Annotated in this window: 54 protein-coding genes, 1 pseudogene and 1 other annotated feature (2 of these 56 cut by a window edge); of the genes and pseudogenes, 8 read left to right on the plus strand and 47 right to left on the minus strand. The window is 37.1% G+C overall.

Annotation, left to right across the window (positions count from 1 at the left end; translation table 11 throughout):
- From rfbB to T323_RS0116090, 5 genes are all read right to left on the minus strand, one after another.
- Positions 1 to 882: the 5' portion of a dTDP-glucose 4,6-dehydratase gene (gene rfbB, locus T323_RS26965; protein WP_035179045.1), read on the minus strand. 108 nt of this gene lie to the left of the window's left edge; the window shows 882 of its 990 coding nt (coding positions 1-882); its start codon is at positions 880 to 882; its stop codon lies off the left edge, out of view.
- The gene (locus tag T323_RS26970) at positions 875 to 1,621 is read right to left on the minus strand and encodes a sugar phosphate nucleotidyltransferase (RefSeq protein ID WP_051556577.1); all 747 of its coding nucleotides are present in this window, start codon (positions 1,619 to 1,621) and stop codon (positions 875 to 877) included. Before T323_RS26970 ends, rfbB begins: the two co-directional genes overlap by 8 nt.
- Before the next feature lie 23 nt (positions 1,622 to 1,644).
- Positions 1,645 to 2,001: a DUF1360 domain-containing protein gene (locus tag T323_RS0116080; protein ID WP_245613740.1), complete on the minus strand. Its 357-nt coding sequence runs from the start codon at positions 1,999 to 2,001 to the stop codon at positions 1,645 to 1,647.
- Between the two features lie 132 nt (positions 2,002 to 2,133).
- Complete coding sequence (locus T323_RS0116085; RefSeq protein WP_051556578.1) at positions 2,134 to 3,366, minus strand: YonV family putative phage-derived protein; 1,233 nt, start codon at positions 3,364 to 3,366, stop codon at positions 2,134 to 2,136.
- Between the two features lie 616 nt (positions 3,367 to 3,982).
- Entirely contained in the window at positions 3,983 to 4,552 is a 570-nt protein-coding gene (locus T323_RS0116090) for a CueP family metal-binding protein (RefSeq protein ID WP_026674174.1), read from the minus strand.
- Positions 4,553 to 4,727: 175 nt separating this feature from the next.
- Between T323_RS0116090 and T323_RS0116095 the strand changes: the two genes are divergently transcribed.
- Positions 4,728 to 5,090, plus strand: a complete 363-nt coding sequence (locus T323_RS0116095) for a hypothetical protein (protein ID WP_026674175.1) — start codon at positions 4,728 to 4,730, stop codon at positions 5,088 to 5,090.
- A 70-nt stretch (positions 5,091 to 5,160) separates the two neighbouring features.
- Positions 5,161 to 5,538 (plus strand): PH domain-containing protein, encoded by a 378-nt coding sequence (locus T323_RS0116100; protein ID WP_026674176.1) that lies wholly within the window; start codon positions 5,161 to 5,163, stop codon positions 5,536 to 5,538.
- A gap of 236 nt (positions 5,539 to 5,774) precedes the next feature.
- On the opposite strand, the gene T323_RS29805 is transcribed toward T323_RS0116100, so the two are convergent.
- Both T323_RS29805 and T323_RS29420 read right to left on the minus strand, forming a co-directional pair.
- Positions 5,775 to 7,103 carry a hypothetical protein gene (locus T323_RS29805; RefSeq protein ID WP_444541714.1) on the minus strand — a complete coding sequence of 443 codons (1,329 nt, stop codon included), beginning with the start codon at positions 7,101 to 7,103 and terminating at the stop codon, positions 5,775 to 5,777.
- A gap of 30 nt (positions 7,104 to 7,133) precedes the next feature.
- Positions 7,134 to 9,758, minus strand: a pseudogene (locus T323_RS29420) (rhamnogalacturonan lyase); the annotation flags it as partial.
- Positions 9,759 to 10,126: 368 nt separating this feature from the next.
- Between T323_RS29420 and T323_RS28920 the strand changes: the two are divergent.
- On the plus strand, positions 10,127 to 10,297 hold the full coding sequence (locus T323_RS28920) for a hypothetical protein (protein ID WP_156942466.1): 171 nt from the start codon (positions 10,127 to 10,129) through the stop codon (positions 10,295 to 10,297).
- Positions 10,298 to 10,728: 431 nt separating this feature from the next.
- A complete protein-coding gene (locus T323_RS28490) occupies positions 10,729 to 10,836 on the plus strand; it encodes a YjcZ family sporulation protein (protein WP_156942477.1) in 108 nt (35 codons plus the stop codon).
- 46 nt (positions 10,837 to 10,882) lie between these two features.
- Here T323_RS28490 and T323_RS0116120 read toward each other — a convergent pair whose 3' ends face one another.
- Positions 10,883 to 11,308: a hypothetical protein gene (locus T323_RS0116120; RefSeq protein WP_026674177.1), complete on the minus strand. Its 426-nt coding sequence runs from the start codon at positions 11,306 to 11,308 to the stop codon at positions 10,883 to 10,885.
- Positions 11,309 to 11,430: 122 nt separating this feature from the next.
- Between T323_RS0116120 and T323_RS0116125 the strand changes: the two genes are divergently transcribed.
- Positions 11,431 to 11,853 carry a DUF2621 family protein gene (locus T323_RS0116125; RefSeq protein ID WP_026674178.1) on the plus strand — a complete coding sequence of 141 codons (423 nt, stop codon included), beginning with the start codon at positions 11,431 to 11,433 and terminating at the stop codon, positions 11,851 to 11,853.
- A gap of 233 nt (positions 11,854 to 12,086) precedes the next feature.
- Here T323_RS0116125 and T323_RS0116130 read toward each other — a convergent pair whose 3' ends face one another.
- The 5 genes from T323_RS0116130 to T323_RS0116150 form a co-directional block, all read right to left on the minus strand.
- Positions 12,087 to 13,079, minus strand: a complete 993-nt coding sequence (locus T323_RS0116130) for a tryptophan--tRNA ligase (protein WP_035179049.1) — start codon at positions 13,077 to 13,079, stop codon at positions 12,087 to 12,089.
- A gap of 53 nt (positions 13,080 to 13,132) precedes the next feature.
- Positions 13,133 to 13,379 (minus strand) — a binding site (T-box leader).
- Between the two features lie 22 nt (positions 13,380 to 13,401).
- Positions 13,402 to 14,049 carry a CcdC family protein gene (locus tag T323_RS0116135; RefSeq protein ID WP_308417654.1) on the minus strand — a complete coding sequence of 216 codons (648 nt, stop codon included), beginning with the start codon at positions 14,047 to 14,049 and terminating at the stop codon, positions 13,402 to 13,404.
- Positions 14,050 to 14,077: 28 nt separating this feature from the next.
- A complete protein-coding gene (gene copZ / locus T323_RS0116140; protein ID WP_026674181.1) occupies positions 14,078 to 14,287 on the minus strand; it encodes a copper chaperone CopZ in 210 nt (69 codons plus the stop codon).
- An 18-nt stretch (positions 14,288 to 14,305) separates the two neighbouring features.
- Positions 14,306 to 16,678 carry a heavy metal translocating P-type ATPase gene (locus tag T323_RS0116145; RefSeq protein WP_026674182.1) on the minus strand — a complete coding sequence of 791 codons (2,373 nt, stop codon included), beginning with the start codon at positions 16,676 to 16,678 and terminating at the stop codon, positions 14,306 to 14,308.
- Positions 16,679 to 16,691: 13 nt separating this feature from the next.
- Complete coding sequence (locus tag T323_RS0116150) at positions 16,692 to 17,015, minus strand: metal-sensitive transcriptional regulator (protein ID WP_026674183.1); 324 nt, start codon at positions 17,013 to 17,015, stop codon at positions 16,692 to 16,694.
- A gap of 152 nt (positions 17,016 to 17,167) precedes the next feature.
- Here T323_RS0116150 and T323_RS26980 point away from each other — a divergent pair, with 152 nt between their 5' ends.
- Positions 17,168 to 17,350, plus strand: a complete 183-nt coding sequence (locus T323_RS26980) for an aspartyl-phosphate phosphatase Spo0E family protein (RefSeq protein ID WP_035179051.1) — start codon at positions 17,168 to 17,170, stop codon at positions 17,348 to 17,350.
- Between the two features lie 79 nt (positions 17,351 to 17,429).
- On the opposite strand, the gene T323_RS0116160 is transcribed toward T323_RS26980, so the two are convergent.
- From T323_RS0116160 to T323_RS0116195, 8 genes are all read right to left on the minus strand, one after another.
- Positions 17,430 to 19,217, minus strand: a complete 1,788-nt coding sequence (locus tag T323_RS0116160) for an ABC transporter ATP-binding protein (RefSeq protein WP_026674184.1) — start codon at positions 19,215 to 19,217, stop codon at positions 17,430 to 17,432.
- Positions 19,207 to 20,967 (minus strand): ABC transporter transmembrane domain-containing protein, encoded by a 1,761-nt coding sequence (locus T323_RS0116165; RefSeq protein ID WP_026674185.1) that lies wholly within the window; start codon positions 20,965 to 20,967, stop codon positions 19,207 to 19,209. The genes T323_RS0116160 and T323_RS0116165 overlap by 11 nt, the downstream gene beginning before the upstream one ends.
- Before the next feature lie 154 nt (positions 20,968 to 21,121).
- Positions 21,122 to 21,340 carry a YneF family protein gene (locus T323_RS0116170; RefSeq protein ID WP_026674186.1) on the minus strand — a complete coding sequence of 73 codons (219 nt, stop codon included), beginning with the start codon at positions 21,338 to 21,340 and terminating at the stop codon, positions 21,122 to 21,124.
- Between the two features lie 127 nt (positions 21,341 to 21,467).
- Positions 21,468 to 21,908: a sporulation inhibitor of replication protein SirA gene (gene sirA / locus T323_RS0116175; protein WP_026674187.1), complete on the minus strand. Its 441-nt coding sequence runs from the start codon at positions 21,906 to 21,908 to the stop codon at positions 21,468 to 21,470.
- 491 nt (positions 21,909 to 22,399) lie between these two features.
- Positions 22,400 to 24,397 (minus strand): transketolase, encoded by a 1,998-nt coding sequence (gene tkt / locus T323_RS0116180; RefSeq protein WP_026674188.1) that lies wholly within the window; start codon positions 24,395 to 24,397, stop codon positions 22,400 to 22,402.
- Positions 24,398 to 24,513: 116 nt separating this feature from the next.
- A complete protein-coding gene (locus T323_RS0116185; RefSeq protein WP_026674189.1) occupies positions 24,514 to 24,753 on the minus strand; it encodes a DUF896 domain-containing protein in 240 nt (79 codons plus the stop codon).
- Positions 24,754 to 24,807: 54 nt separating this feature from the next.
- Positions 24,808 to 25,461: a YneB family resolvase-like protein gene (locus T323_RS0116190; protein ID WP_026674190.1), complete on the minus strand. Its 654-nt coding sequence runs from the start codon at positions 25,459 to 25,461 to the stop codon at positions 24,808 to 24,810.
- The gene (locus T323_RS0116195) at positions 25,458 to 25,640 is read right to left on the minus strand and encodes a hypothetical protein (RefSeq protein ID WP_026674191.1); all 183 of its coding nucleotides are present in this window, start codon (positions 25,638 to 25,640) and stop codon (positions 25,458 to 25,460) included. Before T323_RS0116195 ends, T323_RS0116190 begins: the two co-directional genes overlap by 4 nt.
- A gap of 156 nt (positions 25,641 to 25,796) precedes the next feature.
- Between T323_RS0116195 and lexA the strand changes: the two genes are divergently transcribed.
- Positions 25,797 to 26,435: a transcriptional repressor LexA gene (gene lexA / locus T323_RS0116200; RefSeq protein WP_026674192.1), complete on the plus strand. Its 639-nt coding sequence runs from the start codon at positions 25,797 to 25,799 to the stop codon at positions 26,433 to 26,435.
- Positions 26,436 to 26,505: 70 nt separating this feature from the next.
- Here the strand turns inward: lexA and T323_RS0116205 are convergent, their stop codons facing one another.
- The 7 genes from T323_RS0116205 to spoVK all read right to left on the minus strand — a co-directional run bounded on the left by T323_RS0116205 (position 26,506) and on the right by spoVK (position 33,675).
- Complete coding sequence (locus T323_RS0116205) at positions 26,506 to 27,453, minus strand: lytic polysaccharide monooxygenase (RefSeq protein ID WP_026674193.1); 948 nt, start codon at positions 27,451 to 27,453, stop codon at positions 26,506 to 26,508.
- A 255-nt stretch (positions 27,454 to 27,708) separates the two neighbouring features.
- On the minus strand, positions 27,709 to 27,831 hold the full coding sequence (locus T323_RS28495; RefSeq protein ID WP_084309309.1) for a YjcZ family sporulation protein: 123 nt from the start codon (positions 27,829 to 27,831) through the stop codon (positions 27,709 to 27,711).
- A 400-nt stretch (positions 27,832 to 28,231) separates the two neighbouring features.
- A complete protein-coding gene (gene glnA, locus T323_RS0116215; protein ID WP_026674194.1) occupies positions 28,232 to 29,581 on the minus strand; it encodes a type I glutamate--ammonia ligase in 1,350 nt (449 codons plus the stop codon).
- Positions 29,582 to 29,628: 47 nt separating this feature from the next.
- Positions 29,629 to 30,015: a MerR family transcriptional regulator gene (locus tag T323_RS0116220; RefSeq protein ID WP_026674195.1), complete on the minus strand. Its 387-nt coding sequence runs from the start codon at positions 30,013 to 30,015 to the stop codon at positions 29,629 to 29,631.
- 110 nt (positions 30,016 to 30,125) lie between these two features.
- Positions 30,126 to 31,394: a methionine gamma-lyase family protein gene (locus T323_RS0116225; RefSeq protein WP_026674196.1), complete on the minus strand. Its 1,269-nt coding sequence runs from the start codon at positions 31,392 to 31,394 to the stop codon at positions 30,126 to 30,128.
- Positions 31,395 to 31,403: 9 nt separating this feature from the next.
- Positions 31,404 to 32,672 (minus strand): GTPase HflX, encoded by a 1,269-nt coding sequence (gene hflX / locus T323_RS0116230; RefSeq protein WP_026674197.1) that lies wholly within the window; start codon positions 32,670 to 32,672, stop codon positions 31,404 to 31,406.
- A 49-nt stretch (positions 32,673 to 32,721) separates the two neighbouring features.
- A complete protein-coding gene (gene spoVK, locus T323_RS0116235; protein WP_245613749.1) occupies positions 32,722 to 33,675 on the minus strand; it encodes a stage V sporulation protein K in 954 nt (317 codons plus the stop codon).
- Between the two features lie 206 nt (positions 33,676 to 33,881).
- On the opposite strand from spoVK, the gene T323_RS0116240 reads away from it, so the two are divergent.
- Positions 33,882 to 34,847, plus strand: coding sequence for a tyrosine-type recombinase/integrase (locus tag T323_RS0116240; protein ID WP_026674199.1), 966 nt, complete (start codon positions 33,882 to 33,884; stop codon positions 34,845 to 34,847).
- Between the two features lie 80 nt (positions 34,848 to 34,927).
- On the opposite strand, the gene hfq is transcribed toward T323_RS0116240, so the two are convergent.
- From hfq to T323_RS0116335, 19 genes are all read right to left on the minus strand, one after another.
- Positions 34,928 to 35,164, minus strand: a complete 237-nt coding sequence (gene hfq, locus T323_RS0116245; protein WP_026674200.1) for an RNA chaperone Hfq — start codon at positions 35,162 to 35,164, stop codon at positions 34,928 to 34,930.
- 30 nt (positions 35,165 to 35,194) lie between these two features.
- Positions 35,195 to 36,136, minus strand: coding sequence for a tRNA (adenosine(37)-N6)-dimethylallyltransferase MiaA (gene miaA / locus T323_RS0116250; protein WP_026674201.1), 942 nt, complete (start codon positions 36,134 to 36,136; stop codon positions 35,195 to 35,197).
- A gap of 15 nt (positions 36,137 to 36,151) precedes the next feature.
- Positions 36,152 to 36,925 carry a class I SAM-dependent methyltransferase gene (locus tag T323_RS0116255; RefSeq protein ID WP_026674202.1) on the minus strand — a complete coding sequence of 258 codons (774 nt, stop codon included), beginning with the start codon at positions 36,923 to 36,925 and terminating at the stop codon, positions 36,152 to 36,154.
- 250 nt (positions 36,926 to 37,175) lie between these two features.
- Positions 37,176 to 39,041, minus strand: coding sequence for a DNA mismatch repair endonuclease MutL (mutL, locus tag T323_RS0116260; RefSeq protein ID WP_026674203.1), 1,866 nt, complete (start codon positions 39,039 to 39,041; stop codon positions 37,176 to 37,178).
- Positions 39,042 to 39,054: 13 nt separating this feature from the next.
- Positions 39,055 to 41,652: a DNA mismatch repair protein MutS gene (gene mutS, locus T323_RS0116265; RefSeq protein WP_026674204.1), complete on the minus strand. Its 2,598-nt coding sequence runs from the start codon at positions 41,650 to 41,652 to the stop codon at positions 39,055 to 39,057.
- 169 nt (positions 41,653 to 41,821) lie between these two features.
- The gene (locus tag T323_RS0116270) at positions 41,822 to 42,394 is read right to left on the minus strand and encodes an outer spore coat protein CotE (RefSeq protein ID WP_026674205.1); all 573 of its coding nucleotides are present in this window, start codon (positions 42,392 to 42,394) and stop codon (positions 41,822 to 41,824) included.
- Positions 42,395 to 43,220: 826 nt separating this feature from the next.
- The gene (locus T323_RS0116275) at positions 43,221 to 43,643 is read right to left on the minus strand and encodes a YlbF/YmcA family competence regulator (RefSeq protein WP_026674206.1); all 423 of its coding nucleotides are present in this window, start codon (positions 43,641 to 43,643) and stop codon (positions 43,221 to 43,223) included.
- A complete protein-coding gene (miaB, locus tag T323_RS0116280) occupies positions 43,644 to 45,254 on the minus strand; it encodes a tRNA (N6-isopentenyl adenosine(37)-C2)-methylthiotransferase MiaB (RefSeq protein WP_026674207.1) in 1,611 nt (536 codons plus the stop codon).
- A gap of 156 nt (positions 45,255 to 45,410) precedes the next feature.
- A complete protein-coding gene (locus tag T323_RS0116285) occupies positions 45,411 to 46,277 on the minus strand; it encodes a 2-oxoacid:ferredoxin oxidoreductase subunit beta (protein WP_026674208.1) in 867 nt (288 codons plus the stop codon).
- Positions 46,278 to 48,020, minus strand: coding sequence for a 2-oxoacid:acceptor oxidoreductase subunit alpha (locus tag T323_RS0116290; RefSeq protein ID WP_026674209.1), 1,743 nt, complete (start codon positions 48,018 to 48,020; stop codon positions 46,278 to 46,280).
- Between the two features lie 379 nt (positions 48,021 to 48,399).
- Positions 48,400 to 48,660, minus strand: a complete 261-nt coding sequence (locus T323_RS0116295; RefSeq protein WP_026674210.1) for a stage V sporulation protein S — start codon at positions 48,658 to 48,660, stop codon at positions 48,400 to 48,402.
- 107 nt (positions 48,661 to 48,767) lie between these two features.
- Positions 48,768 to 49,562, minus strand: coding sequence for a 2',3'-cyclic-nucleotide 2'-phosphodiesterase (gene ymdB / locus T323_RS0116300; protein WP_026674211.1), 795 nt, complete (start codon positions 49,560 to 49,562; stop codon positions 48,768 to 48,770).
- Positions 49,563 to 49,723: 161 nt separating this feature from the next.
- Positions 49,724 to 51,295, minus strand: coding sequence for a ribonuclease Y (rny, locus tag T323_RS0116305; protein WP_035179055.1), 1,572 nt, complete (start codon positions 51,293 to 51,295; stop codon positions 49,724 to 49,726).
- Between the two features lie 364 nt (positions 51,296 to 51,659).
- Positions 51,660 to 52,712 (minus strand): recombinase RecA, encoded by a 1,053-nt coding sequence (gene recA, locus T323_RS0116310; protein WP_026674213.1) that lies wholly within the window; start codon positions 52,710 to 52,712, stop codon positions 51,660 to 51,662.
- A gap of 706 nt (positions 52,713 to 53,418) precedes the next feature.
- A complete protein-coding gene (locus T323_RS0116315; RefSeq protein ID WP_026674214.1) occupies positions 53,419 to 55,020 on the minus strand; it encodes a DEAD/DEAH box helicase in 1,602 nt (533 codons plus the stop codon).
- Positions 55,021 to 55,026: 6 nt separating this feature from the next.
- Positions 55,027 to 56,268 (minus strand): competence/damage-inducible protein A, encoded by a 1,242-nt coding sequence (locus tag T323_RS0116320; RefSeq protein WP_026674215.1) that lies wholly within the window; start codon positions 56,266 to 56,268, stop codon positions 55,027 to 55,029.
- A 39-nt stretch (positions 56,269 to 56,307) separates the two neighbouring features.
- Positions 56,308 to 56,889 (minus strand): CDP-diacylglycerol--glycerol-3-phosphate 3-phosphatidyltransferase, encoded by a 582-nt coding sequence (pgsA, locus tag T323_RS0116325; protein WP_026674216.1) that lies wholly within the window; start codon positions 56,887 to 56,889, stop codon positions 56,308 to 56,310.
- A gap of 34 nt (positions 56,890 to 56,923) precedes the next feature.
- On the minus strand, positions 56,924 to 57,418 hold the full coding sequence (locus T323_RS0116330) for a YajQ family cyclic di-GMP-binding protein (protein ID WP_026674217.1): 495 nt from the start codon (positions 57,416 to 57,418) through the stop codon (positions 56,924 to 56,926).
- A gap of 126 nt (positions 57,419 to 57,544) precedes the next feature.
- A protein-coding gene (locus T323_RS0116335) for a helix-turn-helix domain-containing protein (protein WP_026674218.1) crosses the window boundary here: on the minus strand, positions 57,545 to 57,671 show its 3' end. It continues 788 nt past the right edge of the window; only the last 127 of its 915 coding nucleotides appear in the window; its start codon lies beyond the right edge, outside the window; it ends in the stop codon at positions 57,545 to 57,547.

Raw genomic sequence — 57,671 nt, forward strand, 5'->3', positions numbered from 1 at the left:
CCCAAGTTCTTTTTTTACTTTTGTTGAATCAATGGCATAGCGACGGTCATGTCCTTTTCGGTCTTCGACAAACTGAATCTGGTGATTATCTTTACCCATATAAGATAAAATACTTTGAACAAGATCTATATTTGTCTTTTCATTTAAACCACCAATATTATACACTTCACCAATTTTCCCTTTCTCCATAATCGTGTAAATCGCTTGACAATGGTCTTTTACATATAACCAATCACGAATATGAGAGCCATCACCGTAAACCGGTATCGTTTTGTTTTTTAATGCAAAGTTGATAATTTTTGGAATGAACTTTTCGGGATGTTGATACGGACCGTAATTATTACTACATCGTGTTGTTATAACAGGTGCATTATACGTTTTAAAATAGGAACGAACTAATAAATCAGCTCCCGCTTTACTTGCCGAATAAGGGTTGTTTGCCGCCAAAGGAGATTGTTCTGTAAACGGAGGTTCCTCTGCTTGTAATGACCCATACACTTCATCAGTTGAAATATACACCAGTTTTTTTGCATACCCTTCAAGTAAAGCAAGTAGCAAGTGATTCGTTCCCATAATATTCGTATTTAAAAACAAACTAGGTTGAACAATACTTCGGTCCACATGGGATTCTGCTGCAAAATGAACAATGACATCATATGTTCTGTCAAATACTTTTTCTATTTGATCCTTCTTTGTAATATCGACTGAAAAAAAACGATAACGTTTGTCATGAGCAAACGTGGCTGTATTGTCAATATGACCTGCATACGTAAGGGCGTCGACATTCGTGACTTCATATGTTTGCGTGTGGCTTAACACGTAATCGATGAAGTTTGAACCGATAAATCCAGCCCCACCTGTCACTAGTAATTGCTTAGTCATCATAACCTCCTGCCGCTTTTTCTCTAGTAAAATAATGATAATTTGCTTCAAAGAGTGACTCAGGTGTTCCTGCATCAATCCACCAGTCTTTTAGAAAATTAAACGCCATAGCCTGCCGTTTAACATAAATCAAATTAACATCTGTAATTTCCAATTCTCCACGTGCTGACGGAGATACTTGTTCAATAAAAGAAAAAACAGTTGGATCATACATATAAATCCCTGTTACACAATAGGCAGGTCCTTTTATATTTGGTTTTTCTAGGAGTTCATACACTTTATTTGTTTTATCATCGATGCATGCAATTCCATATCTTTTTGGATTTTGCACTTTTTTTAATAAAATATAAGCTCCATCCTCTTGCTGCTTAAACTCCTCAATAAAGGGTGTTAACTTGTCATCAAATAAATTATCTCCTAGTATCACAAGGAACTTTTCGTTCTGTACAAAGGTTTTTGCTATAGAAAGAGCTGCTGCAATCCCACTTGCTTCTTCTTGAACAGCATAGCTCAAACGAACACCGAATTCCTTTCCATCCCCTAATAGCTGTTGGAATGAATCAAGATGGTCTCGTGATGTGATAATTAGAATGTCTTTAACACATGCTTCTTGTAGTTTAAATAATGACCAATATATCATTGGGTACCGACCAACTGGTAGCAAATGTTTATTTATAATTTTTGTCATAGGAGAAAGGCGCGTCCCTGTACCTCCAGCCAGAATGACAGCTTTTCTCATGTCTTACTCACCCCACTTTCACTTTAATGATTCGATATACGTTGAACGACAGTTTCCACGATTGAGGCACCTGCGGCCACTGCCAATACGAGAATAATAGGAATAAAATAAGTTGGTAACAGCCCATAGCCCGCTAACAAGAAGATAGAGCACCATACTCCTGTACACCAATAACAGCTTAATAGTTCACCGACCCATCGTTTAAGTCCGCGGCCTTTTATCATGACATGAATTTCAACGCTCCCATCTTCAAGTTGATGTTCTTTTTCTTCTAGAAACGGAGTACGAATCCACTTTGTAATTTGGTCAAAAACAAGTAACCGTGTTAAGCGAAAACTAGCGAATACAAATATAAAAAAATAAAAAAAGTCAATTGACAACGTCTCTCTCTCCATTCTGTATCAAGCATATTCTCTATACTGTATGTCAATTGTAAAATTTCGGCACAAAATCAAAAGGAAAGTGAAAAATGTTTCCAAATAACATTGACTCAACTTGTTGACATGTATTGCTTATATTTCGTTACTCAAATATTTTTCTAATAACGATCTCATTTTTATTGAGGGAATAAAAATATTTATCGGTTGTTTTTGTTGGAGTCGACTTTGAAACATCCATTCGATTAGGTGATGTAAAGAGTACAAATCTTCATTAATAAAGAGACCTTTGTTTTCAAAGAAATGCTTTATACTTGTGTTCACTTCTGGATGGGATAAATATAAACAACAGCTTTTATGAGAAAAGAGATCATTCTCTTTTTTGTAAAAAGAGACAAAACTATGATTCAGTCCTCGAGGGGTAAGCTTTTCTTTCATTTGGGGATATGTTGTCCACATGACATCATCCGGTTCTGCCTTACACTTTTTTCGGTAAAAGTCATAGCAACTCTCCCGAATCATATTTATGATTTCAATGCTGTTCATTTTTTTCTGTAAATCAAAGAACGTAAATGCTTTCTGATGGCTCCCTATTTTGTTCAAGTCGTTTTTATCACTAGACGTTGGATAATAAATATGAATTAATTCTTTATATAATGAACGGTCCTCTTCTTCAGATAAAATATAATCGACTAATTTATACTCATTATCCTCAAATGAAATGGAATACTTTTTATACTTGAACTCGTAATGCTCGAATAAACTCTTTTGCAATTGTCCGTCAAACATATACGTTAAAAGATAACAGTTATCGAATGACTCGTAGAATTTCTTTGGAAATGTCCAATACACAAGTTCATGGTGGTCTTGTTCATTTTGATACAACATCAAACGGTTCGATGTCGCTAATGTTTTCATGTCTGTGAAATATCCATCCGTATAAAAGGCTGCATCCCAACTTATACTTCCTTTGTCACGAACACTAACAACATTGTTTTGTAATAACAGATTAATATCATCCGGGGATATATCAACTGGCTGTAAAGTGTTTTTGACTTCATCAAGAATTAACGTATAATTTTGCATCGCTAACAACTCATAACATTCATCGTCCAAACATTGAAACGGTTGATGTGTTCCGATAATATTTTCACCATTGGCGAATAAGCTTTTCAGTTGTTGTAACGATGATTGTTCATGAACACGCTTGAAATGCCGTATTTGTGAGTTCAACATCAAACTTGCCTTTTTTTCATCTTGTACAATATAAACAAATTTCTCATACATTGGTGCTTTACTTATATAATGCATGATCCAGCTTATTTTCCCGCTTCTTTTTATTGAATCAATCACTGTGATTTCTTTCATCATCTCACCTTCTTACACCTCTTCATGAACCATTTGTGGTATCCATTTTCTAGGGTATGCCCTATTTCTAATGAGCGTTCTTATGGAATCACTTTTTTACAATGATTACTACTTCTTTTTTGTTGGAAACTGTAGTATACTAGTCTAGCGATGAGCTAATTGCATAAGACGAAGTTGACACGCCGATAGGCAATGCACAATGTGGAGTGCTGTTTCTTCGCCGCAATATACGTAGAAAAAGACGTCCAATTGGACGTCTTTTTTTTGTATTTTTATGAATCACATATTTCATTGGGAAAAGGGTATCGAGTAGGATGATAAAATATATTCCTGCCATTGCAACTGGAGTGGGTATCATTTTCTTCTGCATTAAATTATATTTTATCCCCTATAAAACTCACGCTTTTGATGCCATTTATGATATTGTAACCATCATTTTACTCTCTATTATTTTCGGTTTCTCACTAGTAGGAGCTATAATAATCGAGATATAAGAGAAATCATAGCTTACAAAGTTTGAAGTAGAATAAGGGGAAATGAGCAGAAACGCACAGATTTATATTTACAAATCTGTGCGTTCTTGTGTTTACTTGTATGGAACCCAACTAATGTTAAGTTATAATTGAATTGTCGTAATACACGTATTGTCTCCTTCAAATGAAGAAAACTCACCTTCTGCTGTCTTTCCGTCATGGGAAATTGTAATCGTAAAATGTCTATCGCGTGGAACCCATAAATCAATAAACCCGTTAGGCAATGACTGGATATCATCGCTTAAAATAACATTCCCATCTGTATCTTCAATGTGTACATGAAAGTCCTCAGTCACAAGCTCTCCTTGGCATCCTGTTAAGCTATGAATCGCACATGGATGTGTGTTTTCGATATATGGGGCTATCGAAACAAAAAACTCATCATCAGGTAACGCGTATACGAGTTGAGTTTCTGCATCTTCTGTTTCCGTTACAATTAGTTCATGTGAAGTAATAGAAGCATTATGCGCCACAAGGGTACCAACACTATAATCATTCACCATCTGTTTCATATTGTCTGTTTCTTCGACTTTGGTTACGTCTGTTTCTGATTCTATTTCTGATTCTGGCATCACGGCTAGTGCGAATAGATAAACCCCAACCCCAACTACTAATAGAGTTACTAATGTCGCTATCATTACTTTGTTCTTCATCTTGTTTTCCCCCTAGGTCATTCTTTGTCTATTTCTATTTTATGTGAATCAATTCACAATGTAAACCGTTATTTCCTGGGTATTTCAATTTACGTTATTAATGCTTCCTACTATACTCTTTCTATCTGATTTCCTTTATAATAAAGAAGACCATGTAAAAAAAGAGGTTTGTATTATGTTCAAAGGAATTGTTTATTGTGAAGCGAGTTTGTATGTGTATTCAAGTAAAGAAACTCATGAAGAAGAAAGAGAAAAATATATCACTTTTCTATCAAGCTATATCCGAAAAACAGTGAAAATAACTGCTGTTACGATAAAATCAACAGGTTTTGATTCGATTCATCAAGAACAATATACGCGACTTTCTGTGTTAGCTGATGTTCTTGTCCCATACGATCCTGTCATTACGCACCTGAACGATTATCGTGTGAGTGGGTGTACCGAATTTCGCAAACATTTCCCTCATGCTGGTGCGATTATGGCTCATTCTATTGATATTTATAATGCGTATCGTACAGAAGGGTTTCGACCTTTTTAACGTTTTATTATATACAATTTTAATTGTTTCACATTATACTAATTATAACAAGATTAGAGGAGGATGGAAAATGGGTTTTTTTGATGGATTAATGGGAAATGCGTCTGAGGTGAATGTAAATGACATTCAAAATGAATTTGCAAGAATTCTTGCTCCAAATGAGCAAATAGAAAAGGCATATAAATTGATTCGTGATTTGTTTTTATTTACGGACAAGCGTCTCATTCTTGTCGATAAACAAGGGTTAACGGGGAAAAAAGTGGAGTTTCACTCGATTCCATACAAAAACATTACTCATTTCAGTATTGAAACAGCGGGAAATTTCGACTTAGATGCAGAGTTGAAAATTTGGCTATCAGGAAGTGCGACACCGATTCAAAAGCAGTTTAACAAAAGTTTAAACATCTATGAGCTACAATCCGTCTTAGCTACTTACGTTTTACGTTAATGAGCTAGAGGTTCGGACATTTATTCCGCTATATTAAAGAATATTATCAAAACTAATATCGTTACGGACATCTGTTCCGCTATTTCTTCATTTCAGCTCAAATTTGATTCGTTTTTTAACTAATAACGGAACACATGTCCGTTATGGTTGAGAAAACACCCTTTTTTTATATAATAGCGGAAAATATGTCCGATAAGAAACAAACCGAGGAGAGTCCATCTCCCCGGTTTGTTGTATTATGACTTTCCTTTTCCTTTACCCTTTCCAGGATTGTCAATGGGTCCTTTACCTGGGTTGTCGTTCGGACCTTTTCCCGGATTATCAATTGGACCCTTGCCTGGATTATCTTTATGACCTTTTCCTGGATGTTCGCGTTCTTCTTGTTTCAGTTCTAAACGGTCAATCGCCTCTTGAAGTGCTGCTACTTCTACCGCTAGCATTTCTTCGGTTTGAATGATATCAAGGGCGGCTTCTGCCACTACAATTGCTTCTTGTAAAGCTTCAAAAGACTCTTCAGTATATATACCCTCTTCATTTGAAATCGCTTTGGCTGTTTCGATTAAGTTGATAAGCTCAGTTAAATCGATTTTTTCTTCAGGAACATAATAAAGCTCAAGCCCATTGATTCTGCCATTTCCTCCAACTTGAATCGTTAATTGTCCGTCTGTTACAGTAACGGTTTCCGTTATGGTTGCAAATTCTCCAGCAGGAGATGAAATTCGTCCTACATCTACACCTTCAATGATAAAACTGGAGTTATTTGAAGCAATGTGGTCTCCGGCAATAATATGCACTTTATACGTCCCATTTCGAACATCGACCATAAATTCATATTGACTATCAATAATAAAGTCACGACGAACATCATCGGGTTCACCACGGTCCCGCTCCGCTACTGTTTTATTTAGACCATACCCTCGTTCTTCTGAATAAAGCATTTGATTCGACACTTGCTTATAACCGTAAGCAACAGGGCTTGTTTGTGAGCCAAAGTCAAACTTCACATTAAAATCATCGACGGCTCGGACTTCAAGTGCATTCACACGGGCCCATGAACCAATAAAGCCGATATTTAATTGGCCATCTAATACCATTACTGTCGCTTCGTATTCGGCAAATTCACCTGCTTGTGTTCGCGTCCCCCCTTGTTGTTCTCCTCCTTCTAGCGTAAATGTTGTATCATTACTATCATTTTGTGCACCGGTAATGATTTTTACATCATATTCTCCATTTGGAAGGTCGAGTTTAAATTCACTATTGTTTGCTAACACAAAATCTCGCCTTAAATCATCTGGACTTCCTTCGTCTCTCGTTCCATCTGCTTGTTGTGAAAACCCATATCCTGTTTCTTCCGTATATATCGTTGCATCTGTCACTTTTTCATACCCATTAGCCACTGGGCTTTGTGCTGTTCCAAAATCAAAACGATACCCTGGTCCTAAATCGACAATTTCTTCTAATCCATCAATCGCTCGTTGTAATGCATCAATTGTCGCAAACAATTGAAAGTCAAAACGAATCTGTTCTAGTGCAGCTTCGGCTTCTGTAATTGCTTCTTGTAACACTGAAAAGGACTGCTCGGTATAAATACCTGTCTCATTTGAAATCGCTTTGGCTGTTGCAATTAACTCTTCTAACGCAGAAACATCAATTTCCCGCTCTTCCTCAACATAATCAAGTTCACCATTAAAGTTCGGAACCGGAACATACTTCCAATCTATATCAGTAGCAAAGTAAAAGCTCGGATAAGACGGCTGGTTGTACCCAACATTTTGCCATGCAATACCAGTACGATATTGAATATCATGCATTAATGTATAAAGCTTTCTATCCGTTACTTCAGTATTTAAGTAAATACGAATCGCTGAACTGTCAGCTGTTCGGACTAGCAATTCTTCACGCCAATCACCAAATATATCGGCAACAAGGGCTGGGTTTCCTTTTGTTCCATTATTCGTTCTTGTTCCTGTTGCCGTTAACACTCTTCCAGTTTCCCAGTCATCGATCGTTGGTGTGTTATTACCAGAGCCATTCACAATTTGTGTCGACATATCAGCGGCCCATTTTATATTCATATTTGTTCCAGGACGATTTGTACCAAGAACCTTTCCATCAGCTGTACGTAAATCAACAGCCCATGTTTCTAAACCACGTTGTCCGCGGACAACATCACCAACCATTCCTCGTCCCGTATCTGTACCTGTGTAGCCACCGTAAATAATGTCACCCGTTGCCCCTTCACGAAGAGCAAAGCCATACGGAGCCCAAGCGCCTGCTTCAAACACCGAGTAAATTTCAAGTCCAGGACGGTCAGGATTAATATCAGCGACATGTAATGCATCTCCATGACCAAGAACAACGACTTCACCAGGTGCAGCACTTCCTTCTGGTAAAGGTTCCATTGAGCTATATAGCAATGTTCCATCATGGTCAAGAGTGGCACCTCCATGAATGATTTCATGTTTGCCATCCCCGTCAACGTCTGCAACACTTATCGCATGGTTTCCTTGTGATGCTAAACGCCCTAGCTCTCCATTTGTCCCTTTTCCTCCATGTGGATAACTGTTAAATGGATTATCCATTGGAACGTGTCCACTATCAGCAACCCATAAACGCTCTAGGTTTGTTCCGTTCCAGTTATAAGAAACAAATACCGCTCTTGCATAATAGCCACGATTCACAAAAAACGAAGGTGTTTCTCCGTTAAAGTAAGCGACCCCCATATTTAAACGGTCAACACGATTTCCCGGTTCAATTCTTGGATAAGCATAATCTCCCCACATTAAACCATCATCACCACGTTCAGGTTCATAATGAATCGTCTCTAACTCATTTCCTGTTTCTCCATGGAAAACCGTTAAATATTCTGGTCCATCAACGATAAAGCCTTCAAAGGCACGAAGATTATTTCTTGCACTTCGACTAGGGGCATACTCGTCCATAAAATAATCAACTAAACGTTCCGCATCTTCACGTGACAACGGATATTCATATTGCACGTCAATACCAAAGCTTTCTTCTAATGTTTGTGGCCAGTTGCCTGCTTGTACTTCTTCATGCTCATGCCAAGTCATAAACATATTGACAACATGCTCATAATAATCTTCAGCACTCATTCGATAGTCATCATCATTAAGGTATCCTTTTGCAATATCTTCTTCTGGTAGAGTTATATATTGCTCTGAAACAACCTCGCCATTTTCATCAAAATGAAGTACTTTTGTCCCAGGCGCTGTTTTCATAATCATTTCGGCTTTTCCGTTCCCATCAAAATCATACACAATAAATTGAGTGTAGTGAGCTCCAGAGCGGATATTGACACCTAAATCAATTCGATATAACAGCTTGCCATCAAATGTATACGTATCAATATACGTATTACCTGTATAACCGACTTGAGACACATCTTTTGAATTAGATGGATCCCATTTCACGATAAATTCATAGTTTCCATCACCTGTTACATCTCCAACACTCATATCATTAGCTGAATACGTATATGTTTCACCAGCTGGTGTTACACCATCAGCTGGTTTTTGCAAAGGAAGGTCATAGTAAGAATCTCCCCACGGTGTTACAACATCACTTTTATTTCCGACTTCTTCCCCATCTATAACAGCGCTTACATAATATTCAGAAGTAATGTCCCCATCTTTATCTAAGAAATTCGTACTTGTTGTAACAGTCGCTATCTTTTCTTCATCACGATACACATTAAAATCCGTTCCTCTTTGGCCATAATCAGAATAAGCAGTCACTTCATCTGATAATAATCTCCAGCTCAAGAAAATTCCTTCTGAAGTTGTTACAGCAACTAAACCACGATCTAAATTCTCAAGTTGAACTTGAAACTGTTTCCCTGTTTCTGATTTCACCACTTCAGATAAAGATTGTTCTTCCCCGTTGATAACCGCTGCTACTTTAAAATAGTGCGGAACATGTGTGGAACGTTCAAATGTAAATGTTGTTGACGATGTTGTCCCAACTTTAGCAAATTGCATCTGTTCCGTATTTTTATTGGCCCAATAAATGACATATTGTTCAGCCTCAGTAACTTCATCCCATTGTAAAACAACTGAAGACTCTGTGACGTTTTCTACAACTAAACCAAACACGGTCCCCTCCTGACTAGCATGCACATTTTTTCCTATTAGACTAGTGGGCGAAAATAACGAAAGAAGCATAACGAAAATTAAAAACATTGAAAATCTTTTTCCCATCTTTATCCCCCAATTCTTCTTTTTCGCAACGAAAGCAAAAAAAATGCTTGTCCCCCTTTCTTTCCTTCCTATAAAATAAAGCGCTTACAGTTTCGTTACTATGTTTTAGTATAAAAACAATCAAAAATTACGTAATAGGAAAAATGTTAAAAATTCTTTCAAAAACAACACGAGAACAGAAATAATCTTTTTTACCTATACCATGAGACTTAGTTTTTTTATAAATTAAGCAATGTTCCCTTACCTTTAGATTGATTAAACTACAAATAAATGACAATTGAAATTTACTCTCCCGTTTCATTTTCTGTCCACATCGTTACGAATCAATGTTATACTTTTCGTAACAAACCAACTATGGAGGAACAAACATGAATAAAATTTTAATTATTATGAGTGTCATTGTTTTGCTCATGACCATTTATTTACGTGTCATTGAACAAACTAGTCCTGTTGTCGCTTCTCTCGTATCCGTGTTAATGATCGCTAACATTTTGTTTTGTATTCGCCGAATGAAAAAAAACAAAACAACGGAATCTTAAAAAAAAGTGTCCACATGTATTTATCTTTCCGCACTTCATGTAACGGACATACGTCCCGTTATTTCATCAAAAATCAAGCTTTTCTCCACTTTATCGGACATATGTTCCGTTAGTTGACTAAAAACAGCAACGAATACTCTCGTTTCTGTTCATATAACGGAACGTATGTCCGATAGCATATAACAAACGCTATTTTTTCTTAAAATAGCGGAACCTATGTCCGTAAGAGTTACCAATCAGTCTGCCCATCAACTAATCTTTAACAGAAAAAGGACCGAAAGAGATAACAAAGCGCTCTCTCTTTCGGTCCTTTCCTCTACAATATCGCACACTCGCCTATTTTCCCCCTCATCATGATAGAAGCCTAATCACTTTTCTCTTATCGACATAAGGTATAGTATAGCTTCTCCAAAGGAGGGTTACTTGAAATGATGAACTATGGCGCACCACATGCTGCAGGTCATCACGGCGGAGGTTTTGCATTAATCGTCGTGTTATTTATCCTACTTGTCATTGTAGGATCAGCATATGTAAAATAACAAAATTACACTAGGTAAGGGGTTTTGCTCCTTACCTTTTTGGTGTTTACGAAAACAAATAAGGTAAATATTTGGTCATAAACATCGCAATAATGCCAAGCATTAAAAACATACTACAGGTTTTTAATTTTTTCAATGGCTCCTCATACGACTGCTTAGAGCGAATTGCCTCAAGTGTAAGTCTTAAAAACTTTGCTGTTAATCCTAAATACGCCCCAATTGCAATCCATACAATGACAACGGCAATCATCCATAGCGATACTGAAAAATGTAACACAATTCCCGTTATGAATGCAGCTACTAACGCACCATGAGCAACCATAAATATAACCTTATAAATGGAAAACAATTTAGCTAATTTTTCTGGTCCTTCTGGTTCTGTCCCCCGAATGAGCATTGGAAACGGAAGTAACAGAAAAAATACGAGTGCCGCTAGTAAGTGCACCGCATAACTAATAATAAAACTAAGCATGTCATTTCACCTCACTGTTCTTTACTATAACAAAATCAGACTCTAAGATAAATATCTTTTCCTCTTATGTCCTCATATGATAAGATTTATTAGGATAAGCAGTCATATTCGAGGTGGTAGAAGTGTCAACTTGGTTTAGTTGGTTTATAGTATTATGGTCTATCTTTTTAATCACAGTTATGTTCATCGGTGGTTATTTTATGTTTCGAAAATTTTTAAAACGTCTTCCAAAAGAGGATGGCAAGTCCATTCTAGATTGGCAAGATCATTATATCCAAGAAACGATCCATTTATGGTCGGATGAAAAGAAACGTCTTTTAGAAGAGCTTGTTGAACCTGTCCCAAGTTTATTCCGTGATGTCGCAAAAGAGAAAATTGCAGGGAAAATAGGCGAGCTCGCTGTTGAGGAAAATGCTTCGGCGATTACGGAAGATTTAATTGTTCGAGGTTATATTATTGCCACTCCTAAACGGGACCATAAATTTCTATTAAAAAAATTAAAAGAAAAACAAATCGATATTACGCCATATCAACATTTATTTTAGTCGGATATAGCCCCTGCCCCATCGTATCGGACATCTATTCCGTTATTTCATGCCAAACAAGCTTTTTTTTATAGCTAAAGGACATCAGTTCCGCTTATGGACTTAAAGCTCGGTAAAACAATGCTGATTCTCTTATTTAATGGAACCAATGTCCGATAGCTTTCTAAAAATGTTAGATTTGATGAAAATAACGGAAGAAATGTCCGTAAGATGAGCAGGACAAACATGACATACTATAATCCAATCGTTTTTTTAACTTCTTTTAAAAATGGAACGGCTATGTCACGGGCCCTTTCTGCACCTTCTTGTAAAATCCTATCTAGTTGTGCTTTATCAGTCATGAATTCATTGTAGATGACTCGTGGTTCTTCTAGTGTCTCACTTACAATCGAAAACAATTCCTGCTTAGCCTCTCCCCAACTAATGCCATCATAAAATTGCTGTCTCATTTTCTCTGTTTGTTCATTAGTAGCAAATTCTTTATAAATCGTAAAAATCGTTGATTGATCAGGATCTTTTCGTTCATTAGGTTTACTAGAATCTGTCATGATTTTGTTGATTAACTTTTTCATAATATCTTTTTGTGCAAATAAAGGGATCGTATTTCCATAGCTTTTGCTCATTTTCCTTCCGTCTAGTCCTGGTAGTACCGCTTGTTCGCTCACTCGCGATTGTGGCAATGTGAACACATTGCCGTATTGGGAATTAAACGATGTTGCTATATCTCTCGCAATTTCAATATGCTGGATTTGATCACGTCCAACCGGAACTTCTTTCGCTTGAAACAATAAAATATCAGCCGCCATTAAGATCGGATATGAAAAAATCCCCATATTAACTCCATCATCTTTGTCATAGCCTTGATCTATATTTTGTTCTTTTATCGCTTTATACGCATGGGCTCGATTCATTAATCCTTTAGAGGAAAAACACGATAAGATCCACACGAGTTCAAAAATCTCTGGAATATCTGATTGACGATAAAAGAGACAGCGTTTCGGATTTAATCCTAACGCAAGCCATGCCGCTGCAATCCCGTAAGAGTATTCTTGTAATGTTTGTTGTTCATGCACTTTTGTCAACGCATGATAGTCAGCAATGAAATACATCGGGTTCACATTTTCATGTTTTGCAATTTGCAACGCGGGTTTAATTGCGCCGATATAATTGCCTAAATGTAATTCCCCCGTTGCTTTAATGCCTGTAAGCACAGTTTGTTTCACCATTTGTCATCCTCCTTTTATTTTTATACAAAACAAAAAGGGCTTCTTATCCTTATAAAAAGGACGAGAAACCCGTGGTGCCACCTTAATTCGCTTTTAAAAAGCGCACTTTAAACGTACGGAACAAATAGAATTAGAGTTCGATACGCTGTCTTTTGTAACGGTAAGACATCCGCCACGCCTACTAACGGTTCAGCTTGGAAGCTCAGAAACCCATTCAATTATTGCCCCACACTGATTCACACCATCCATCAGCTCTCTTAAGTGTTCCAATAATCTACTCTTTTTCATCATTGCTTACTTTAATTTTTTTACAAGTATACCTTTATGTTTCGACTGGAACAATAGGATTTTTGGCTTGTTTTTTCAACTGCGCTTCCACTTCTTTAAACTGACGATACATCATGACTCTCCAAGGAATAATCATGGCATAAGCTAGTAAAAAAAACATCCCGCCAAGTTCTTCAACACTGACCGAGTCACCAATGATCATTTTAAATGCAACTCGAAGGAGAAGTAAGCCTGTTAAAATAAAGATAAATGCTTTTGATCTCTTTAAATATATTTGATTTTCTTTTATTTCAAACTTTGAAGTTCGAATTAAAAGAAAAGAAAATCCAAATCCAACTAATAATGCAAAGACGACTTCAATTGTTGTAGGGATAGTTGGTTCATATAAAAACATTAAGAACCCGGTAGACATAAACAATGGAGGTAAGATGATTTTTTTTACAGTTGCCGGCTTTTTCGTTGCCTTCAACCGAATAATCATAGCCATCGTCCCCATAAACAAAGCACCGATTGTTGTTAACAGAAGAAGTAATGAGTCCGTCATTCGAATTGAATCCCTCCTTTTTGTCATATCCTTTTTGCGATAATTATACGATACCACTTCTGGACAAGCTAGGCAATCTTGATGACGAGCAAAAAGAAGAACGGAACGATTCTCGTCATCACAAACCGAGAATATCATTCCGTTCTTCCGCTCGTTACAATGCTATTTATTTGATGACGTCATATCCTAGTTCTTCAATATTTGATTCAATATCAGGAATCTTCACTTTTGATTCATCAAACTCCACTGTCACTTCTTTATTCTCAAGATTGACTAATGCTCGTTCTATCCCATTTATTTTGGCTAATCCACCTTCGACTGTTGCTACACAATGACCGCAACTCATTCCCTCTACTTTAATAACCGCTTTTGACATGTACATCATCTCCTTTTATTATTTCATCCGTTTTAATCTAAGGGCGTTACTCACAACAGAAACTGAGCTAAACGCCATTGCTGCTCCTGCAATCCAAGGCGCTAACAATCCGGCTGCAGCAATGGGCAATCCTATGGAATTATAAAGAAACGCCCAAAACAAATTTTGCTTTATATTTCTCATTGTTAGCTTACTAAGCCGCACAGCCTCTGCGACAGAACGTAAATCTTCGCTCATTAATGTAATATCAGCAGCTTCTATCGCGACGTCGGTTCCTGACCCAATCGCTATTCCGACATCTGCAAGAGCAAGCGCTGGGGCATCATTTATCCCATCTCCTACCATAATAACACGTTTCCCCTCAGCTTTTAACTGTTCGACTTTACTCGCTTTTTCTTCAGGAAGAACTTCCGCAAATACATTTGTAATCCCAACTTCAGCGCCAATTGCTTTTGCCGTTCGAGTGTTATCGCCAGTAATTAAGTATAGCTCAAATCCTTGTTCAACTAATAACGTCACCGCTTGTTTCGCTGTATCTTTTATTTTATCAGCAACAGCAATGACACCGACAACTTGTTGCTCAACGGAAATAAGCATTGCTGTTTTCCCTTCTTCTTCCAATTGAAGAGCGATAGGTTCCACTTTTGTTACATCTACGTGATTTTCGGTTAAGAAACGTCGTGTTCCAATTAGAACAAGTTTATCTTCAACCTTCCCTTTAATACCCCTCCCAGGTACTGCTTCAAACTGCTGGACTTCAGGTAGTTCTAGTTTTTCTGATGCTTTCACAATTGCTTGACCTAGCGGGTGTTCCGATTGTTTTTCAAGTGCTGCTGCAAAGATAAGGATTTGATTTTCATCCATTGTCCCCGTAGCGACGATATTTGTTAATTCAGGCTTCCCTTTTGTTAATGTTCCCGTTTTATCAAACAAAATCGTATTAGCTTTATGCGCCGTTTCAAGCTGCTCCCCGCCTTTGTACAATATTCCTTGGTTAGCTCCTCTCCCCGTTCCAACCATAATCGATGTTGGCGTAGCTAATCCAAGCGCACAAGGGCAAGCAATAACAAGAACAGCTGTAAAGTTAATTAACGCTTCTTGGAATGTCGCTCCTAAAAAGAAATACCATATAACAAACGATAGTACGGCAATCGAGACTGCAATCGGGACAAAATAGCCTGAAATTTTATCAACTAAACGTTGAATTGGTGCTTTTGATGTTTGAGCTTGCTCAACAATTTTTATAATTTGAGCGAGTGTTGAATCTTTTCCTACTCTTGTCGCTTTCATTTTAAAGCTACCATGCTTATTAATCGTGGCACCAATGACGTTATCACCAACAACTCGATCTACAGGAATACTTTCACCTGTGACCATTGATTCATCAATCGAAGAATATCCAGAAATGATACTGCCATCCACAGGTACTTTTTCCCCCGGCTTAACAAGTAACACATCCCCGATGTTAACGTCCTCAACATCTACTTCTTGTTCCGTTCCATCGACAATAATGGTTGCTTTTTTCGCTTGAAGTTGAATTAAAGAGCGAATGGCTTCAGACGTTTTCCCTTTTGCTCTTGCTTCTAGTAATTTCCCAAGTAATATTAAAGTGATGATGATTGCGCTCGTTTCAAAAAACAAATAAATTTCACCTTGTAAAACGAGCCATACCGAATAAAAATACGCTGCTGATGTTCCCATTGCAACGAGAACATCCATATTAGCTCCTTTGTTCTTAAGGGCATGATAAGCGCCTCGATAAAATTGCCACCCTGCATAAAATTGAACCGGTGTTGCAAGCGCCCATTGTAAATATCCGTTCATAAGCCAATGTGGAAGTACCATGCGACTTGTCACAAAATGATCAATCATCGTAATAAACAAAGGAATGGAAAAAAACAAGGCAATAAAAAACTTTATCCGTTGTGCAGAAAGTTCATCTGTCTTTTTCTCGTTAGTCTCGCTTTTTTCTTTCTCAGTGACAGCCTGAAAACCAATATTATCAATTTTTTCAAAAATAGTTTCTTTTGTTACAACACCATCATAGTAAGTAACAGCACCTCGCTCTAATGGCAGATTGACTTGAATGGATTCAACACCTTCCATCTTGCCAACAACCTTTTCAATTCGACTTGAACACGCAGCACATGTCATTCCTTTAATTTGAAATTCTTCTTTCCGTAGTGGAACTTGAAATCCTGCATTTTCAATTTTTTCGATAACATCAGTAATTTGTATACGATTGTCTTCAATTGTAATCGCAGCCTGTTCTAACGGTAAATTGACGCTAGCAGAAACGCCATCTGTTTTATTTAACACTTTTTCAATTCGATTAGAGCATGCTGCACATGTCATCCCTTTTATTGGAATTTGAATTTGTTTACCTGACACGGCATTTCACCTCCTACGATTTAGAAAATTGTTGAATCACTTTCAATAATTCCTCAATCGCCTCGTCACCTTGATTCGATTTTACTGCATTTGAAACACAACCACGCGTGTGTTGTTCAAGCATTGTATATCCAACTTTTTTTAATGCTGCACTTACAGCGGATAATTGTACGAGAACATCAACACAGTACCGATCGTCCTCCACCATTTTTTGAATCCCTCTTACTTGACCTTCAATTCTTTTTAGCCGTTTTATTAATTGGTCTTTTTGTTCTTTAGATTTTCCTAAACTTCCTTGTCGTTCCGGCTGTAAATCAATATGTAAATCATCACGCATTGTAAGCACCTCCTATTACATTTACTATACCCCCGTATGGTATAGTAAGTCAAGAAAAAAGTTTTTATATTTTATTTCTGTTCTCTATTGTTCTTATATCCATTTTTTTGTATAATTTTTAATAGATGTTAGAGAAGAGGGAGCCATTACTCGTGGATAATAAATTACTAGTTGCTATTGAAGAAAAGCGCACAGAATTAATAGAAATTGGATTGCGACATGGACTCGACTCATCATTGGCTCTTAAACTAAGTCAAGAATTAGACAAACTATTAAATCGTTACAACGAATCTTACCTTCATCCTCACAATAAAAATAGGAAGATGAACGTATAATATATCGATACACGAGAAAGAGCGTATTCATTGAATACGCTCTTCTTTATGTCATTCCATTCTGGTTAAACGAATAATTTTATAACGGAATTACCTCTGCTCCACCTTGTTGTAGCAAATACATTTTATGATATAATCCTTCTTTTTCAAGCAATTGTTGATGGTTTCCCCTTTCAACGATTTCCCCTTGATGCAGTACTAGAATTTCATCTGCATCTTTAATCGTCGACAAGCGATGGGCAATAGCAATCGTCGTTCGCCCTTCTCGCATTCGATATAAGGCATCTTGAATCGATTCCTCTGTTTCCGTATCTACACTTGCCGTTGCTTCATCTAACACAAGAATTTTAGGTTTTAATGCCATCGTTCTAGCAAAAGACAAAAGTTGTCGTTGGCCGCTTGACAAAGTCGACCCTCTTTCCGCAACAGGGGCATGATACCCCCCTTGTAATTGTTGAATAAAAGAATCTGCATGAACAAATCGAGCCGCTTCTACCACTTCTTCGTCAGTAATCATTTCATTGTGTAAACGGATATTCGAAGCGATATCACCAGTATACATAAATGGGTCTTGTAGAACTAGACCTACATTTTGCCTTAGTTCTTCGTTAGAATATGCCTCTAATCGTTGCCCATCAATATATACTTCTCCTTTTTGTAATGGATAAAACCTCATCAACACATTAACAATCGAGCTTTTCCCACTTCCAGTATGCCCAACTAGCGCTAACGTTTGACCTTTTTTAACGGTAAAAGAAATGTCTTTCAATACTTCTGTTTTCCCATCGTAGGAAAAACTAACATTATGAAATTCTACTTCTCCTTCTTTCATTTTCGGATGAGCAGAACCGATTTTTTCAGGTGCTAATTCATCATGGTCAACTAATGTGAACACTCTTCCTGCTGAAACAATCGCTTGCTGGAATAAAGACAACCGCATCATCAACTGGTTCACTGGTTCAAAAAAGCGATCTAAATAATTGACAAACGCATATAATACCCCAATTTCAACAGGGCTATTTAATGAGATAATGGAAAAATAACTAAGAACAATCATCAGTGCCACAATAGCAATAAAATCAACGGCTGGCCTGAGAAGTAATCCATCTAATTTCATATTTTTTAACCATGCTTGCTGATGTTGGTCATTGATGTCTTCAAATTCTGTTCTCATTCTTTTTTCTTGCCTAAAAATTTGAATGATAGTCATTCCTTGAATGGACTCGTTTAGCTTTCCATTTAGTTGACTTAACCGCTCACTCATATCTGCATAAAAACGAGAACTATATTTTCTATAAGTTTTCATGACGATATAAATAAGAGGTAATAAAAATAAGCAGAAAAACGCTAACTGAGGATTTAGATAAAACATCGCAACAAAAATCCCAATTAAGAATATAAAATTTTGCACAAAAGTGGCTAACACCGTGACATATAATTCTTTTACCGCTTCTGTGTCATTCGTAATTCTAGAAACGAGTCCTCCTGCAGGTGTTCTGTCAAAAAAAGATAAACCTAACCGTTGCACTTTCGAGAACACATCCATACGAATTTCTCTAATAATTGACAACGCGACTTTATGAAAAAGAAAGAGTTGCACATAATTACAGATGACAGAACCTACATGTAATCCTAGATATACGATTGTTAATGTAATGATGGCAGTCGTATCAAAAATTCTTGGTGTAAGGTAATCATCAATAAATATTTTAATTAAAATCGGACCCATAATTTCAGCACTCGTACCTAGTAATAGTAACAAAAAAGCGATAATGAGAAGGCCCTTATGTTTTTTAGTATAAGATAATAACCGGCGAAACACTTTTTTTTGGTCTTTTGCTGTTAACACTTTATCCTTATGTTGCACGGTTATCACCTCCCATTTCTACGATCGATTCAAGCTGCTGATGGTCATACATTTTCCGATACCAACCTCTTTGATTCATGAGTTCTTCATGTGTTCCACGTTCAATAATATGTCCTTCATCTAAAACGACGATCAAATCGGCATGTTTAATTGCACTTAAACGGTGAGCTGTAATAAACGTTGTTTTATGTTGACGATTTTGACGAAGTGACATTAAAATTTGTTCCTCTGTCTTGGCATCAACAGCAGAAAGTGAATCGTCTAGCATTAATAGATTTGGATTCACTAGTAGCGCACGAGCAATGGAAATTCGTTGTTTTTGTCCGCCCGATAATGTGACACCACGTTCTCCTACAACAGTTTCATACCCTTCTGGAAAGCGAATAATATCGTCATGAATCGCAGCTAATTTACTCACAGCGATAATTTCACTCATCGTTGCTTCTGGTCTTCCAAATGCAATATTATCAGCAATCGTTGCGGAAAATAAAAAATGATCCTGTGGAACATATCCCATTCCTTTTCGTAATGCATCAAATGAGTATTGCTCAATCGGTTGATTATCTAATAATATTGATCCATTGACTACATCAAATTGCCTAAGTAATAATTTTAATAGCGTCGTTTTCCCACTACCTGTTTTACCGACAATACCTAATGTTTCTCCCTGTTTCACGAAAACCTTAATATTTTGTAAGGTTGTTTGAATTTCATCATAAGAAAATGATTGTATATTGTATTCTATCGTACCTGAAGGAATATGAGTATACTTTGCGTTTTCTTCTGTAATTTCTTGTTGTACTTGTAATAAACGCGAAACACGATCATATGAAGCCCGACCACGCTCGACAATATTAAATAAATAACCAAAGGCAAGCATTGGCCATATAAGTAAACCTAAATAAATCGTAAAGCTCGTTAATTGCCCAATCGTGAGCTCATCTGCTATCACATATCGCGCACCAAAAAAGATAGCTAAAAAATAGGAGATCCCAACGATAAGAGAAATTGTTGGATCAAATAGCGCATCCACTTTGGCAACCGCTATATTTTTGTTTACAACTTCATCGGACTTTTTCCGAAAAGCTTTGATTTCAGCTTCTTCTTGACCAAATGCTTTTGTTACACGCATGCCGGTCATACTTTCTTGTACTTTGTCATTTAATTCTGAAAATGCTGCTTGTGCAAAACCAAAGCGTTTATGAAGCATCGAACCATAATAGCTTGTTGCGATTGCCATGATTGGCATCGGCAGAAGACTAATTAATGTTAACTCCCAACTAATCGTGAGCGCCATTGTGATGACAACAAACCCGCCCATTGTAACCGAATCCACTAAGGTGAGGACACCCGCCCCTGCGGTTTGCTCGATCGCCTTTATATCATTCGTTGAATGTGCCATCAAATCGCCTGTACGTCGTTTTTGATAAAAACGTGACGACATTTTCGTAAAATGTTCATAAAGTTGATTGCGTAAAAGCCGTGCTAAGCGAATTGAGGCACCAAATATCATAATCCGCCATACATAACGTAATACGTAAACAACAACCCCAATCCCAAACAAGATCAACATCCATTGAAGAATAATGTCCTGTGTTAATGTTCCTTGTTCAATATGATCGACAATAACCCCAACGACATATGGAGGGATTAACGATAATATAGAAACGGCAAGTAAGGTTACAATTCCAAATAAATATTTTTTCTTTTCTAATTTAAAATACCACCATAAGTCCAGAAATACTTTCATTTCAGTTCTCCTAACCCATCTGTATAAATAATTTCGTTACCCGAATAGTATATATTGTAACAACTCTCTCCTCATCTGGCTACAAGATTTTAGACCTACCTTTTTCTTTTAAAAAAAATAAAAACACCCCTGTACTAGAGGTGCTTGTCCTTCATTATTTCGACTGTTGCTTTTGCATCGCTTTCATCATTTGGTTAATTTTCTTTTGCGATGGATTTTGCCCCATTTGCATCATCATCATGCGTAACATTTGTTCATTAATGGGCGGGTTTTTCTTTAAATAATTCATCATTGTTTTGCGGGCAATGAAAAATCCAAGTGCAATACCTGCTAATAATGATAATACGCCCACTAAAATATAAATCCAAAACATTGACTAATTTCCTCCTTCACTTCCTAAAAAATTGCACTTTCCATACAATTCAACTTATTATATCGTAATCATAACCGTAATAAAAGTCCCAATACAATTTTCTTCAAGAAGTGTGTCCAAAAGAAGCTTATATTAGTTTGACTTGTTTGATTGGATTTAACCAACCAAAGCGAAAGTCATTTATGTCCATTGCAAAGAAACAAGCATCATATTTACGAAGAACTTCAAAGAAAATCGTTTCAGCCTCATATCCTCCATCACTTGTTACAGTTATCATCGTTGGATTCAATGTCAACTCAGCCTGACTAAATGGATGAGAAATACTGAGATAATGTGTATTTTTAAATTGTTCGTAATGTTGGCTATGTTTAAATGCTTGTCCAACTAATTGTTGAAGCTGCAACGTCGAAATGGGGCGAGTAATAAACTCTATTTGTTTTTCATATATGGCTTTAAACTCAGCTGTTGCTTTTTTTTGTTCTAAAAAAAGGTGAAACAATTTCGATTCTTGTCCAAAATAATGTCTTGCTACATCCTTTTCCATTAAATAAATGTCATAATGTCTCATTTTTCTCTTCATCCCCCATGACAATCATTTTAACAAAAGTATAGTACATACTTTGAAAAATGATTGTCTCTTAATGGAGCAAGAACCATCTAGTTTAGTCGGTTATTGTCAAAATGACCAACTTCACTCAAATTCTTTTCGATGAAATCAAACAAAAGACGTAGGAACATTGATTGAAAAAGATTCACGTCATCTAAAGAAACGCTAGTTTAGCATCCATTCTATGTGTTTTCTATCGCCTGTTTTTTCAAACGGACATGTATTCGTCTATTTCAAAAGAAAGCGTGTTTAAGAACTATTAACGGACATCTGTTCTGCTACCCTTAAAAAAGCGTGGGAATAGGATTGTTTTGAACAAATAACGGAACGGATGTTCCGAACAGATAACATGAAGCTTGTTTTTCCATCAAAGAGCGGAACAGATGTCCGTTACGATGAAAACTGGCTACAATAGAAAAAGCTGTCGACACGTACACGACAGCCTTTCCTCATTATTTTTGCAATAATGCTTTTACTTTTGCAACGACATTTTCAACTGTAAATCCAAACTCTTCAATAATTTTTTCTCCTGGTGCTGATGCTCCGAATGTATCAATCGCTAAAACTTGTCCATGATCACCTACATATTTGCTCCATCCGAGTGAAGAACCCATTTCAATTCCTAATCGTGCTTTAACAGATGGCGGAATTACAGATTCTTTATATTCTGTTGATTGTTTTTCAAAACGGTCCCAGCTAGGCATGGAAACAACATTTGCATAAATTCCGTCTTTTTCAAGAACACTTTGTGCTTCTACTGCCAATGGCACTTCAGACCCTGATGCTAATAATAGGACATCCACATTTCCATTTGCTTTTGATACAACGTATGCTCCTTTTTTCACACCTTCATATGCATGTTCAGCCGTTCCTGCAATCGTTGTTAAGTTTTGTCTCGTTAGCACTAATGCAGTTGGTTGGTCTTTACTTTCAAGCGCTAACTTCCAAGCAGCTACTGTTTCATTCCCATCTCCTGGGCGAATAATGGAAAGTCCTGGCATCGCACGTAAAGACGCAAGTTGTTCGACAGGCTCATGTGTCGGTCCATCTTCTCCGACTGCAACACTATCATGTGTAAACACATAAATGACAGGGATTTGCATTAAAGCAGAAAGACGAATGGCAGGGCGTAAGTAATCGGAAAATACGAAGAATGTTGCTCCGAACGCTTTTACTCCTCCATGAAGAGCCATCCCGTTCACTGCTGCACCCATCGCAAACTCACGAACACCAAACCAAATGTTTCTACCACTGTAATCTTCTCTTGTAAAATTCCCTTTGTCTTTCATAAGTGTTTTGTTAGATGAAGCTAAATCAGCAGATCCACCGAATAATTGTGGGACATGGGAAGCAAAAGCATTAATCGCATCACCCGAAGCTGAACGTGTTGCGACACCTTTTCCAGTTTCATAAACAGGCGCTTCTTTATCCCAGCCTTCAGGTAATTCACCTTTTATCGCTAAATTAAACTGCGAAGCTAGCTCAGGATATTTTTCTTTATACTCAGCGAACATGGCATTCCATTTCTCTTCTTCTTGTTGTCCATTTTCTTGAACAGTTGCAAAAATGTCTGCTGCTTCCTGAGGAATATGGAATTCACCATCATACGACCATTCATAAGCTTCTTTAGTTAATTTTACTTCATCAGAGCCTAATGGCGCACCATGAGATGCTGACTTTCCACCCTTATTAGGCGAACCATAACCAATTGTCGTTTTCACTTCAATTAAAGTTGGTCTTTCATCCGCTTTTGCGGCTTCAATCGCACTTGAAATTTCAGCTACATCATTTCCGTTTTCAACACGAATGACTTGCCAGCCATACGCTTTATACCGTTGTTCAACATTTTCAGAAAACGACATATTTAAATCGCCGTCTAATGAAATATCATTTGAATCATATAACACGATTAAACGACCTAATTGTAAATGCCCTGCTAAAGAAGCTGCCTCTTGAGATACACCTTCCATTAAGTCACCGTCACCACAAATACTATATGTAAAGTGGTCAACCACATTGTAATTTTCTTTGTTGTATGTACTAGCTAAATGACGTTCTGCCATCGCCATTCCAACTGCCATTGCTACTCCTTGTCCAAGTGGACCTGTTGTTGCTTCAACTCCAGGAGTATGTCCAAACTCAGGATGTCCAGGTGTCTTACTTCCCCATTGTCTAAAGCTTTGTAAATCTTCTAAAGATAAATCATATCCTGTTAAATGAAGAAGGCTATATAATAACATAGAGCCGTGACCTGCTGATAAAACAAAGCGGTCTCGATTAAACCAGTCTGGGTTAGCTGGGTTATGGTTCATATACTTTGTCCATAGTGCAAACGCCATTGGAGCTGCTCCCATCGGCATTCCTGGGTGTCCAGAGTTTGCTTTTTCAATACTGTCAATTGATAATGTCCGAATTGTATTTATTGCAATTTGTTCATTTTTTGTCGTCATCAATTGTCACTCCTTCTCGAAAAATGAATATTCTCATCTAATAATCATATACTTCTTTTTTCATTAGTACAAGAAGCTTAGGTAAAGTTTTTCCAATGAAAAGAAGATTATCCAGCTTAATGTTTCAAACGACCTTTTGATTGCTTACTTGCTTTTAATTTTGCTGGTGTTACATCTTTCCCCTTTTCATCAACAACTTTAACCGAGTGTAATTGATTTTCAAAAGAACTTCGGAAAGACTGAATATATTCTTGGCGAAGCGCTGTTTGCTCTTGGGCTTCTTCTGAAGATAACCCCACAGTTTTTGACTTTTGGGATAATTCATTAATTCGTGCAATTTTTTCTTTGGATAACATCATTGGTCCTCCTTCAAAATGTCATCCTTAATGTACACGAACAAACCTATAGTTTCAACTGTCTTGCTCTTTTGTTTCGATATATTCCAAATATCTCCGATTTACAGTTGCTTTTGATACGTTATAACCTAACCCTTTTAAAACAGAAGTAATTTCTGCAAATGTTAAGTTTTTTTCTCGTAGTTTTATAATTTCTTCAAGCGGTACCTCTTTTTTGTCTCTTCCCCCACTTCCATTGTATTGGGGAAGATTGTTTTCCGGTCGAAATCCTTCACGAATCGCCTTTTTCATTCCTCTTTTAATTTTCATATTATGTAATTTTCGTTGATGTTCTTCTACTATGCTTACAATCTCTAACAACATCGCATCGATATCATTGGGGATGAACTCTAATTGATGATTTAATGTAATGACCTTTTTCTCCATTTTTAATATTTGATGAAGAACGGCAATCTTCATATTTCCTCTTCCAAGTCTTGTATCGTCTTGAATCAAAACGGCATCTGCCTCGTCACGTTTCAATAAATCAAGAACCTGTAACATGCCTTCCCGCTCAAAATCATAACCACTTTTCTGTTCTGAAATGGTGTCTATAATGTTGTATTGACATGCTTTTGCTAGTTGAATTAGCTCTTCTATTTGACGATCTAACGACCGCTGTTGTTCTTGTTTTTCCGTGCTTACACGAGCATAAAGTATGACTCTCACTTATCATTCTCTATCCCTTGAAAACTACTAACATATACTTCTTCTAGTGGGAGATGTAACTCTTTTGTTTCCGTTGACTGTGCACGGTCAATTGAATATATGTTCATTAGACACATAAAAAATAAAGACATAATAAATGCTAGTACAATACCAATTTCTTGTTTTGTTAATTGTTTCATAATCTATTCACCTCATAGAATGTATGTTCGTATTTATTTATATTAAAACACGAACGTATATTCTAGTCAAGAGAAAAAACGGAACTTATGTTTGCATCTCAATTTTTACCATGCTATACTTGCTGTAACATAAAGAGTAATTGCGAGGTGGCTAACATGTCAAAACTAACAAAGCGGCAACAAGAAATCTTAGACTTTATTAAATCTCAAGTTCAAGCAAAAGGATATCCACCATCTGTTCGTGAAATCGGCGAAGCTGTTGGACTAGCCTCTAGCTCCACTGTCCATGGACATTTATCACGCCTTGAAAAAAAAGGGCTGATTCGAAGGGACCCTACGAAGCCTCGTGCGATTGAAGTCATCACTGATGACAGTCAAACAATACCTCCTAACTCGAACCATATTGCAGAAAACCCAACGATTTATGCTCCTGTAATTGGTAAAGTAACAGCTGGTAACCCTATTACTGCGATTGAAAATGTGGAAGAGTATATTCCATTACCACAACATTTTTTATCTGGTGAAAATGTTTTTGTTCTCGTTATCGATGGTGAAAGTATGATAGAAGCTGGAATTTTTGACGGAGACATGGTCATCGTCCGACAACAACAAACCGCTTCAAATGGAGATATTATTGTTGCTATGACAGAAGATGATGAAGCAACAGTAAAACGTTTCTTTAAGGAAAAAGACCATATTCGATTACAACCAGAAAATTCATCAATGGAACCTATTATCCTTCAAAATTGTACTGTTTTAGGAAAAGTTATTGGCGTATTCCGCACAATACACTAATATTTATAAACGATGAACGATGAAAACACCTCAAACATTTGTAAGAGGTGTTTTCTTTTAATCTCTTAATTTACTCGATACGAATCCATACACTACTATTACCAGGTTCTTCACCTAATGTCCACCACAATGCTTCATAGACAGAAGTATTGTGAAGCACACGATCCCCACTTACATATATGTGATTTGGATCCCAAATTGGATAATCATCCGGTTCGTCCTTATCATCTTCTGTGGAATAAACACTCCAAACGGCTGATTGACCTGGAATGTCATTTTGAGTCCACCATCTAGCAATATAAATTACACCTTCATAACGCACTAAATCTCCGTTTACATAAACAGCATTTGACTGCCATTGCTGTATGTCACCATCTTCTCCACCATCTCCAGGTGGGTCTACTGGTTCGTTAGGGTCTGGCTCCACATGACCACCACTAAAATTAACATCTATTACATTATAAAAACCCATTGGTGTATCAGCAACTTCCCAATATGCTAATATAATATGGTATCCAGAACGCTCTGGAATTACACAATGATGTGTTACTGTAAAAGGTGGTCTTGCGCCATTGTCATCATATGAACAAAATAATTCTAAATCCGCTCTTGTTAATGGTGCATTGGGGTTCCATGTTTCCCTCGTAATGTAGTAATCCCAATTATCAGACGCATGTGCTGCTGTTAATGTCCATTCAAACGTATAAGCACCACTTTCCATAGGCACTTTTGTCCAACGGTGTTCTGTTTGTTCATTTAGTTTTGGAAAGACATTTGCCCCAGCAATTTCACCATCTGCTGGCCCCCCAACTGGAAAATTACCAGGTCCTTCTAAACTTTGTGGCTCGTACATAACACCACCACAATCTTCATTTACACCTTGTGCACAAAGGAGCCCACGACTTTCTGGACTGCTTACATAACCATGAGCTGATACACTAGCGGCAAATGCCATTAGAATAACCAAACTCGTCAAAAAAACTGTTATAAAGCAAAACGTTTTTCCAACTATCTTCATAAATCCTACCTCCTTTATTATTTAAGGTCAACAATACATAAAGACAACTATACAAATTGGTATAGTTATCATATTATGTACTACAATGTAATTGTAAAAGGAGATAGCAGTTCCATCAACAGAATATTTATAACTTTTATGAAATTGATAAATATCACCTTTCTTTTTTCATATTTTTTCCAATGTATAGAACAATAGACTATAATTCTAATTCACTTATAAAGAAAAAAGGAGCCTTTTGGCTCCTTTTCCAAATTAATATGCTCCGTAGCCACCATACCAACTAGCACCAATGATGACTAATAAAATGAATAAAACGATTAATAACGCAAATCCTCCATAACCTGCACCATATCCTGCTCCTGCTACTCCGCTCATGCAAATCGCTCCTTTTAACTTTATTTGGAGTTTTTTTACTCCACGATATACGGTATGCATCCATTTATATTTTGTTTGGGTTTTTACCCTATATTTTTACGGGAGAGATTATTTCTTTACTTATACGTAAGCTTCAAGCAGTAGAGCATCGGACATGTGTTCCGTTATTTTCATGAAATTAGCAATATTTGCGATTCTATCGGACATCAACTCCGCTATTCCCTCTATTTCAATTTCATTACTATCACCAAACGTTAATTTAATGGAACTGATGTCCGAACTGCTATGAAAACCTTGGCAATTTGCGGTTATAACGGAACCTATGTCCGAACCTCTCCTTCTCCCCTCTAAAACAGCGATAAAAAACCCTCAACACAAATTGTGTCAAGGGTAGCTTGAATTAATAAATTGTCATATATTGGTCGCGTTCCCATGGATGTACTTGAGTGCGGAACATATCCCATTCGATTTCTTTCGCTTCTACGAAATGGTCAATCGCATGTTCACCAAGTGCGTTCACTAGGACATCACTAGCAACTAATTGTTCAATCGCTTCTTTTAATGTTGCTGGTAAATCTCTAATTCCAGCTTCTTCACGCTCTTCTTTATTCATAATATAAATGTTGCGGTCTGTTGCAGCTGCTGGTGTTAACTTACGCTTAATTCCATCTAATCCTGCTGCTAACATGACTGCCATTGCCAAATATGGGTTAGCAGATGGGTCTGGGCTACGAACTTCAACACGAGTACTTAACCCGCGTGAGTTTGGAATACGTACAAGTGGACTACGGTTACGCAATGACCATGCAACATAAACAGGTGCTTCATATCCTGGAACTAATCGCTTATAAGAGTTTACAATTGGATTGGTAATCGCTGTAAACGCTGGAGCATGTTCAAGAATACCTGCTAAAAATTGCATTGCTGTTTCACTTAATTGCGTTTCTGTATTTGGGTCAAAAAATGCATTTTCTTTGCCACGGAACAATGACATATTGCAATGCATTCCAGAACCGTTCACACCAAATAATGGTTTTGGCATAAACGTCGCATGTAATCCATGTTTACGTGCAATTGTTTTTACAACAAGTTTAAACGTTTGGATATCATCACACGCTTTAATTGCATTCGCATATTTAAAATCAATTTCATGTTGACCAGGAGCAACTTCATGGTGAGAAGCTTCAATTTCAAAACCCATATCTTCTAATTCTAGAACGATATCACGACGAGCATTTTCACCTAAGTCTGTTGGTGCTAAGTCAAAGTAACCACCTTTATCATTTAACTCTAGTGTCGGCTCTCCTTTTTCATCATTTTTGAAAAGGAAAAATTCAGGTTCTGGACCAACATTAAATGCTGTAAATCCTAGTTCTTCTGCTTCTTTTAATACACGCTTTAAAATACCGCGTGGGTCACCAGCAAATGGTGTAGGTGCCTCACCTGGCTTACTTGGTTGATAAACATCACAAATTAAACGTGCTACCTTTCCTTTATCTGCAGTCCAAGGGAAAATAACCCATGTATTGAGATCAGGATATAAGTACATATCTGATTCTTCAATCCTTACGAAACCTTCAATTGACGAACCATCAAACATCATTTGATTGTCCAACGCCTTTGGTAACTGGTCAGCAGGAATTTCAACGTTTTTAATAACACCTAGTAAATCTGTAAACTGAAGACGAATAAAACGAACGCCTTCTTCTTGAGCAATACGTAAAATATCTTCTTTTGTAAACTTTGCCATTATGTAATCCCCTTCCACTCTTTTTATTAAAAGAATTGCAACATTGTTTAATGAAAGAAACGAGATAATTGTCCTTGAATGATGGACGCTTTTCCATTTCTTCCTGCCATGAGCAACTCGTTTTTCAAATGTTTTCGTAACTCTTTTTCACTAATTTCAGGCTGTGTCACTTCTGAAGGTTCTATATGTTGTCCTTTTATTGCTAGTAATTCTTTAATCCCTGATAGATTAACTCCTTTTTCAATTAACGCTTTAATCTCAAGAAGTTTATCTACATCATGAAAGGAAAACAGACGTTGATTTCCATTTGTCCGGACAGGGTGCACTAATCCATGTTCCTCATAATATCGAATTTGCCTTGCCGATAATTCTGTTAATTGTTTAACAATTCCAATTGGAAACAATGGCATCGTTCGACGTATTTGGTCATTCATCGTGTTCCCTCCTCCTTCATGATACTACTAGCATAATAGATGTACGTAATAGTGTCAACAGATGTTAGATAAACTAACATCAAAAAGTGACTCATTTGTTAGCTTTCCCATCACAGCTCGATAAATCCCTCATCTATTAAACGGTCAACCGCTTTTAAAACAGCAATTTTCACATGTGCATATGTTAAGCCACCTTGAACGTATGCCCGATATGGCGGACGTAATGGGCCGTCGGCTGTTAATTCAATGCTTGCCCCTTGAATAAACGTTCCAGCTGCCATAATGACAGGATCTTCATATCCCGGCATCGGACTTGGTGTTGGAATTACATGTGAGTTAATTGGCGATGCTTTTTGAATCGCTTGACAGAAAGCAACCATACTTTCTGCACTTGAAAACTCCACTGCTTGAATTAAATCTGTTCGCATCTCTTCCCAACTTGGACTTGTCTTCATTCCAAGCAATTGTAAACAAGCCGCGGTAAACAAAGCCCCTTTTAACGATTGTCCAACAATGTGTGGTGCAAGAAAAAATCCTTGATACATTTCAAGCAAACTGTATAAAGATGCCCCTCCTTCTGCACCTATTCCTGGTGCAGCAAGACGATAAGAGGCTAAATCAATTAGATCTTTCCTTCCTACTAAATAGCCACCAGTTTTTACAATTCCTCCACCTGGGTTTTTAATGAGTGAACCTGCAATAATATCTGCTCCTACATGACATGGCTCTTTTGACTCCACAAATTCTCCATAACAATTATCAACAAACACAATGACATCTTCTTTTACTGCTTTGACTGCTTGAATCATCTTTTCTATTTCTTCAATAAAAAAAGAAGGACGACTTGCATACCCTTTCGAGCGTTGAATGCCAATGACTTTTGTTTTTTTCGATATCGATTGCTGTACTAAATGAACATCAACAGAACCATCTTCCTGTAATGGAATAACATTGTAACTTATCCCAAATTCTTTGAGTGAACCATTATTTTTTCCACGAACACCTACGACTTCTTCTAACGTATCGTATGGTGCACCTGTTATATACATTAGCTCATCCCCTGGACGCAAAATGCCAAATAAGGCAGTGGCAATTGCATGTGTACCTGAGATGATTTGAGGTCGAACTAAAGCCGCTTCCCCTCCAAACACATCTGCATAAATTTGCTCTAACGTATCACGGCCGACATCATCATATCCATATCCAGTTGATGGGGTAAAATGAAAATCAGAAACTTGATGTCGCTGAAAAACATCTAAAACACGCAATTGATTTTTTTCAATCATTTTGTCAATCTCAACATGTGACTTTCTTATTTTCTCCTCTGCTTGCATTGCAATGCGCTCAATCGATTCTTTATGTGTAAATGTCTCGTACATGATGGTCTCCTACCTATTTTTAAAATTCTTTAATAGCGGGGCTAATGAAACATCCGGATGAACATACCCAGTCAATTCATAACCTTCTTTTTCTTCATTCCATACTTGTTCTTCAAGTACAGATTCTTGTTTACATCTTGCTAATAATTTTCCATCCTCTGCTGGAATAAATACCCGATAAAATTCCAATTGGTCTTTTAACATGTTTTCTACTTCTTGTTTTAGCATCTTCAAATCATCTGTTTGAAGGGCTGAAATGAGAATACTGTTTTTCGTTTGCAGTAAATTTTGTTCATTTACTATTTGATCGGCTTTATTGTAAACCGTTAACATCGGAATATGAGTTGCTTTTAACTCTTTTAACAACTTCATGACCGTCTTCTCATGGTCTGTATGGTTTGGGTTTGAACCATCTACAACATGTAATAATAAGTCCCCTTCGACTACTTCTTCTAATGTAGAGCGAAAAGCAGCAATTAAAGCGGTTGGCAAGTCTTGAATAAACCCTACCGTGTCAGATAAAAGAACCGTAAGACCCGATGGTAACTTCATCCGTTTTGTTGTTGGATCCAACGTAGCAAATAATAAATTTTCCTCAAATGTCTCTGCTTCTGTTAGCCGGTTTAATATTGTAGACTTTCCTGCATTCGTATACCCGACAAGTGTCACTTGTAGCACTTGATTTAATTTTCGACGTTCACGATATCTAGAACGATGTGTTGTAATGGCTTTTAATTGTTCTTTGATATCATCCATTCTTCTGCGAATATGCCGGCGATCTGTTTCTAATTGTGTTTCCCCAGGACCTCTTGTTCCAATTCCACCACCTAGTCGGGACAGTGCTAAGCCACGCCCTGTTAATCGCGGCAATAAATAATTTAACTGTGCGAGTTCAACTTGTAATTTTCCTTCTTTGGATTGGGCTCTTCTAGAAAAAATATCAAGAATTAATTGTGTTCTATCGATAATACGCGCATCACACGCTGCACTTAAATTGCGAACTTGACTTGACGTTAACTCATCATTAAAAATGACTAAATCAGCCTCATGTACTTCAACTAATTGTGCTACTTCTGCTACTTTTCCTCGTCCAATATAGGTTGCTGGGTCAAGCTTGTCCCTTTTTTGTGTGACGGTCGCAGCGACAACTCCCTCTGCCGTCCCTGTTAATGATGCTAATTCTTCCATCGAATATAAAAACGCCTCTTCTGTTACCGCTAGTGTATGGCAGCCAACAAGAATGGCGACTTCTCGATCTTGCTCTTTTGTTTCAATCAAAGAAAAACCTCCTCATTTCTAATTATAAAGTAAAAAGACGTTCATCCGTTTATGAGAACGGATGAACAGTGGACTTTTCAAATTCAAAATCACGGCCATCAAGCGTCGCTAGCATGTTACGGTCATGACTTTTTTCAACAAGTAGTCGAACAGCTTGCTTCCGAATCGCTTGCTCGATAATATTTCGTACAAATCGACCATTGCTAAATGGCTGAGTTTTATCTTCTTTTCCTTTTTTCACAAGCTCTCTTATTTTTCTTTCCCCGTCTTTCGTAATTAAATACTCTCTTTCAGCTAACATTAATTCCGTAATTTTCATGAGTTCTTCAGTTGTATAGTCTGGAAAATCAACAGTTAAAGGAAATCTGGATGGTAACCCTGGATTTAAAGACATGAAATAGTCCATTTCCTTTGAGTATCCTGCTAAAATTAAAACAAAATCATGTTGCTGATCTTCCATCGCTTTTACAAGTGTATCGATTGCCTCTTTTCCAAAATCTTTTTCTCCACCACGAGATAAAGAATAAGCTTCATCAATAAATAAAATGCCACCACTCGCTTTTTTTATCACTTCTCTCGTTTTTTGTGCAGTATGTCCGATGTATTCACCGACTAAATCGGCTCTTTCGACTTCAATTAAATGACCTTTCGATAATACTTCCATTTCATGAAAGAACTTAGCGATTAACCTTGCTACTGACGTCTTACCAGTGCCAGGATTTCCTTTAAAAATCATATGGAGAGCTTGCTTTGAGGCTTTTAAACCATGCTCTTTCCGACAGTTATTAATATATAACCAAGCATATACTTCTTTTAGAAATTGCTTAATATCCGAAAGCCCGACTAAGCTTTTTAATTCATTTTCAATCCGTTCTAACACGTAATGCTTGTCGCGCTCCTCCTCATTAAGGAATTGAAATTGATTGGCCTGCGATGATTTTCCTCGATTCTGATTTAACACAACGTTGATTTGACTTCTTCTGCGAGTCATTGCTGGATTCATCACCTTTCACCCTCCTTCTTTCCCCTTACCCTCACTATACGCAGCTTTACTTGTTTTGTGACAAATGCCTAGGAATTTTTTCGTTTTTCTTTAGGCAAGGTAAGAATATTGCTGTGATTTCCTGATGTGTTAAAAGATATGTTTTCTTTCCCTTTAATGGGAACGATTGGTATAATAAAGAAAACTGATATGTAGGGTGTGATGTTGTGGAACTACTTAGTCAAACCATTCCCGAATTTGAAAGTTATTTAACCTCATTACAAGAAAAAGGACGACGCCCCTCAACATTAAGACGTTATTTTTATGACTTAGAAGATTTTTATCGTTGGTGTGAAACGACACTTTCTATTTCAAGTGAAAAATTGACAACGTTAACGACTACCGACTTGCAATTATTTTTTACCTATTTAGAAGAAGAACGGAAATATGATGCAAAAACGATTAAACGATTTGGTACCGTTTTAAAGCAATTTTATATGTATTTGGTAGATGCAAGAGTTATTACAACAAACCCATTTATCGGGGTTACGTATAACAAAGAAATTGATAATCAATTAAAAGAATCAGACATTTTAACCGAAATAGAACAAAAGAAGCTCTTTGCTAGTATTCGTTCCCCACGTTTTTTAACAGAAAATCAATTAAAAGCAAGGTCTTTTCTCAATGATCGTAATGACAGTATCATCCGTTTAATGCTTTTATATGGTTTAACACTACAAGAATTAACCTCCATCACGATGAAAGACGTGCATTTTGAAACCAATACGCTCGACATCATCACAGACACAACACAAAGTCGGCCTCTTGTTGTCTCACATGAAGATAAACAACTTCTTTATACTTATTATACGACAATTCCAACCCCAGTTAGACCTAGATACTATAGTGATGATCCTTTCTTTGTTGCATTTGACTTTCAACGCAATACATATCGGTGGTCATATGAAATCGAACGACCAAAAGCGCTGACAGATATTGCGGTTCAAAAAATGATTCGTCAGGAAGTGAGACGTGCGTCTCTTCGCAAAGGAATTTCAGCGAAACACTTTCGCCACACGTTTGCCATTCATTCTTTAAAAATCGGGCTTTCTCTTTCTGAATTACAAGAAAAGATGGGATTAAAAACAGTACAGTCACTAGAACGGTATCTCCTATTTTTAGAACAAAGATAAGATGTTTGTGAATTTGGAACGCCCGTAATGAGTTAACTCATTACGGGCGAAGTTCACATGATTATTCATAAACATTTGAATTACGACTGGTCTGACTCAACATTTAATTGAACATTCCGTTGCGGAGCAAATGTTGAAATCGCATGCTTATACACAAGTTGTTGTTTGCCTTCACTCTCTAAAATAACAGTGAAGTTATCAAACCCTTTAATGAGACCTCGTAATTGAAAACCATTTAACAAGAAAACGGTAACAGGAATATTTTCTTTGCGTAATTGGTTTAAAAATTGGTCTTGAATGTTTACGGATTGCTTCATAGGTACAGTCCCCCTCATATTGTCTATAGTTTAGTTCGCTTTTTTTTCTAGCTTTCCTTCTATGAATTTGCTTATTTTTACAATATTTTCACTCATCGGAGCAGAAGTTACATCAAACCATGTCACATCCGCCTTATTCCGAAACCACGTTAACTGCCTTTTGGCATACCTTCTTGAGTTTTGCTTTAAGTTCATAATCGCTTTCTCTACTGAAACACGTCCTTCTATGTAATCATAAATTTCCTTATATCCAATCGCTTGGACAGACTGGCAATTCCGAACTCCCTTATTATATAAGAACTGAGCTTCTTCAATCAATCCTGCTTCAATCATCTTGTCCACACGTAAATCGATTCGTTCGTATAATTGTTTTCGGTCCATCGTTAAACCGATCATCGCTAAATGATACGGAGACGGTTTTGCTTCGTCTTGACTATACTGTTCCATTGTTTTCCCTGTGACACGATACACTTCTAATGCCCGAATGACTCGGCGATGATTGTTTGGGTGGAGTGTTTCATAGCTTTTTCTGTCAATGTTTTTTAATTTTTCATGTAAAGCTTCTTTACCATATTGTATAGCAAAATGTTCTAGTTCCTCCCGATACTTTTCATCGGATGGAACATTCGCAAACTGGTATTGATGTGTAATCGCTTTGACATAAAGACCAGTCCCACCAACTAGAAATGGTACTTTCCCTTCATGATTCAACCTCGTAACTAATGGGAGTACCGTTTGTTGGAACTCAGCGACAGAAAAAGACTCTGTTGGTTGTTTAATATCGATAAGATGGTGTGGAACATCCCCCATTTCTTCTGTTGTAATTTTCGCAGTTCCTATATCCATCCCTTTGTATACTTGCATGGAATCACCACTAATGATTTCACCATTGAATAGTTTCGCTAAATCCACACTCATTTTAGTTTTCCCTACTGCTGTTGGTCCAACAATAACTACTAAGTTTTCCTTCATTATGACTATCCTCATTCAATCTATCATGATATATCCAAAGTGATAAGAAGCGCTTTTTCGTTTAATAACCGTAAATCCAAACTGATCAAAACGATTGCTTTTCCAATGGTCTTTTAACACAACTTTCCTTTTGGCTACTCGTTTTGCTTGCTCTATCGTTTCTATGTTGAGCGTATCATGTATGGCCATAGATTTCAAAACTGAAATTCCATCTGATTCAAGATTACTTTGTTCAAACATCGGATCAAAATAAACAACATCAAAACAATCATCTGGATATTCTTTTAACAAGTCTCGTGAATCTCTATGAATAACATCAACTCGTTCCATTGCTTTTTTTATCCCTGGATGAGCAACCTCAAACGAAGGTAAACCTTGTTTGACGAGATAGGCAATCATAGGATTCCCCTCAATCGCTGTAACATGTCCTTGCTCCCCAACAACATAACTAGCAACGATACTATCAGATCCTAATCCAAGTGTACAATCAAGTACACTTTGCCCACTCGTTAAAGAAGATGCCTCAATAAAAGGGTCAGTTTCCCCGTTCATTAGCCGTTTAATACGGTACATAGCAGAGTTAGGATGAAAGAAAAACGGCTCTTGGCTTTCGGTATTGTAATAAAAAAGTTTGTCTGAAACGATAAGAACATCCGTACCGTATGCCGTATACAATGTTTGCATGGAGCGGTCGCGTCGGTCGATATAGCAACAACCTAACTCATTGGCTATTTGTTGCGCACGCTCTTTATATTTCAGCGCTGTTTTCATTGCTGTAGTGACTATCACATAAAATCTCCCAACATTTTCATAATGTTTGTATTATAGATGTTTTTTACAACGAGTGCAATGTTACGAAAGGAGGATAGTTTTAGAATAAAAACAAATGATAAAATTTTCTCCGAGGAACACAGCACATAATCAGACATTTGTCCCGCTATTGTAAGAAAATAGACTTGTTATGTCGTTAATTTCGTTCTATAACGGAACAGATGTCTGAACAAGGTGATATCGCGGTTTAAAAACCTCACACTATTGGTTACATTACACGCTTAAACATTTTCTCCATTTCATATGTTGAAATTGTTACTATGATAGGACGCCCATGTGGACACGTAAACGGGTCTTCACATGTTCGAAGAGACTCAAGGAGTGCAAACATCTCATCTTGTCGCAAATGGCGATTAGCTTTAATGGAGCCTTTACATGACATCAAAATGGCAGCTTCTTCTCGGAATTTTTTTATATCTATTTTTTTCTTTGTAATCACTTCTTGAACAAGAGCTTGTATCGTTTCATGTTCTTCACCTTTAGGAAACCAAGTCGGGTGGGAACGGACAATATAGCTTTGACGTCCAAATGACTCAAGAAAAATCCCCACTTTTTTTAAGGCTTCTTCATGCTCTTCAATAATCATTTTTTCTGCATGAGTGAATTCGAATGTATACGGGACTAATAATTCCTGAACTTCCGGACTAACCTCCCCTACTTTTTCACGAAAATACTCATACTTAATTCGTTCTTGTGCAGCATGTTGGTCAATAATATATAAACCATTATCATTTTGGGCTAATATATAAGTCCCATGCATTTGTCCGATTGGATATAAAACAGGGACACGCTCACTTGCCTGACTGATTGAAGTAGGAACATCCTCTGTTGTTTCTTTAACTACGTCTTCTTGTTGTTCCCTATTTATGTCCTTTACTTCATCTTGTTCATGGTAAACAGCTTCAATCTCCTCGTCCCATTTTTCAGTCTTTTCGTCTGTTTCCACTGTCTGAACAGAAACTTCTGGTGGTTTCTGCTCCGGCATAGGAGCTGTCTCTTTCACTTTTTCATTTGAATGTGAAAAAGTAAAACTAATTTGTTCTGATGGTAGTTTCGTTTGCTTCGGACGAGAAACTTCAGGAATGAGTTGAACTTTTTTAAAATGCTGTTGAATCACTTCTTTTATCAGGCCCATCAACTCTTCTTCTTTACTTAATCGAACTTCTAGTTTCGCTGGATGAACGTTGACATCAATCAATTGAGGGTCCATCGTAATATTTAAAACAACTAGTGGAAATCGTCCGATAGGCAACAATGTATGGTACCCTTCTTGTATCGCTCGTGCAAGGGCATAGTTTTTAATAAATCGGCCATTTATAAAGATAGACATATAGTTTCTTGAAGCTCTTGTCACTTCCGGTTTAGCGACATACCCTGAAATCGTGAAATCCAATGACTCACCTGAAATTCTCCCCATTTGTTTTGCTGTTATTCTTCCATAAATGGCAGCAATGACTTGAAGTTGGTCTCCATTTCCACTTGTATGCAATAGCTCTTTGTCATTGTGAAGCAATTTAAAGGAAATCGCTGGGTGTGCTAATGCCAATCGGTTCATCACGTCGGTTATATTTCCTAATTCCGTATGAATCGTTTTTAAATATTTCAATCGAGCAGGCGTATTATAAAATAAATTCGTTACTATAATTTCCGTTCCTTTTCTACTTTTTGTAGAACTTTGTTCAGTAATGACACCACCTTCTAATTGAATATGTGTCCCTGGCCCTTCTCCTGTACTCGTATTCATTTCTAAAAAAGAAACGGATGCAATACTCGGTAAAGCTTCTCCACGGAAGCCTAATGTAAGAATTGAAAATAAATCTTTATCCGTTTTAATTTTACTAGTAGCATGCCGATAAAACGCCGTTTCTACATCTTCATTTTCAATGCCATGCCCGTTATCTAACACACGAATCTTTGATAATCCGCCTTCTTCTACTTCAACTAAAATTTGACTACTACCAGCATCGATTGCATTTTCTACTAATTCTTTTACAATCGATGCCGGTCGTTCTACTACTTCTCCGGCTGCAATTTTATTTGATAGATGTTCATCTAGCTTAACAATTTTCGCCATCATCTATTCACCCTTATTTTTTTAATTTCTTTTGAAGCTCATTTAATTGACGAAGGGCTTCGATTGGAGTTGTATTTAAAATATCTAGTTCTTTTAACTCATTTAAAATAAGCCTTTCTTGTGAAGACATTGGTTTTCGTTTCTTGTCTTCTAGCTTAGTTTCTTCAAATAATGAAAGCTGCTCAGGCTGCTCCAAAACAGGTGTCATTTTCGAATATTCTTGGAATTGTGCTTTTGATTGTTGTTCAAATTCAGTTAACAGTGAGGATGCCCGCTCTATTACCTTATGTGGCAATTCCGCTAACTGAGCAACATAAATCCCATAACTTCTATCGGCTTGTCCATTAATGACTTTATGAAGAAAAACGATACGCCCTTCTTCTTCAATTGCTGACACATGAACATTTTTTACTTTCTCTAACTCTTTTTCAAGGGCCGTTAACTCATGATAATGAGTAGAGAACAATGTTTTTGCCCCTATGTTGTTATGAATATATTCGATTATCGATTGTGCTAATGCCATTCCATCATAAGTTGATGTTCCTCTACCGATTTCATCTAGTAAAAGTAAGCTGTCTTGAGTCGCTTTTGTAAGCGCATATTTTGTTTCTAGCATTTCAACCATAAACGTACTTTGTCCACGAGCTAAATCATCAGCAGCTCCTATTCTTGTAAAGACTTGATCAAAAATCGGTAACACTGCTTTTGTTGCAGGAACGAAAGACCCTATCTGCGCTAAAATCGATATTAACGCTAACTGTCTCATATACGTACTTTTACCTGCCATATTGGGCCCTGTAATGAGTAACATTTCCCGTTCACTATTTAACTCCACATCATTGGCTACATATTCACCATTTGCAATTACTTTTTCCACGACAGGGTGACGACCATCGACAATCGAAACTTCTCTGTCTGTTGAAAAAATAGGACGGACGAAATGCTGTTTTTCACTCACAGTAGCAAAGCTTTGCAGAACATCAAGTGTACTAATACTTGTAGCAATTTGTTGAAGCTTTGAAATGTATTGTTTTACTTCTTCTCGAATACTTAAAAACAACTCATATTCCAATTGTTCCATTTTCTCTTCTGCTTCTAATATGAGTGCTTCTTTTTCTTTTAATTCAGGAGTAATATAGCGCTCTGCATTTGTTAACGTTTGTTTTCGCTCATACCTACCTTCAGGGAGCAAATGTAAATTCGCCCGAGTGACCTCAATATAATAGCCGAATACTTTATTAAATCCTACTTTTAAAGATTTAATTCCCGTTTCTTGTCGTTCTTTTTGCTCTAATTCAGCAATCCAAGACTTCCCGTTTAAACTCGCATCACGATACATATCTAATTCTCTATGATAACCCGTTCGAATCATCCCACCTTCTTTTATCGAAAAAGGAGGATCTTCTACAATGCTTTGTTCTAGTAGGTCACATAATTCTTCACAACAATCAATGGTAGACATCAACTCATTTAAGTAAGGATTATTGACTTGTTTGCCGGTTTGAATCATCTTCGGCAATTGAGACAATGATTTTCGAAGTTGAACTAAATCTCTAGCATTGACATTTCCATAAGCGACACGTCCAGCTAAACGTTCTAAGTCATAAACGTTAGAAAGCTCGTCTCTTATTTCTTCTCGAACAAAATAATCATCAAGTAACGCTTGAACAGCACTTAGACGTTGTTCAATCATCCCTTGGTCAATGAGTGGTCTCTCAACCCATTTCTTGATTAATCGTCCTCCCATCGCCGTTACGGTTTTATCTAGAACCCAAAGTAAAGACCCTTGTTTCTTTTTATCACGCAATGTTTCAATTAGCTCTAAATTTCGCTTTGAATGATAATCGATTTTCATATATTCGTTTGTCGCATAATATTGAACAGGTTGAAGATGGTCTAATGAGCGTTTTTGCGTTTGAGTTAAATAATTGCCTAGTCTAGCGAAACATCGCTCTAACTTAGGTTGTGTAATATATTGACATAACGGGATAAAAGCAGGTGCCAATTCCTCATTTTCTTCATAGGATACTGTAATTGATAGGAATTGTTGTAAATGGTCTATATGTTGCTTTTGTAAAGATGGATCAACAACCACTTCTTTTGCGCGGATAGTCGCTACTTCTTGCACAACTTCATCAAACGAGCCCGTAATGATTGTGACATAATTTTCACCGGTCGTAACATCCGTTCTTGCAATTCCATAACTCCCATCTTGAAAGTCTGTAATAGCCACAATATAATTGTTTTCTTTTTCCTGTAATACTTTCCCTTCCATTACTGTTCCAGGTGTTATCATTCGAACGACTTCACGTTTTACTACACCTTTTGCTTCTTTCGGATCCTCTACTTGCTCACAAATTGCTATTTTATACCCTTTTTCAATTAATTGCATAATATAATTTTCTGCAGAGTGATAGGGAACCCCACACATCGGGATTTTTTCCTTATCTCCTCCACGTGCAGTTAATGTAATTTCAAGTTCTTGAGCTGCTTTGACTGCATCCTCAAAAAAAAGTTCGTAAAAATCACCAAGTCTAAAAAACAAAAAGGCATCCTCATATTGTGCCTTTATTTGTAAATATTGTTTAATCATCGGAGTATGTTCTGCCATTCCTGTTCCCCCATGTTTCTCATAATCTATCGTTTATTATAACATAGAGTTTTTCCTTACGGATTCACCTAACATTTTTTATACACTTTTTTCGTCAAGATTGTTTACCGACTAATCCTAAAAAGAGGGAAGAGTCAAAATCATTGACTCTTCCCTCTCTACTTTTGCATTATTCTTCTAAATCACCCATTAAGAAGTTTGGGTCTAAATCTTCAAATTCTTCATCTTCGACTTGTTCTGCCCAATCTTCTGGTTGAAGCTCTTCAATTGTGCCTTCAGGTGATACGGCAACATTGATTTTCGTTTCCCCTATCACTTCAACTAAAAATTCTCGTTCTACCTGAACAACTACAGTAGAGCCATTTGGCGAAATCGTTGCTTCTAGTGTGTTTGGTTGTTGAACAGCACGAGCAATAACTTCTACATCGTCTGATAACACATTACGATCGCGAACCGCTAAAGGGACAACATCCGTATAAGTAACTGTTTCTGTGGCTACTTCTGTCTTCGTATTGTTGTTGTGTGAAAACCATACGTTAATGTCGTAACTCCCAAGAACCTCTACTGCATCCCCTTTCTTTGCTGCTTCATATTTATGATTAATAATCCAGCAGCCGAGAATGCTCGTGGGCTTTTGTGAAGGGCAAATTGTATGACTTGCTTGAGAGAACTTTCTCCCCTTACCACAAACCGCTTTCGTAATAATTTCTCGATAATTTAGTTCCTTGTCTGTCTGTGACATGCATAAACCCTCCTCATTCTTATCCTAAAGAAATCTTGGCTAGCGCCTGCTACGGAGCGGTGGCCTAGATACCTGTGGTCAAATTTGACCGTTGTTAAAAAACCATATTGTTTTCATGATGCTCGTATTCTTACACAAAAATGGTCCGCCAATCTTCCTCACTCTATCCTATGCAGGGCAAATGACCAGTGTGCGAAAAATAGGTATGAATCGTTTCCTTCTGTAAAATCAAGTTGATAATTACGAGTAATCTATACAACGATATGTACGATTCAAACGCTTTATGAGCATTTTTCAAAAAAACTTGCCTGTTTTTTCTTTTTTATTTCTCAATACGGTCGGTTTTTTCCACTCCTTCCCCCTTATTGCAAATTCCATAGCGTTAGGACATTACTTCATACTTATGATGAAAGTGGGAGAGATATGCAGGAAACCCAAGGAAAACTTAGATGAAAGCCAGAACAAATTCTCATTTTTGCGGTCAGAGCAGCCGTTATTTGTGAACATTATGCGGGTTTCCGTTTTTTTAGCGGCCACAGGAGCACTTATTCACGCAAAATCAACGCTATTCCGAGCGATATATTATGATTAACTGCTCCTGTGTCCACCAATGTTCCAAAACGCTAGCAATGTTCACAAATAACGGTTTTCATGGCCGCTTAAATTACCACAAACAACAAAATCGCTTGTATCATAGTACCCCAAACCTCTAATTCATTCTAAGAATCTATAAGCGCATTGTAATCCACAGGTCGACTATTTTATAGTTTCCTAAACAATGGAAAAAGCAAGAATTAGAATTGTCTAATCCTTGCTTTTAGTCGAATTAATGGCCGCAACCATCAAACGGATTTTTTTTTGTTGTTCCTTTTAATAAATCGCCATCCATTGCTTTAATGATTTCGTCCGTAACCGTATCAGATATCGTTACAGATACAAGTTGCAACAATTGATTAACTTCAGTTTGACTTTGTTTAAATTGCTGCACAAGCGGAATATCATCAATTTCATCTTGTAATTGGTCAATACGCTCTTCTACTTTTTTTAAAGCTTCAGATTTGCCGTAATGTTGAAGATTTACTGCTTCTTTTTGTTCTTTTTTAATTTTGCCGATAATTTCTTGCACTTTAATATTTTCATTAATTTGCTTTTCAGCTTGTTTAAAAAAATCAACTTCTTCAGTTTCAGCGATCATTTTTGCTAATTCTCTCGCTTTATTCATAATTTCATCTTTTGTATAGTTCCCCATCTATTTCACCTCTGCTACTTCTACCAATTCTCCATTTAAAGACCATGTTTTGGCATCTGTTATTTTCACATAAACGATTTCACCGATCACTGATTTAGATGCTTTAAAGTTGACTAATCGGTTAGTTCTCGTTCTTCCAGATAACACATCTGGATTCTTTTTACTTTCACCTTCAACGAGAACTTCTACAACTTTGTCTTGATATTCCACATTTTTCTTCGCTGATATTTCATTTACAAGTGCATTTAAGCGTGCTAAACGTTGCTTTTTCACTTCTAACGGTACATTGTCTTCCATTTTTGCAGCTGGTGTTCCTTCACGTGGAGAATAAATGTACGTATATGCACTATCAAATTCAATTTCTTTAACAAGTGATAATGTTTCTTCAAATTGCTCTTCCGTTTCATTAGGAAAACCGACAATTAAATCAGTCGTAAATGAAGCATTTGGAATGGCCGTCTTAATTTTTGAAGCAAGCTCAATATACTGTTCTCTCGTATATTTTCGTGCCATTAATTTTAAGATTTCAGAGTTCCCATGCTGCACAGGGAGATGAATATGTTCAACCATATTTCCACCTTTTGCTAATACTTCAATGAGTCTATCATCAAAGTCGCGAGGATGGCTTGTTGTGAAGCGAATTCTCGGAATGTCAATGGTACGCAGTTCGTCCATCAAATCTCCTAAACCATAATTCTGGTCCAAGTCTTTTCCATATGCATTCACATTTTGACCAAGTAACGTAATCTCTTTATAACCTTGGCGAGCTAAATCGCGAACTTCAGCAATGACATCTTCTGGCAAACGACTCCGCTCTTTTCCACGTGTATAGGGGACGATACAATACGTACAAAATTTATCGCAACCATACATAATATTAACCCATGCTTGCGTGTTCCCTTGCCGTGCTCGCGGTAGGTTTTCAACAATGTCTCCTTCTTTTGACCATACTTCAATCACCATTTCTTTTCCAAAAATTGCTTCTTGAAGTAAATGAGGGAGACGATGAATATTATGTGTTCCGAAAATCAAATCAATATGCTGGTGTTTTTGCATAATCCGATTAACGACCGCTTCTTCCTGCGACATACAGCCGCAAACACCAATGATTAATTCTGGACGCTCTATTTTCAAAGGTTTCAAGTTCCCGATTTCACCAAATACTTTATTCTCTGCATTTTCACGAATTGCACATGTGTTTAATAAGATAATATCTGCTGTATTTGTATCTTCAGTTTCAGTAAAACCCATCTCGAGTAAAATCCCAGCCATGTTTTCCGTGTCATGATAGTTCATTTGACAACCGTACGTTCTCACTAAAAACGTTTTTCCTTTTCCGATTGTTTTCATTTCAGGTGGAATTTCATAACTTAAGATTTTCGTTTCTTCTTTCCCACGACGTTTTCCTTCTTTATAATCAGGCTGTTCTTTAATTAATATGTCTCTTCCATTAATACGTAATGTTTTACTACCATCATCTTTTGTTTCTATTTTTGCTTTTGTAAAATCAAAATACTGACTATAATCCTTTTTGTTACTCGAGGATTTTAAGTCCTGTGTAACATCTTCATCAGTATTAGTTATCTTACCTAAGCGTTGATCTTCGTTCATAACAAGCTCCTTTCTTCTTTCATTGCTTATTAGTCTATTGTAAACATACAACTACCCATTATAAACCTCAATCTATAAACAAACAATACGATTTCGTGATAGATTTGTTACAACAAATGAAAAAAGCGCCAAACATGGCGCTTTTTATTTAAAAACTTACATGAACTCTTCCATTAACTGGTTGAATTTTTCTTCATCTAATGACAAGTCTTGGGCAGCTAATGATTTTTCATCATAACCAATTACTAAGTCTTGGTATGATTTCTTTTCTGTATCTTGGTAAATTAATCCTGTAACTAATCCGTTGTTTTCCATTAATGTTTGCATTGCTGTCATTCTATTGTTCGGGTCATATCCTTCAATATCAGACAACTTCACAAGATTTTCTTTAAACCAGTCATATGTGTTTACTTTATTAAACGTAACACATGGACTGAATACATTAATAAGTGAGAAGCCTTTATGATTAATTCCTTGTTCGATTAACGATGTTAACTCTTTTAAGTCACTAGAGAAACTTTGAGCAACAAAAGTCGCACCCGCTGTTAAAGCAGTTTCCATAACATTTAATGCTGACTCAATCGAACCGCCTGGTGTACTTTTTGTTTTAAAGCCCATTTCACTACGTGGTGATGTTTGACCTTTTGTTAAACCATAAATTTGGTTGTCCATAACAATATACGTAATGTCAATGTTACGACGAATAGAATGAATCGTATGACCCATACCAATCGCAAATCCGTCCCCATCTCCACCAGAAGCAATAACTGTTAATTCACGATTGGCCATTTTAACACCTTGAGCAATTGGAAGTGCACGACCATGAACACCGTGGAACCCGTATGAATTAATATATCCAGAAATACGCCCAGAACATCCAATTCCAGATACAACAGCTAAATTATCAGGCTGTAAACCAACGTTTGCTGCTGCACGTTGAATGGCTGCTTGAACTGAAAAGTCTCCACACCCTGGACACCAGTTTGGTTTTACTTTATTTCTAAAATCCTTAAAAGTTGCCATTTAGACCAACTCCTTGCATTGAGTATGAATGTCAGATGGTAGGAAAGGATTACCGTCATACTTAAGTAAGCTTTCAATTTTCGTTCCGCCAACATTCATTTTGATGATGTTTGCCAATTGAGCTGTACCATTGTTTTCAACAACAACTACTTTTTTTGCTTTGTCCATTAATGGTTGCAATTCTTCCGTTGGGAATGGGTGAAGCAAACGAATTTGAGCATGGTTTACTTTAATACCATCTGCTTCAAGACGAGGCATCGCTTCATTAATCGTTCCACGAGTTGAATTGATTCCAACAATGAGTAAGTCTGCTTCTTCATGTGGTGCATTCGAATAAACAGGTGTATCATATTTTAAATGAAGATCATTTAATTTTCGAAGTCGCTTGTCCATTTGTGCTACCCTGTTTTCAGGACTTTCAGACGGTTTACCCGTTTGATCGTGCTCAACACCGGTAACATGATGGATACCATTTTTCATACCAGGAATAACGCGAGGAGATACCCCATCCTCTGTTACTTCATAACGTTTATAATACTCTCCATCAACACGTTCTGGTAACTCGGCAGCTAAATCAAGCTTACCACGGCGAATCTCAACTTTACTGTAGTCTAACGGCTCAACCGTTTGCTTACCTAATGATAATGCAAGGTCAGTCACTAAAATAACAGGACATTGATATTCTTCTGCAATATTAAAAGCTTCTACCGTGTCATAAAAAGCTTCTTCTACAGTACTCGGGCACATAACCACTTTTGGAATATCTCCATGCGTACTATACAACATAGCCATTAAATCAGATTGCTCTTGTTTTGTTGGAAGTCCCGTACTTGGACCACCACGTTGAGTATTTACAACAACAAGCGGTGTTTCTGTTATACCAGATAAACCTAATGCTTCTGCCATTAATGACAATCCAGGACCTGCAGATGCTGTTAATGTACGAACACCGGCATAGTTTGCGCCAATAGCCATTGTACATGCAGCAATTTCATCTTCAGTTTGGATAACTGTTCCACCAAACTCAGGAAGTTTTTTAATTAAATATTCCATAATCTCAGATGCAGGTGTAATCGGGTATGCTGGCATAAAACGACAACCCGCTGCTACAGCTCCCATAGCAATTGCATCGTTTCCAATTAAAAACATACGTTTTTTTCCATCAGCTTCTGCTAAATAGAAATCACCAATTTGGTCAGCCGCTTCTTTTTTGAAAAACTCAGCTCCAGCTTTAATAGCTTCCATGTTTTTCTCAACAACAGACATCCCTTTTTTCTTGAAAATGCCTTCAACAACTGGACGGTACCCTTCTGGTGACAATCCTAAAATCGCACTTGACGCACCAACCGCAACCATGTTTTTCATTAGCGATGTGCCTAATTCATTTGCAATTTCAGTAAATGGAACCGCATACAACGTTGCTTTCGTACCCTCTGGTATCGTCGGGTTAAACTTCGCATCGGCAACAACAATTCCACCTTCACGTAACTCATGGACATTGACATCAATTGTTTCTTGGTCAAACGCAACTAAAATATCTAAATCATCAGAAATAGCATTAAGAGGAGTTGTACTTACACGAATTTTGTTATTCGTATGTCCTCCTTTGATACGGGAAGAAAAGTGACGATAACCGTATAAATAGTATCCTAGTCGATTTAATGCAATAGCAAAGATTTCTCCGGTACTTTCAATACCTTCCCCTTGCTGTCCGCCAACTTTCCAAGAAAGTTGATTGATCATTATTCTCCACCCCTTTGGCGTTTTAAAAAAATAGCAATGGTTGTACTTCTATAAGAATAACATATTTCCAAGTAATTCACTAGAATTACTTGCAATAAACAACACATTGTACTCTAATTAAAAATATCTACTAAACGATTCTAATAATAGACCTATGTTCAGCAAAAATCAATAGGTATGCAACATTTTATTACAAAATAGTGACAAAATTATCGATGTATATATTTTCTTATAAATATCCTTTAAAAATACATAAACTTCAACTTAACAATTGAAAAATTGTTCTTATTTGTTATCCTGTCCTTGTAAATGAAACTTATAACGAAAAAAATCAAAAAAAAGACCCGTTTACTATGTTTGAGTAAACAGGTGTATCCGATTATCTTGGTTCTACAATTAATTTGATCGCAGTACGTTCTTCACCATCGATTTGAATGTCAGTAAAAGCGGGTACACAAACTAAATCAATACCACTAGGGGCTACAAAACCTCTTGCAATTGCAATTGCTTTTATTGATTGATTTAGTGCTCCTGCTCCAATGGCTTGAATTTCTGCTGCGCCTCTTTCGCGGATTACTCCAGCTAGAGCCCCTGCAACTGAATTAGGTGTAGATTTTGCTGAAACTTTTAATATTTCCATTTCTTGAACCTCCTTAGTGATGAATAGTGCTGCTTACATACTATATTCACGAAATACATCAATATTCCTGCATCAAAAAGGATATTTTCTAAATATTCTAATTTTCTTTACTCAAATAATGGTTTGTCATCATTAATTACGATACGTTCAATAGCCGTAGCTAACCCTGACTTGTCATTAATCGTGATGACAACACCGTTTAATTGGGTACGACCTTTTGCTACTTCAAAGCGTGCAGGCAAATTAGTAAGGAACTTATACAAAACAGGCTCACGATCAACTCCTAAAATCCCATCATATGGGCCTGTCATACCAACGTCTGTAATATAAGCTGTTCCTTTGTGAAGTATTCTTTCGTCTGACGTTTGGACATGGGTGTGTGTACCAACTACCGCCGATACTCTTCCATCTAAATACCATCCCATTGCTATCTTTTCACTTGTGGCCTCTGCATGAAAATCTACAAAAATAATCGGCGTCCGTTTTTCTACTTCAGCCAAAATATCGTCTGCTTTTGTAAAAGGACAATCATTTGGTGGAAGAAACGCTCTCCCCATTAAATTAACAACAGCAACTTCCATATCATTTATTTTTACAATTGTATATCCTTGCCCTGGTGTTCCTTCTGGATAGTTTGCAGGGCGGACAAGTGCAGGTGCCCTTTCAATAAACTCAAATATCTCTCGATTATCCCATGTGTGATTCCCTAGTGTGACAGCTTGTGCACCTGCATCTAGAAAACCTTTATAAATTTTTTCTGTAATTCCTTTTCCATTTGCTGCGTTTTCACCATTTATGATCGTACATGTTGGTCGATATTTCCGCTTTAATTTTGGGAGATACTCTTCCACCATCTCCCGACCGGGCGAACCAACAACATCTCCGATAAATAAAATTTTCATTGTTTGACTCCTTTTTTTACCATTACCTTTATCATAATTAATTTTTCTTTATTTTTCAATCATTGCCCATAATTTCTTGAATAAACTTCCAAGCCTCACTGCTATACCAAAAGTTTTAACTTTCATTAATGTCAAAAAAATAAAGTGGTTAAATAACCACTTTATTTTGCATACTCAACTGCCCGTGTTTCACGAATGACCGTCACACGTATATGACCAGGGTAGTCAAGTTCATCTTCAATTTTCTTCGTAATATCCCGTGCAAGTTTAAATGCTTGTGCATCATCAACAAGATCAGGCTTTACCATAATTCGAACTTCTCGTCCTGCTTGAATCGCATATGTTTTTTCGACACCTTCAAACGATTCAGAGATTTCCTCAAGTTTTTCTAATCGTCGAATATATGTTTCAAGTGTTTCTCTTCTCGCTCCTGGTCGAGCTGCACTTAAAGCATCTGCAGCTGCAACAAGGGATGCAATAATCGAAGTTGGCTCTGTATCACCATGATGTGAAGCAATACTGTTAATAACAACAGGATGCTCTCGATATTTCGTGGCTAGTTCTACACCAATTTCTACATGACTTCCTTCAACTTCATGGTCAATTGCTTTCCCGATATCATGCAGTAAACCTGCACGACGCGCTAACTGAACATCTTCTCCAAGTTCAGCAGCCATTAAACCAGCTAGATATGCTACTTCCATTGAATGCTTTAATACATTTTGTCCATAGCTTGTTCTAAATTTGAGTCTACCTAATATTTTTATTAGGTCAGGATGTAAGCCATGTATTCCCATTTCAAATGTCGTTTGCTCACCGTATTCACGAATGGCTTCATCTACTTCTCGACGTGACTTATCAACCATTTCCTCAATACGTGCAGGGTGAATTCGTCCATCTTGAACTAGCTTCTCTAAAGCTGTACGTGCGATTTCTCGACGAATCGGGTCAAATCCAGAAAGAATTACTGCTTCAGGAGTATCATCAATAATCAAATCAATTCCTGTTAACGTTTCTAATGCACGAATGTTTCTTCCTTCGCGACCGATAATTCTTCCTTTCATTTCATCATTTGGTAAGCTTACGACAGAGACCGTTGTTTCAGCTACATGATCAGCTGAGCAACGTTGAATGGCAAGTGATAGGACTTCTTTCGCCTTCTTGTCTGCTTCTTCCTTCGCCTGGGTTAAAATCTCTTTTGTCATAATAGCAACTTCATGCGTTAGTTCTTGCTTAACTTCTTGGCGAAGTGCTTCTCTTGCATCGTCACGAGAAAATCCAGAAATTCGCTCCAGTTCAGCCTGTTGCTTGTTCAAGATTTCCTCCACTTTGCTATCCATCTCTTCAATTTGTCGTTGTTTTTTGGCGAGAGATTCCTCTCTCTTTTCCAAAGATTCCTCTTTCTTGTCTAGAGTTTCACTTTTCCGATCAAGGACCTCTTCTTTTTGTACCAAACGATTCTCTTGTTTTTGAATCTCATTTCTACGTTCACGAATCTCGCGTTCAGCTTCTGTTCGAAGTTTATGAACTTCATCTTTCGACTCAAGGATCGCTTCCTTTTTACCGGCTTCAGCTTCACGCTTAGCATCTTCAACAATTTGCTTTGCCGCATGTTCCGCACTAGAAATTTTCGCTTCAGCAATGGATTTTCTAACAAGATATCCAACAACTGCACTACCTGCAGAGACAACAAGCAAAATGGAGATGATGATGAAAATGTTAATATCACCCATACTTTTCACCTCCTCTTGCTATCTAATTGTTGGTTCCATAAAATTTCATGTCATTCATATGAATTAAGAACTTACACAATAGAAAATAATACTATGAAATACGACATTTAGTCGTATTCTTTTTAATTGTATAGTTGGATATAATGATTGTCAAGCATTGACAATCTTCACACATTATGAAACTAGAGCTTGCTACTATCTCATACTTTGTTGTTTTTATTCGTTCCATTACGCTACAGTCTCCCTAGGTCCGCCTGTTGGCGCTTAGAGTGGCTTTAACTCAACTCACTACTAGAAATAATGATTCAAATCCAGCCTAAAAAAGTAGCGAACTAACATTCGCTACTTTTTTCTATCTTTATGGTTATTCTTTTCCTGACAATAAATCTGTAAATTCTTCTGGTTCACCCGCGGGTTCAACTAATATTTCACCATCAAGGCCAAAGTGTGCTCGAATTTGATTTTCAATCGTTTCTGTGATCGATTCATTTTCTTTTAAAAACTGTTTTGCGTTTTCACGGCCTTGCCCTAATCGTTCTTCATTAAATGAATACCATGCTCCACTTTTTTGAACGATATCAAGTTCAGACCCTATATCTAAAATAGAACCTTCTCGTGAAATTCCTTCTCCATACATAATATCAACTTCAGCTGTTTTAAACGGAGGAGCGACTTTGTTTTTAACAACTTTAATTTTTGTTTTACTTCCGACCATATCATTACCTTGCTTAAGTGTTTCTGCACGACGAACTTCTAGGCGAACAGAAGAATAGAATTTTAAAGCACGACCACCTGGTGTTGTTTCAGGATTACCAAACATAACCCCTACTTTTTCACGAATTTGGTTAATGAAAATTGCCAATGTTTTCGATTTACTGATTGCACCTGAAAGTTTTCTTAACGCTTGAGACATTAATCGGGCTTGTAAACCTACATGACTATCTCCCATTTCCCCTTCGATTTCCGCTTTCGGCACTAATGCTGCTACACTATCAATGACAATAATATCGACTGCTCCACTTCGTACTAATGCTTCTGCGATTTCAAGAGCTTGTTCTCCTGTATCTGGTTGAGATAAAAGTAATTCGTCAATATTTACTCCTAATTTTTGTGCATAAACAGGATCAAGTGCATGCTCAGCATCAATAAATGCCGCTTGCCCACCGTTTCTTTGTGTTTCCGCAATGGCATGAAGCGCAACCGTTGTTTTACCCGATGATTCTGGACCGTATACTTCAATAATTCGGCCACGTGGATATCCACCAACACCTAGTGCAATGTCTAAAGCTAATGCTCCACTAGACATTGTAGAAACACGTTGATCCGCATGTTCCCCAAGCTTCATTATCGAACCTTTTCCAAATTGCTTTTCTATTTGTCGAAGTGCCATATCTAATGCGGCTTTGCGATCACTCATTTATATCTCTCCTCTATTTTTTCTTGCTATCTAGCAAGCAGGTATAATCTTTTTTTAACTTTCTCTATCATACATCGTTTTCGTCATTTTGCCAATAGTTTTTACGAACATTTATTCGTATTTTTAAAGAAAAAAGTAAAACGTTGTCCATGTCAAAACGTTTATGGATGAAATAAAGAAAACCTGAGGGCATCTTTTCATTCAAGCGAAGTGTATGATGAAACAACAAACACATCCCATGTCCCATTTTTGCGGTCAGAGCAGCCGTTATTTGTGAACATGATACGGGTTTCCGTTTTTTAGCGGCCGCCGGAGCGCTTATTCACGCAAAAGCCACTCTATTCCTAGCGATATATTATGATTAACTGCTCCAGTGTCCGCCAACGTTCCAAACGCTAGCCATGTTCACAGATAACGGTTTTCCTGGCCGCTTACTTACCATAATCAACAAAATTGCTAACGCGATAAACCCGCCCAAGTGTTGATTGATTCACTTGGGTCTTTTCTTTCAAACGAAGTGCGGAGCCCTGCCCGCTTTTGATAGTGAACCACAAGTGCTCTTCTTGGGGTGAAACGCGCAGGGGCGCAGCCTTCGCTCTTCTTGAATAAGCTTTCAAAGCTTCGCTGCTAGACCAAAAATTTTATACTTTCTCATCTTTCAAAAAAAAAAGAGAGCCAGGTAGACTTTCTTCTACCTGGACTGTCTTTACTTATTAAACGAGCGAGGTTCACGCTTCGGTCTTGGCTTAGCAGGTTCAAGATTAATTCTTGCTCCATTGATTCTTGAATGACGAAGGGCTTCATAAACAAACGGGGCCACTTCTTCAGGTACTTCTACAAACGTAAATTTATCAAAAATATCAATTCGACCAATAGCTTTTCCAGGAATTCCTACAAGCTCTGCAATTTCATCCACTAATATTTTCGGACTCATATTCACATTTTTACCGACATTGATAAAGAACCTGACCATCCCTTTTGCGCCACCGGTTTCTCCGAAATTATAGCCATCATCTTCGCCGACCGCATCATTCACAAATGCAATTTTCATTAAAGCTGAAATAATTGATTGTGGAGAATGTTCTTCAAGGAGTTCATTTGTTAAATTTTGAAATAATTCGTTATCTTGGCCTTCTACAATAGTGGCTTCAATTTGTTTCTTCCATGATCCTTGTTGTTTTTCAACAACTTCTTCAAACGTTGGAACATTAGAAGAAGGAATCGCCATTTTAATTTCTGCTTCAATAGATCGTAAGTGCTTCATTTCTCGCGGAGTGACAAGGGTTAAAGCTAATCCTTTACGACCCGCTCGTCCTGTACGTCCAATACGGTGAACATAACTCTCAGGATCTTGTGGAATATCATAGTTAATGACATGTGTTACATTATCCACATCAATTCCTCTAGCGGCAACATCTGTTGCGATTAAAAACTCAATCGTAGAATCGCGAAATTTCTTCATTACACTATCTCGTTGCATTTGCGTTAAATCACCATGAAGTCCATCCGCAATATAGCCTCTAGCTTGAAGTGCCTCTGTTAATTCTGCCACACCTTTTTTTGTACGGCAGAAAAGAATACCGAGCTCAATTTCCTCACTGTCGATAATCCGACAAAGCGAGTCAAGCTTATTTCGTTCTAACACTTTATAATACACTTGGTCAATAGAAGGAGCCGTTACTTCACCACGATTGATGGAAACGACATCTGGATTTTGCATGTACTTATAAGATAATTTTTTGATAGGTGGTGGCATTGTCGCAGAAAATAACAATGTCTGCCTTTCACCTTTTGCTTGTTTTAAAATAGCCTCAATATCATCAATAAAACCCATATCAAGCATTTCATCCGCTTCATCCAAAACTGCGGTATGAATTCGATCCAATTTCAATGTCTTTCTTCTTATGTGGTCCATAATTCGTCCAGGTGTCCCAATGACAACATGAACGCCTTGCTTTAGTGCTTTAATTTGATGACCAATGGATTGACCACCATAAATCGGAAGAGTACGAATCTTTTTGTATTTTGATAATTTTTGAAGTTCCCCAGATACTTGAATAGCCAATTCACGGGTTGGCGTTAAAATGATCGCCTGAATAAACTGGTCTTCTTCTTTCACTTTTTCAATAACAGGAATCCCAAATGCTGCGGTTTTCCCTGTCCCAGTTTGAGCTTGTCCGATGACATCTCCACCTTTTAAAATTAACGGGATGGCTTTTTCCTGTATAGGAGAAGGTTCTTCAAATCCCATATCCTTAATGGCTTTCATCACTACATCCGATATTTCAAACGAAGTAAAATAACTCATTTTTGTTTAATTCCACCTTTTCATTTCTTTCAACAAATAATAAAATCCATAGTTCACAGCTCGATTTCTTATTTGTTGGCGAGTGCCGGACAAATGCAAAGGATAAACATTATTAGTTGTCTCAGTTGAAATACCAATAAAAACGGTTCCTACTTCTACACCATCTTGTTTGTCTGGACCAGCTACTCCTGTAAAGCTGATTCCTATATTTGCTTTGCCCATTGTTCTAATTTGTTTTGCCATTTCTAACGCTACTTGTTCACTAACAACACCATATTGTTGTATCATCTGTTCTGAAACTCCGAGCAGACTTTTTTTACAGTCTGTTGCATAACTTACAATGCCTCCACGGTAATATCGGGATGCCCCAGCTAAAGATGTTAATTGTTCACTGCACCGTCCACCTGTTAAGCTTTCAGCACATGCTATTGTTGCTGAATGTTGTACTAGTTCTTTCACAACTTCTTGCAGTAATGACGTTTCATCATATCCATAAAAAAAGGAGCCTACTCTAGCATTAATTTCAGTTTCTACTTCATCAAGCATCGATTCTCTCGTTTTTTGGTCATGATGCTTTACGGTTAACCGTAATGTTACTTCACCGTCTCCAGCTAATGGAGCAATCGTTGGATTAGACTGTTTCTCAATAATATCAACTAAGTCTGATTCTAACTGAGATTCCCCAATGCCAAAATAACGAAGGACACGCGATTGAATCGGAATAATTTCATCAATATATTTCATTAAATAATTCGTTCCCGCATGTAAAAACATTGGTTTAAGTTCGTTGGGAGGACCTGGAAATAACAAATAATGAGTATTATCAACTTTAAAAGCCATTCCTGGTGCTAATCCCGTATGATTTTCTAGCACGACCGAATCTTCAATGACAATCGCTTGTTTTTTATTATTTTCGGACATCGTTTTTTTTCTAACTTTAAAGAAATTTTCAATGAATTGAAGAGAAGTTTCGTCATATACTAAATTTCTTTTCACTACTTTAGCGACGATTTCTTTTGTTAAATCATCTTTTGTCGGTCCTAAACCACCAGTGAAAATAATGACATCAGAACGCTGTTGAGCTGTTTCAATAACATGAAGCAGTCTTTTTTCATTATCTCCAACAACAGTATGATAATAGACATTAATTCCTAAATCCGCAAGTTCCTTCGATAGAAACGTGGCGTTTGTATTTGTGATTTGACCAAGTAATAACTCTGAACCAACAGCAATAATTTCAGCGTTCATCCTTCACCTCTACGCTTTTATGTTGACATATTTTCCAATTTACGATTTTTTGGCAAACAATATATGCTTGTTTTTAATGAAATAATCAATACCAGAAATAATGGTTAATATGGTAGCCACCCATACCATAATTGAAGCAAACGGAATCGAAAAAGCTTGAAACGGAAAGTTATGTAACATCAAGGCTGAAATGGCGATAATTTGAAACACCGTTTTTAATTTTCCAAGCGAACTCGCTGCAATCACTGACCCATCTGCTGCTGCTACAAGTCGTATACCCGTAACCGCAAATTCACGACTTATAATGACAATGGCTATCCATGCAGCAATCATTTGCAACTCTACTAAAGAGATTAAAGCAGCAGTAATTAAAAGCTTATCTGCTAGTGGATCTAAAAACTTCCCTAGGTTTGTAACAAGCTGATAACGGCGTGCATAATAACCATCCAACCAATCAGTAGCCGCAGCAATGATAAAGACAATCGCTGCAATCAAGTGTTCAATTGGAATGTCCACACCTACTAATTTGATGTTTCCCATTTGAAATGGCACAAGCAAAAACACCATAAAAATAGGAATTAAAAAGATTCTTGAGATTGTAATTTGATTTGGAACGTTCACGTAGGGTCCCCCTATAACAAAATACAGTGATGAACTATCGCATATTTACAAATTGAACTGGGAAGTCCAAGTCTAATCCTTTGACCATTTGAATCACTTCTTGAAGGTCATTAATACTTTTTGCAGATACACGGATTTGCTCATTTTGGATTTGCGCTTTTACTTTTAGTTTTGAATTCTTGATAGCTGTTGTAATTTTTTTTGCTCGCTCACTACTAATCCCAGACACTAATGTAGCTACTTGTCTAACAGTACCACCAGAGGCTTTTTCAATTTTACCAAAGTTCAATACTTTTTGCGACAAATCACGCTTAATAAACTTGCCTTTTAATATATCAATGACACTTTCAAGCTTATACTCATCGTCAGAAATAATGGTTATCTTTTCTTTATCTGTTCTTTCGATTGAACTTTTTGACCCTTTAAAATCATAACGAGTCACAATTTCTTTCAAAGCTTGACTAATGGCATTGTCGACCTCTTGTATATTTACCTCTGAAACAATATCAAAGGAATGTTCTTTCGACATAAGCAAAAACCCCCTTAATTTTTTTGTGTTAGGAAATCAATGTCAACGTATTAATATTGTACCATATGAAACAAAAAAGTAATAAATCTACAACAAAAAGGCCTCTCAAGAGGCCTTTATCGAAAGTTAACTTGTTGGCTCAAAAGAGATCGTCACTTTTTGGTGAACCGTTTTGTTTGGGTCTTGTGGAAATTCAAATTCTTCACCATTAATGATTAAAGTGACAAAGCGTGAATCACCAAAATTAAATTCA

The organism is Alkalihalobacillus bogoriensis ATCC BAA-922, assembly GCF_000621445.1.
Classification (GTDB): domain Bacteria; phylum Bacillota; class Bacilli; order Bacillales; family Bacillaceae_F; genus Bacillus_AO; species Bacillus_AO bogoriense.

Excerpts from the sequence above, each read along its gene's own strand:
- glnA (WP_026674194.1), bottom strand. The coding sequence starts at position 29,581 with ATGGCAAAGTTTACAAAAGAAGATATTTTACGTATTGCTCAAGAAGAA.
- T323_RS0116290 (WP_026674209.1), bottom strand. The coding sequence starts at position 48,020 with ATGATCAATCAACTTTCTTGGAAAGTTGGCGGACAGCAAGGGGAAGGT.
- mutL (WP_026674203.1), bottom strand. The coding sequence starts at position 39,041 with ATGGCGAAAATTGTTAAGCTAGATGAACATCTATCAAATAAAATTGCA.
- T323_RS0116205 (WP_026674193.1), bottom strand. The coding sequence starts at position 27,453 with ATGAAGATAGTTGGAAAAACGTTTTGCTTTATAACAGTTTTTTTGACG.
- T323_RS0116270 (WP_026674205.1), bottom strand. The coding sequence starts at position 42,394 with ATGTCACAGACAGACAAGGAACTAAATTATCGAGAAATTATTACGAAA.
- T323_RS0116150 (WP_026674183.1), bottom strand. The coding sequence starts at position 17,015 with ATGCGTGATGATTTACATATTGATTTACAGCCGGAACGACAAGGAAGT.
- spoVK (WP_245613749.1), bottom strand. The coding sequence starts at position 33,675 with ATGAATCCAGCAATGACTCGCAGAAGAAGTCAAATCAACGTTGTGTTA.
- T323_RS0116090 (WP_026674174.1), bottom strand. The coding sequence starts at position 4,552 with ATGAAGAACAAAGTAATGATAGCGACATTAGTAACTCTATTAGTAGTT.
- T323_RS0116195 (WP_026674191.1), bottom strand. The coding sequence starts at position 25,640 with ATGAAACAATTAACAAAACAAGAAATTGGTATTGTACTAGCATTTATT.
- T323_RS0116095 (WP_026674175.1), top strand. The coding sequence starts at position 4,728 with ATGTTCAAAGGAATTGTTTATTGTGAAGCGAGTTTGTATGTGTATTCA.
- T323_RS0116085 (WP_051556578.1), bottom strand. The coding sequence starts at position 3,366 with ATGAAAGAAATCACAGTGATTGATTCAATAAAAAGAAGCGGGAAAATA.
- ymdB (WP_026674211.1), bottom strand. The coding sequence starts at position 49,562 with ATGAAAATTTTATTTATCGGAGATGTTGTTGGTTCGCCCGGTCGGGAG.
- T323_RS0116135 (WP_308417654.1), bottom strand. The coding sequence starts at position 14,049 with ATGATATTCTCGGTTTGTGATGACGAGAATCGTTCCGTTCTTCTTTTT.
- miaB (WP_026674207.1), bottom strand. The coding sequence starts at position 45,254 with ATGAACGAAGATCAACGCTTAGGTAAGATAACTAATACTGATGAAGAT.
- copZ (WP_026674181.1), bottom strand. The coding sequence starts at position 14,287 with ATGTCAAAAGCGGTTATTAAAGTAGAGGGAATGAGTTGCGGTCATTGT.
- T323_RS28920 (WP_156942466.1), top strand. The coding sequence starts at position 10,127 with ATGAATAAAATTTTAATTATTATGAGTGTCATTGTTTTGCTCATGACC.
- recA (WP_026674213.1), bottom strand. The coding sequence starts at position 52,712 with ATGAGTGATCGCAAAGCCGCATTAGATATGGCACTTCGACAAATAGAA.
- T323_RS0116285 (WP_026674208.1), bottom strand. The coding sequence starts at position 46,277 with ATGGCAACTTTTAAGGATTTTAGAAATAAAGTAAAACCAAACTGGTGT.
- T323_RS0116320 (WP_026674215.1), bottom strand. The coding sequence starts at position 56,268 with ATGAACGCTGAAATTATTGCTGTTGGTTCAGAGTTATTACTTGGTCAA.
- T323_RS0116185 (WP_026674189.1), bottom strand. The coding sequence starts at position 24,753 with ATGTTATCCAAAGAAAAAATTGCACGAATTAATGAATTATCCCAAAAG.
- T323_RS0116225 (WP_026674196.1), bottom strand. The coding sequence starts at position 31,394 with ATGTACGAGACATTTACACATAAAGAATCGATTGAGCGCATTGCAATG.
- mutS (WP_026674204.1), bottom strand. The coding sequence starts at position 41,652 with ATGGCAGAACATACTCCGATGATTAAACAATATTTACAAATAAAGGCA.
- T323_RS0116170 (WP_026674186.1), bottom strand. The coding sequence starts at position 21,340 with ATGTTTTGGATTTATATTTTAGTGGGCGTATTATCATTATTAGCAGGT.
- T323_RS28495 (WP_084309309.1), bottom strand. The coding sequence starts at position 27,831 with ATGAGCGGAGTAGCAGGAGCAGGATATGGTGCAGGTTATGGAGGATTT.
- T323_RS0116130 (WP_035179049.1), bottom strand. The coding sequence starts at position 13,079 with ATGGTGAAACAAACTGTGCTTACAGGCATTAAAGCAACGGGGGAATTA.
- tkt (WP_026674188.1), bottom strand. The coding sequence starts at position 24,397 with ATGACGACAAAAAATGAACAAATTGCAATAAATACAATTCGGACATTA.
- T323_RS0116100 (WP_026674176.1), top strand. The coding sequence starts at position 5,161 with ATGGGTTTTTTTGATGGATTAATGGGAAATGCGTCTGAGGTGAATGTA.
- T323_RS0116330 (WP_026674217.1), bottom strand. The coding sequence starts at position 57,418 with ATGTCGAAAGAACATTCCTTTGATATTGTTTCAGAGGTAAATATACAA.
- lexA (WP_026674192.1), top strand. The coding sequence starts at position 25,797 with ATGTCAAAACTAACAAAGCGGCAACAAGAAATCTTAGACTTTATTAAA.
- T323_RS0116165 (WP_026674185.1), bottom strand. The coding sequence starts at position 20,967 with ATGAAAGTATTTCTGGACTTATGGTGGTATTTTAAATTAGAAAAGAAA.
- T323_RS28490 (WP_156942477.1), top strand. The coding sequence starts at position 10,729 with ATGAACTATGGCGCACCACATGCTGCAGGTCATCACGGCGGAGGTTTT.
- T323_RS26970 (WP_051556577.1), bottom strand. The coding sequence starts at position 1,621 with ATGAGAAAAGCTGTCATTCTGGCTGGAGGTACAGGGACGCGCCTTTCT.
- miaA (WP_026674201.1), bottom strand. The coding sequence starts at position 36,136 with ATGAAGGAAAACTTAGTAGTTATTGTTGGACCAACAGCAGTAGGGAAA.
- T323_RS0116295 (WP_026674210.1), bottom strand. The coding sequence starts at position 48,660 with ATGGAAATATTAAAAGTTTCAGCAAAATCTACACCTAATTCAGTTGCA.
- sirA (WP_026674187.1), bottom strand. The coding sequence starts at position 21,908 with ATGAGACATTATGACATTTATTTAATGGAAAAGGATGTAGCAAGACAT.
- rny (WP_035179055.1), bottom strand. The coding sequence starts at position 51,295 with ATGGGTGATATTAACATTTTCATCATCATCTCCATTTTGCTTGTTGTC.
- T323_RS0116120 (WP_026674177.1), bottom strand. The coding sequence starts at position 11,308 with ATGCTTAGTTTTATTATTAGTTATGCGGTGCACTTACTAGCGGCACTC.
- T323_RS0116315 (WP_026674214.1), bottom strand. The coding sequence starts at position 55,020 with ATGAGTTATTTTACTTCGTTTGAAATATCGGATGTAGTGATGAAAGCC.
- T323_RS0116220 (WP_026674195.1), bottom strand. The coding sequence starts at position 30,015 with ATGAATGACCAAATACGTCGAACGATGCCATTGTTTCCAATTGGAATT.
- hfq (WP_026674200.1), bottom strand. The coding sequence starts at position 35,164 with ATGAAGCAATCCGTAAACATTCAAGACCAATTTTTAAACCAATTACGC.
- T323_RS0116275 (WP_026674206.1), bottom strand. The coding sequence starts at position 43,643 with ATGGGGAACTATACAAAAGATGAAATTATGAATAAAGCGAGAGAATTA.